This window comes from Streptomyces sp. NPDC008313, from assembly GCF_042956125.1.
Taxonomy (GTDB): domain Bacteria; phylum Actinomycetota; class Actinomycetes; order Streptomycetales; family Streptomycetaceae; genus Streptomyces.
Map to the genome: position 1 here is coordinate 1 of NZ_JBIBFR010000027.1, position 57,671 is coordinate 57,671.

A 57,671-nucleotide genomic window follows, 5' to 3' on the forward strand; every position below is an offset into this window, starting at 1 on the left:
TTCGGGTAGTCGTCGCGCACTTCGGCGACCATGCGCACCGCGCGACGGCGCAGCTCAAGCGGGTAACGGGACGGTCGTGCCATGACTCGATCCTTTCATGAAATCGAGTCTCCATTCGACACGGGGCGGTTCAGTCAGAGGCTCGGGTTCCTCCTGAGATGCCGCTCGTCCAGGGTCCCGAATCGCATGTCTTCGCGCGCAAGGTCTTCGCAACGAGGGTCAGTCCGAAGCGGCGTGTGAGCGCGGTGAACGCGAGGGATTGACTCGTCTCAGTGACGCAGCCGACGCCGGCACATCATCTCAAGCCGAAGCCCCGGGGCCCTATTCCCCGCCTGTGCCACCCTCGCCGCCGCTCTCACCTGCTGGGAGAAGCTCGCTCACATCGTCATTCGGGATACGGTCCTGTTGCCTCATCGTGGTGATGAGGGTCGAGGAGATGTGGCTCAGGGCAGGGTCTGCCGGCATGAAGAACGTTTCGACTCCTGCCAGTTCGTTGTTCATGCGGGCCATCGGCATCTCGTAGTCCACGTCGTGAACGTCCCGGACTCCGCGGATGACGACATCGATCCCGCCTCGACGGCAGTAGTCGACCAGCAGGCCGCCTGTGTGGGAGTCGACCGTGACGTTGCTCAGGCCGGTTGCTGCCGCGCGGAGCCGGTCCAGCCGTTCAGTGATGGGGAAGCGGCCCGTCTTGTTCGCGTTGAACATCACGCAGACAACGACCTCGTCGAACAGGAGGGCGGCGCGGCGGAGAATGTTCTGGTGCCCTTGAGTGACCGGGTCGAAGGATCCTGGGAAGAGGGCTCGCATGAGCGGAAAGAGTAACAAGCGGATGGCCCCGGTAGTGAAGTGCCAGGACAGCGAAACCATCAAGATCAAGCGTGACAGGGTGAACGTCTAGCGAGACGCGACACCCGCGACGTCACGCCTGGGACACGGCCACGTAGGCCACACGCACTCGGAGCGGTGGACGTATTGGTCGTCAACCGTACATGCTCCCACGGTCGCCGTCCGCCTGCGGTACGGCCTCCAGCGCCTCGAACTCTTCGCAGAGGCGCGCTGCGAGCTGCCAGGTACAGCCGCGGCCCGCCCCATCCCCACCCGGACGTCTGCCCTGTCTGGCCGCCAGGTCGGCACGCGGCAGGCGAGCGCCCCCGACGTTTGGTCAGACGGGGGCGAAAGCCTCTTGAGGGGCGTCGTCGAGGATGAATCCGTTGTCGAGCCGGACTCGGACCGTGACGCGGAGCATCCGCTGCTGATGGGCCACCCACTGCTCTTCCAAAGCCCCCACCTGCTCCTCCACTTGCTTTCTGCTCGCCGGAGGCATCTGGTGGCCGAAGTCGTCGAGGAGCGATTTGAGGCGCAGGTACTCACGGACCTCGTGGCTCTGCTGCCGATGGTGCTCGTCCACACACTCGACGGTGCCCTCGATGCCCGCTGCCAATACCAGAGAGGCGGCGAAGGCACCCGTCCCCTGTGAGGACTCGTCGGCTGGGACCACCGACCCGGCCAACCGCAGGTCCGCCGCCAGCCGCACCCGTTGGCCCACGCTCAGCGTCATCGATCAGTCGTCTTCCTCGTCGGTCACCAGCGAACCAGTACACGGGGCGTCGCCAGGCGTACCGGACAGGGCACGATCATCCCACCCTCACCTCTGCCCCAGCACCATCGAAGCCCACGACGACCCTTGCCCGCGTCACAGCCGCACAGGCGATGCGTAATACGCGTCGGGACACAGAGACGAGGCCTGTCTGGCGAGGGTGGCGGCAAGTCACTTCGGCCCCGCCTTATGCAAGATCGCTTTGTGCCAGAGGCCGCATACGCGTGAGTCAGGGCTTGTACCTGAAAGAGGCGCCCTTGATCGCCGTGTGCGCGTCCAGGGCGGGGAAGGCGGTACGCCCCCGGACGGGCCCGTCGGTGAAAGGGGATACTGAGCCCTGCAGACTCGGCTCGATGATGCAGACGCTGCAGAGCATGGCCAGCTTTGAGGATCCGCGTCTGGCCCGGCCCGACTCCGACCCGGCCACGACGCTGTCCGCGTTGCGCTCCGACGCCGCACTCAACGATCCATCGCTGTTGGGGGCCACCGAGTCCCTCGACCAATATCTCGTCCACGGGTATTTCCACGGCACGAACGCGATCGTGATCGGCGAGCCCGCCGAACCGCCGACGGGGACGCGCGCGCCCCACGTCGCAGTCATGCCTCAGCGCGACTTTCCAGACATCGTCACAGCCGCTGCCCACTTCTGGGAAAGGGTTCAGCGTGATGAACTGCTCAATGGATGGGACGCCACACCTTGAGTTCACACAGAACCCTCGGGTTCGGACCAGACCTTCCGCTTTCTCAACACCCGTCAGACCAGAGAGGGGAGCCCATGACCACCGAGAAGCCGACAGGCGTATGCCGCGGCTGCCACCAGGAACGCCTCCTGAGGGAAGACGGCAAGGTCTCACACCACGAGGTCGGCTCTCACGGAGGTTGTGACGGCTCCGGGCACCACCCCCTCGGCCCCGACCCCGTCGGCTGCACCTGGACCGCGACCTACCGCGTGGACGGACGCGACCACGCCCGCATCCCCTACTACAGGGACCAGGGCACCTACGCCTTGTACGGGACTCTTGCCGAGGCCTACACGGAGGCCCTGCCGCACATACGTTCCCGTCTCGCCGAGATGAACGGGACCGCGCCCCACAAGATCCACATCGACAGCTTCACCGTCCGCCCAGTCACCGGCCAGGACCAAGACGACCCGTACGGCGTGTACACCAAGCCGGTTCCCGAGTACACGATCCGCAAGGGTCCCCGCGGCGACAAGGGCACCGCGGCCCACTCGTTCTGACCCGCGCCGGCTCGAAGCAAGCACAAGGCAGGAGAACCTCGGCAAAATCGATCGGGGACGGCGCCCGACGTGTTGTGACGCTTTTCGCGGCAGGCGTCACGACACGTCGGGTGCGCTCTCACGGGCGGGATTCCTGGATGCCTGGTGATCCGGGCCGCCGGTCGGGGCGGCGGCTCGCAGTGCCGCTTCGACCCGGCGGTTGCCGGTCATGGATGCCGTGACGGCCGTCATCGCCAGGAGGAGAGCGGCAGCGGCGTAGAGCGGGGTGCGGATGTCGTAGGTGGTGGCCAGCCAGCCGCCGAGGAAGGCCCCGACGGGGGCCGCGCACATGGCGAGCATGCGGGAGGTGGAGGCGACCCGGCCCATGAGGTGGGCCGGCACGATCGCCTGCCGCAGGGAGGGCCCGAGCACCATCGTGGCACCCATGCCGGCCCCGCAGACGGAGAGCGCCAGCCCGGCCACGTACGGGTTCGGGGCAGCGGCAAGGCCCAGGATGGCAAGCCCTTCGACTGCGGCCGTGCAGGTCAGTGCGGTGCCGGTGCCGAGTCGGCGGCCGAGGGAGGAGGCGATGCCTGCGCCGACCAGGCCGCCGGTGGCCTCCGCCGTGAGGAGCAGACCGAAGCCGTAGGTGTCGATGCCGAGGCGGTCGTGTGCGAAGAGGGCGAGGACGGTCTCCACAGCGAGGAAGGCGATGTTCCCCACCGCCGGGCGGAGCGCGAGCCCGAGCAGCAACCGGTCCCGGAAGACGTACGAGGCTCCGGCCCGTGCCTGCCGCAGCAGCGACTCGCGGATCTCCGGCACGGGCCGGGGCATGGCGGGAAGCGACCGTACGAGTACCGCGGAGAGCATGAACGACACCGCGTCGGCGAGCAGTGGAACCGCCCGACCGAGCGCGAGCAGCGCACTGCCCGCGGGCGGCCCCGCGAAGCCGGACATGGCGGTCTGGGCTCCGCGCAAGCGGGAGTTGGCTCGCTCCAGGAGTGCGGGGTCGCGGCCGAGCAGGTCCGGCAGATAGGCCGTTGCGGCTGTGTCGAAGAAGAGTCCGCCGATGCCGAGCACGAAGGCGACGGCCGCGAGCAGCGGAATGCTCAGCGCGTCGAGCGCTGCCGCTGCCGCCGGTATCGCGAGCAGCACCGCCCGCGCCGCGTCCATGACCCACATCGTGCGCCGACGGTCCCAGCGGTCCACCAGCGCGCCCCCGAGCACCCCGAAGAGCAGCCACGGCAGGGTCCCGGCGGCCGTGACGACGGCGAGCGCCATCGGATCCCGGGTCAAGGTCAAGGCGATCAGCGGCAGCGCGGCGTGCGACACCCCGTCGCCGAGCGAGGACACCGTCTGCGCGGTCCACAGTCGTCCGAACCCGGTCGGCAACTCTGCGAGGGCCGCGGTCACTTGGCGCCTCCTTCGGACTGCTCGCCGCGTGCTGGGTGGAACAGTGCGAAGACGAGTGACGCGTCCGGCAGCGAGGGATCGGACAGTTCCCGGTACTCGTCCGCTAGCGCCTGCAGACGTGCCCCCAGCTGCGCGAACTGCTCGTCGGTGAGCCGCAGATGCGCCATCCGTACGTGCCGCTCGCCCTCCACCGGTGACGCCTCCAGGTCCGCCACCGCGTGCCGCATCAGCACGTCCGGCCCTCCCTCGCCCGGATCGGGCAGCGCGATCGTCCGCGCGGCCATCGCGTAGTACCGCTCGGTGACGCCCCGTACCTTCCGCGTCCGTACCACCTTCACCAAGCCGGCCCGCTCCAGCAGCCGTACGTGATAGCTGGAACTCCCCTTCGCGAGGCCCACCCGCTCCGCGATCTGCGTGATCGTCGCCGGCTCGAAGCGGAGCACGGCCATGATCCGGTGGCGCGTGAGGCTGGAGACGGCGCGCAACTGCTCGTCCGTGGTGACGTGGAACGTCTCGGGAAGATCATCGGCAGGCATGTGAGCAATGGTCAACGATTCTTGACCATTGGGCAAGGGCTTTTCGCGCGGTCCTCTGGAATCTGCTGTCCGGCGCGCGAGATCCCGGGCTCAAGGGCCCCGAAGTCGACCCCGGTGGTGGGGGGTTGATCTTCACCAGGCCGGTGTCAAGCCGGTCGGCGCACTGCAGGGCGGCGTCGAGGTCCGCGGTGTGCACGGATGCCACCAGCCCGTAGCGCACGGAGTTGGCCCGGGCGATCGCCGTGTCCACGTCGGGGGCGCTGAAGAGGGCCGCGACGGGGCCGAACACCTCCTCGGTCGCCAGGGTGTGCCCGTCGGGGACGCGGTCGACCGGCGTCGGCAGGACATAGAAGCCGCCGAGTCCCTCCGGAACGGCTTCGCCGCTCAGGACTCGGGCACCGCCGACGGCCTCGAGCGTGCGGTCGCGGGCTTCGGCGCTGATCAGCGGTCCGCACACCGTGGCCGGGTCCGTGGGGTCGCCCACGTTCAGCTGCGACAGCCGCACGGCCCTCTTCGGCGCCGCCCGGCACCACCGCGAACAGGCCGTCGGGGAGGGCGCCGCCGAGCAGTTCGGCCAGCCGCAGCGCCCAGACGGTCGCGGGGGGTGCCGGTTTGAGCACGACCCCGTTGCCGGTCGCGAGTGCCGGCGCCGCCTTCCAGACGGGCATGGGGAGGGGGAAGTTCCACGGGGTGATGAGACCGGCCGCTCCGTGCGGGCTGCGACGGGTGAACAGCAGTCCCCCGCCGGCGGCCGGTTCGTGGAAGGCGCCGACGCCGTCGTAGGGCTGCTGGGCGTAGTAGCGCAGGATGGCGACGGTCCGGGCGACCCTCGCCGCGGGCCTCGGTGAGCGGCTTGCCGACCTCGCGGCAGACCAGCGCCGCCAGTTCCGTGGCGGCGTCCGCCACGCGCTGCGCGGCGTGGTGCGGCGCTGCCGCCCGGGCGCCGGCGCCGCAGCGGGACCGGGCGCGAGCGGCCTCGCGGGCCCGGCCGACGACGGCCGGTACTCGACATTCCTACGGGCCGCCCCCGCGCAGGCCCATGTCGTACGGACCCCGAGTCCGCACTCACCACCTGCCGGTTCCGGTCGGCCGCGAGCAGGAGATGCCGCGGGGCCCGCCCGCCGTCCGGCTTGACGGTGAAGGACGACGCGGAGGATGGCGTCCATGATGCGACGCACGTCGCGATCGGGCGGGCGGGCGATGTTCAGGCCGTTCGAGCCGGGGCTAGTGCGGAAAGCGGCGGGGCGGGCGTGTCGCTATGGATTCGCGGAACTCGGCGATCCTTGAATGGACTTGGCGCATGAGGTGGGTGTCCTCGATCCGGTCCAGGTAGAGACAGCGGGCCGCCAGGCCCGGGAGGTCGAAGGCGAAGTACAGGGACATCAGCGGATTCACGAACAACTCGCTGCCCCGGGTCCGGTCGGTGAACCGGACATCACCGAACAAGCCGCGCACGGCCGCCGCGATCGACCCGTTCACGATGCTCGGGTGCTCCGGGGTGTGGCGCTGCGCGTGCGCCACCGCGTCGAGGTAGAGAGCGCCCTCACGGGTGGCGCGCGGTAGCGAGAACGCGCCTATGTAGGCGCCCTCGCGCTCCAGCGCGGCGATGTTCTCCAGTACCTGCGCGTGGTTGACGCCGTGGTAGGCGTCCACGCCGAAGCCGACCGACACGACGAGTCGGATCGGGATGCCGTCCAGCGCGGCCAGCGCCGCCACGCTGGCCAGGTCTTCCTCGGTGTGCCGAGCCCGGCTTCGTCACCGCGCATCAGGATGTCCGTGCCCCCGTCGACCAGCACCACGGCATCGATCCGGTGCGACTCGGTCATGCTCGGTAGGCGGCGCGCAGCGGGCGTACCCCGGTCTGGGGAAAGGCGTACACGGTGGACGGGTAGCCGTTCCGGCTCAGCCACTGAGCGAGAGTCCGCTCCGGGAAGTAACTCTGGTGCAACGCGGAGCCGGGAGTGACCGCGGCCAGGTCGGGGGCGATCCAGTCATCGATCGGGAGACCGTCGAGTGCGCTGAACGACAGGTTCGCGAGATACACCTGCTTGCCCTCATGCAGCAGGGAGAGAGCCAACGGCAGCCCGGACTAGATGTCGAAGCCGCCGCCCGCACCCGCGACAAGGATCCGTTCGGCGTCGGCGAGCCGGGTGAAGAGCGGGTTGGAGCAGAGGGAGGTCATGACCATCATTGTCCGGGGCCCGGCCCACAGGTGAGACGAGTTCTCCGGCTTGACGACCAGGCTGCGCCGCCCCGGGAGGGCAGCACAGCCCGTCAACTGCCCCACCGCAAGCGCCTGTGACCGGGCAACGCCCTGTCAAAACACCGCGCTCGGACGAGATGTCACTGTTCCCGCGGTGATGTCACTGTTGGGGCTCAGCTCCGCGGGAGGGTGTGTGCCGGGCTCGGTTGCTCATTGGACCAGGTCGGTGTGCGGATGCTCCGGAGAGGCCGGGCAGACGTAGAGCTGCAAGTTGTCAGCGCTGCCGACTTCCACCCCCGTCGGCTGCGCGGGGTTCTGTCCGGCGACATGACCGGCGGCGAACGCGGCGGCCTGATCTTCGTGTGGTGCCCAGCCGCGCGTGCCACCGTCCCACTCGAAGGAGGCGATGGTCAGCAGCGGGACCATCTGAGCGTCGCAGGCGGTGCAGTACCGGCGGTAAGGGTCGGTGCGGCCCCACGGGGGCCAGCCGCCGACCTTCCAGCCGGGAGCGTCAGCCAGCTCATTGTCATAGAACTCCTGTGGATAATCCGCGTAGGAGTTGTTCACGCCGGTGCCGGCGGCCTGCCATCTGCTCCAGTCCCCCAGCACCTGTCTCAACTCCCGGCTCAGGTCTAGGCTGTTGGGGTATTCGGTGATTGCCTCCGGTGCCAGCAGACACGGCTCCGGCACATAGCCCGGGTAGTCCGCCTCGTAGGGTTCGGGCGGTGCGGCGAGAATGTCGACGACCGCGGAGGCGGACCGCCAGAACAGCGCGGTCGACGGCTTGTAATCCGGATCGTGATCGTAGGGGCACCAGAGCACCTGGAGCAGATCGGCCTGGCCGGGCGGCCGCAACAGGGGTATGTCGCGCAGGTACAGCTGGGCCACGGGCATCATGGGGACCGGGCACTCCGCGGGCCACGGAGGGGCGGCGTCGAACCGCTCCGCGAGCGTCGCGGCGTTACGGTCCCTGATCGCCGCTTCTTCGGACGTGAACGCGGGGCCTTGGGGATTGCGGTGCAGCCGGGCCCTTACGCGCCTCTCGAGCCGCACTTCCGCCGGCGACTTGCGGAACCCACTGTCCAGGTGCACGCCTTCGCAGTGCGGCCACGGCTCCGTCGCCGGCCACAGCAACGGTCCCCCGACCGAGCTGTCCCTGACCGAAGGCGACCCGGGACGGGGGTGCAGCCGGATCGCGGGACGCGCCAGCGAAGCCAGTTCAGGAAAGACCGCGGTCACGTCCACAGGCCGCGGCGGAGTAGTACGTACGAAGACCATGCCGGTGATCCTGCCACCGGCCACTGACAAGTCCCGGCTCCCTCAACCGGCCTGGGGATCGATCCGTCAGCCGGCAGAGGCCGACGCCTGCGGCCCCGGCCTCTGGTGTGCCACCCCACCAGGCGGCTGTGGAGAATCGATGCCGCGCCCCGGTCATCACGTCTTGACGTCACACGTTCCCGCTCGAGCTCGTCCGTGTGCGGAATGCCGCGGACCAGTCCGGCAGGTCATGCGTGACGGCTCCAGGATGTTCCGGTGTCCGGACTCATGGATGCCCTCCCGTGGGCACGGCCCCGAGCGGCGGGCTGTCGAAGCCGGACTCCAGCATGCCGACCAGTTCTTGGGCCTGAGGCCACTCGCCGTATCCCGACGCCGGGTTGAGGTGGCCGACTGCTCCGAGTCGTACGAGCCGGCTGCCCCAGCTCCGGGCCAGTCCGGCGACGCGTTCGGGGGCGCCCAACGGGTCGTCGGAGCTGGCGGCGAGGACGCTGGGGAAGGGCAGCGGCACGCGGGGCACGGGGGTCCAGCCGTGCTCCGCCAGTTCGGCGGGGGTGGGATAGCCGTCGGGCAGCGGTGATTCGAGGTCCACCGGCGTGGCGAGCAGTGCGCCGTGTACATCGGCGCCGTGGCGGGCGGCCCAGTGCACCGTGGTGATGGCTCCGGCGCTGTGGGCGATCAGCAGGACCGGCCGGTCCAGGAGCGTCAAGGTCGCGTGCAGAGCGGCGACCCGGGCGTCCAGGCTGAGGCGGTTCCCGGCCGGCGGCGGGACGGTGCGGACGACTCGTCCGGCTCTGGCCAGACGTTCGGCCAGCATGGTCTGCCAGTGGTCCGCGACATGGTCACGCAGACCGGGGACGAAGACCACGGCCGGTTTCGCGGTGGCGCTCATGAGGGGACCTCCGAGGGTCGCTTGGGCTCCGCCTTGACGGTGAGGTCGGTCAGACGGAGGAGGTCGCGTTCGTACCAGTGCCTGCCGATCAGGAAGGCGGTCGTGGCCGCGACGGCGACGAGGGGCACGATGCGCAGGGCGCCCAGCAGGCCGAAGCGGTCCGCGAGCATGCCCGTGACGGCGGGGCCGGGGGCCAGCCCTAGCAGGCTGTTGGCCAGGGTAAGGGTGGCGAACGCCGTCGCCGCGATGGAGGCGGGGGTCAGGTTCGCCACCATGGCCGCCGCAGGTCCGGCGGAACCGGCGGAAAGCAGGCAACCGGCAGCCAGGGCCGTCAATTGGGCTGTGCCGGTGGGGAGTTGGAAGGTGAGGGTCAGCAGGAGGAGGGCGCCGAGGCTGCAACCGGCCGCGACGGCCCACTTGCGGATGGGGGCGCTGGAGCTGATGCGGTCGGAGGCCACGCCCCCGAAGATCATCCCCAGGCCGATGACCAGGGCGAAGGCGCCGGCGGCTCCGCCCGCCTCGGCCGGGGCCATGTGGTAGTAGCGGTTGAAGAAGCTGGGCAGCCAGGACAGCAGGGCGCCGGCGATGAACAGTTGCAGTCCGCTGCCGACATAGGCGCTGATGGCCGATACGGACGAGAACAGGCGGGGCAGGTGAGCACGCAGTCGGCCAGGCGTCGCACCGCCGTCCTCGCCGTCGGAGGGCCGGCCGCGGGGCGCCAGTCTGCTCTCCTTGACCACGACCGCGTACACGGCGGCGAGTACCAGGCCGAAGATCCCCATCGTCGCGAACGCCCAGCGCCAGCCGGCCGCCTGTGCAACGGCGCCGCCGACGGTCACGCCCAGCACCGAGCCGAAGGCGCCGCCGGCGATGAAGGCGCCGGAGAGGGTGGCCCGCAGGGTGACCGGGAAGATGCTGAGGACCACGGCGATGCCGACACTGCCGTATGCCGCCTCGCCGATGCCGACGAAGAGGCGGCCGACGAACATCTCGTGGTAACTCGCCGATACGGCGCACCCCAGGGTGGCCAGGCTCCACATCGTGGCGGCGAGGAGCAGACTCCGGACCCTCCCCCACCGGTCGGCCATGAGGGACATGGGGAACGTGAGCACGCCCACCGCCAGGGCGACGACGCCGCTGAGTGAGCCCAGGGCGCCGTCGGACAGCAGCCATTCGGTCTTCAGCAGCGGGAAGACGGCGTTGAGAACCTGCCGTGACATGTAGTCGGACAGCAGGAGGCCGAAGCCGAGTGCGAAGACCGTCCAGGCATAGCCTTTGGACACGGGCCATTCCGTCGCGGACGATGCCGGGGTCGTGGACTGCGCAGTGGTGTGAAACTTCATTGTCATCACCTCGACTGCTCGATGGGGAAGGTCAGAACGGTCTGTCGCCCACGATTCCGGCGCGCTCCATCTTGCGGACGGCGGGCCAGTAGTCCTGGACGGCGTAGTGCTGGGTGGAGCGGTTGTCCCAGATGGCCACGCTGCCGGGAGTCCAACGCCAGCGCACCTGGTACTCGGGGATCGCGGCCTGGCTGATCAGATAGGTCAGCAGGTGGCTCGCACCGGGGGCGTAGTCCTGGCCGAACCGCACGTTCTCGGGCGTGTGGTAGTTGACGAAGTGCGTCGCGAAGGCGTTGACGAAGAGGAGCTTCTCGCCCGTCTCGGGGTGGGTGCGCACGACGGGGTGTTCGGCGTCCGGGAACCGTTCCTTGAGCGCGTGACGCTGTTCTTCGGGCATGACGGCGCCGAAGGTGGCCTCGATGCTGTGCCGGGCGCGCAGCCCGTCGATCCTGGCCCTGATGTGGTCGGGGAGCCGACGGTAGGCCTCGGCCATGTTCACCCAGATCGTGTCGCCGCCGACCGGGGGTGATTCCACGCAACGCAGTACGGCGCCCATCGACGGGTTCGCCCGCCAGGTGCCGTCCGTGTGCAGTGCGTTCTCGTAGTGCTCCGGCGGGCTGTCCAGGTCCTTGTAGATCCGGACCAGCCCGGGGTGGTCCGGATCGCTGCCGGCTACGGGGTGGTCCTCCAGTGCGCCGAAGCGGGAGGCGAACGCGACGTGGTCGCCGCGCGTGATGTCCTGGTCCCGCAGGAAGAGGACCTTGTGCTTCAGCAGCAGGCTCTTGATCTCGGCGAAGAGGTCGTCGTCACGGGCCGCGTCGGCCAGGCTCACGCCGCTGAGTTCGGCGCCGATGGTACAGGTCAACGGCTCCGTCCTGACGGTGGTTCGGTGCACGAGTGCCGGCGTCTGCCGCGCGGACGAGGGGATGTCTGGCATGGGTGCCCACTCCTTGGGGTGGAACGAGGTGCGCCCTCTCACAGGACGAAGACGGAGGACCCGGTGGTCCGGCCGGCTTCCAGATCGCGGTGCGCCTGCTCCGCGTCCTGAAGGGCGTAGCGCTGGTTGATTTCGATCTTGATGCGCGCGGCGGCGACGTGCTCGAACAGCTCGCCGGCGAGCGCTGCGCGTTCGCCGGGGTCGGCGATGTAGTCGGCCAGGGCGGGCCGGGTGACGAACACGGATCCGTGCAGGGCGAGTTGCATCGCGTCGATCGGCGGCACGGGGCCGGAGGCCGTGCCGAAGCACACGAGGAGACCGCGGCGCCGCAGCGAGGACAGAGAGCCCGCGAAGGTGTCCTTGCCCACGCTGTCGAACACGACCGGGACGCCCGCGCCGCCGGTCAGTTCACGGACCCGGTCGGGCACGTCCTCGTGCCGGTAGCGGATGACGTGCTCGCATCCGTGTGCTCGGGCGATGTCGGCCTTCTCCTCGCTGGACGCCGTCCCGATCACACGGATGCCGAGCAGTGCGGCCCACTGGCTCACGATCAGGCCCACTCCGCCCGCCGCGGCGTGCAGCAGCACGGTGTCGCCGGGCTTGAGCGGATGGATCCTGCGCAGCAGGTAGGCCGCGGTCAGGCCGCGCATGGTCATCGCGGCCGCCGTCTCGCAGCTGATCTCGGGGGGCAGCTTGATCAGGTGCGAGGCGGGCATGACCCGTTCCGTGCTGTAGGCACCGAGCGGACTTCCGGTGTACGTCACCCGGTCGCCTTCGGTGACGTCGGTGACGTTCTCGCCCACCGCCTCCACGACGCCGGCGGCCTCGACTCCGATGCCGTCGGGCAGCCGGACCGGGTAGAGCCCGCTACGGAAGTAGGTGTCGGCGAAATTGAGTCCGACGGCCTCGTGCCGGATGCGCACCTCGCCCGGGCCGGGGTCGCCGACGACGGCCTCCTCCCACTTCAGGACGTCGGGACCACCGGTTTCGTGAAAGCGGACGGCGTGTGTCACAGAGGGCTCCGAAGGGCTGGCGCGGGTGGGTTTGCCTGCGTGCCGGGCTGCCCCGCACGCCGGGTGCGGGTCAGGCCGTGACGTCGCGCAGCATGAAGCCGCGCTGTCCGGGACGGCGGTTGGGCACCATGCCGAGCCGGGCGAGGGTCTCGTCGGTGTCCGCGTAGTACTCGCCGAGCTGGTAGATCCGCTTGGCGTCGGCGCCCGTGGCGATGTCCCGGCCGAGCGCCTCGGAGATCTTCACCATCTGCTCGACCTGGGCCACGGAGGACATCCGCTCCCCCTTGGCGCGCCAGAGGTTGTCCTCGTTGCCGACGCGCACGTGCTGACCGAGCGCGATGGCGACAGCGTTCATCGGAGCCACGGCGCGCATGGAGCTCTCGACGGTCAGGACGGCGCCGTCCGGTACGCGGCGGATGAACTCGATCAGGTCGGCGGGGTGCCGGCCGGCGAAACCGCCGCCGATGGCCACGTAGTTCAGGATCAGCGGCCCGGTGTGGATGCCCGCGCGGATCAGCCGCTCCACGGTCTCCAGCTGTGCCAGGTGGGCGAGCTGGAAGTGCGGCTGGATGCCGTTCGCGTGCAGGCGCTTGAGGTGCTCGAGGTAGAAGTCCGGCCCGGCCTCGACGACCATGTCGCGGTAGGCCCGGTAGTAGTCCGGCTTCGCGATCGAGGTGCCCTGGAGGTCGTCGTCGTTCATGATCTCGACGATGTTCATCTGGCTGGTGTTGATCGCGATCGTCACCTGGTCCGGCGCCGGGGTGAGCTCGGCGAGCAGGTGGCGGGTGTCGTAGGCGAGCCACTTGGCATCGCCGCCCTCGCCCTCGGGGGCGAAGGAGATCGACCCGCCGATCTGGAGCACCATGTCGGGAACGGCCTCGCGCAGCCGCCCGAACAGTTCGTTGAACATGGACATGCGCTTGGAGCCCTTGCCGTCGAGCTCACGCACGTGGATGTGGAGGACCGTCGCGCCGGCGTTGTGGCAGTCGACGGCGGCCTGTACGTGCTCGTCCATGGTCAGCGGCAGGTCGTCCGCGTCCCCGGGGAGCCACTCGGGGCCGTACGGCGCGGCCTGGATCACCAGCTTCTCCTGGTTCTCCGGAAAAAGTGAGTCGTCGTGGAAATGCACGGGGCTTCTCCTTGGCGTAGGGATGATCGCGTCGCGGAGCAGGCGGCGGACGCGACGACCGGCCTGCGACAGCTGTGGCCGGGGCCGATGACCGCGGTCGGCCCGGTCGCGGGCCGTGGTCCGGAGGGAGTGCCCTCAGGGGAGCTGCAGAGCGCTCCCTCCGGAGGCCGACCGCCTGTGCGGTGGTGCCAAGGTAGGCCGGGCGGCATGCGGCCGCTTTGCCTGTGGTGACAGGCGACTTGTCCATCCGGGACACACGGCCGGGCCCATCCGCGCCACGGCCGGCGCGCTTCCCGCGGGCTCGGCTTACCGCCGGGCGCTCCCGGCTTCACCCCGGTTCTTGCGCCACTCCCGCGGACCGGCGCCGAAGTGCTCGTGGAACCAGCGGGAGAACGCGCTCAGCGACGAGAACCCCAGCAGCGTGGACACCTCGGTCAGGGAACGGTTGGGGTTGGCGACGAACCGCTCCGCGAGCGCCGTACGGGTCGAATGGAGCACCGAGGAGAACGTCTCGCCGGAGCGGGCCAGATGGCGGTGAACGGTGCGCCGGTCGACGCCGAGGCTGCGGGCGATCTGCTCGATGGAGCAGCGGCCTGTCGGCAGCAGCGCCTCGATGAGGTCACGCACCCGGTCCACCTCGGACGCCTCCCTGGGCGCCGCGATGGGCTCGAAGTACTGCCGGGTGTAACTGCGCAACTGGGCGTCGGCCATGGCGTTGGCGGCGTCCAGGTCCTCGGCGTAGAAGACGATGCCGTTGAAGCCGCGGTCGAACTCCACCGGGGGCCCGAACAGACGGCGGTGGCCCGACGTGTCCCGCGGCGCCGGGTGGGCGAAGCAGACCGCCGAGGGGCGCCAGTGCGGGCCGAGGAAGCCGCTCAGGACGCGGTGGAACGCTCCGACGGCGAGTTCCGTGCCCTGGCGGGCCGGATGCGGTTCGCCGAGCCGGATGTCCACCTTGAGCGTCGCCACTCCGTTGGCTTCCGACAGCCGTGCGTGCAGGACCTCGTTGTAGGTGTGCTGGTGGCGGATCAGCAGGGCGAGAGCGCTGCGCACGTCTGGCTCTTCACGGACGAGCAGGCTGATGGGGCCGAGGTTGGAGAAGCGCCGCCGCTCGGTCAGCAGCAGACCGAAGTCCTCCCGCCCGGACGCGGCGGCCGACAGCTCCAGCAGTCTGACCACCGCCGTACCGGAGATCCACCGGTCCTGAACGGCCAGGTCCGCGGTGTCCAGGCCGACGCTCTTCATCAGGGCGCGGGGGTCGAGACCGAGGGATCGGCTCAGCTCGACGAAGCCGTTCAGCGCGGCGGTCCGGGCAAGGGGCTTCATGGGGACGCTCCAGGGGCGGGGGTCCCCAGAAGTTAAGTTTCGCGTCTCCGTACGTCAAGCATGCCGGGCGAGTACTTCGTAGCATCCCCGTTCAACACGGCCTGTGCGGTGGTGCGACGACGGCGCCGCCCGTCCGTCGCACCGCCGTAGGGAACTGCCCGGCTCACCCGATCTCGCGGAGGCGATCATGGCCGAAACCCCCCACCCGCCGACGGTGCCGGCCGAACCGTTCACGGGCACGGCCCTGTGGTACGGACCCGACCTGGCGGGCCGTGACGACTGGGTTCTGAGCCTGACCGCGGAGCATCGTGACGAACTGCGCAGCGCGCTGCGCACCGCTCGCGCTCGCGCCGCCACCCTGCTGCGGATGACCGTTGCCGACTTCCCGCTGCCCCTGCTCGCCGCCGAGCTGGATCGCGCCGCGCGGACACTGTCCGAGGGACGGGGCTTCCTTCTGATCAAGGGCGTCCCGCAGGATCTGCTCGGAGAGGCCGCGGCGAGCGCGGTGCTGCGCGGCATCGGCCAGTACCTCGGCAGACCTGTCCCGCAGTCCGCCGACGGCCGCACCCTCTGCCACATCCGGGACACCGACCCGGCGCGGGACGACCCGGCACCGCCCGCGTACCTGACCTCGGGCACGGTGCCGTTCCATACCACCGAGTCGGATCTGCTCGGTCTGCTGTGCCTGCGGCCGGCCCGCTCCGGCGGCCGTACGCTGCTCGCCGGCGCCTCTGCCGTACACAACGCCGTACTACAGGCGCGTCCGGACCTTGCCGCGCGCCTGTACCACGCCCACCGCTTCGGCCGCCCGGACGAGCAGGCGCCCGGGGACGGGTCCTGTCCTGTCTCCCCCCTCGTCACCCGGCACGGCGACCGACCCAGCATGCGGTACGACCGCGCTCGTCCGGACAGCGGTGCACGCGCTGCCCCCGGTGGTGGCCCGGACGGCGCCCGGGCCGCCGACAAGGAGCTGTACGACCTCATCGAGGCGACGGCCGCCTCGCCCGCCGTCCACCTCGAACTGGATCTCCAGCCCGGTGATCTGCTGCTGCTCGACAATCATGTGGTGCTGCACGCCCGCTCGGCGTACGAGGACTTCGACACCGCGGAGCGAAAACGCCATCTGCTGCGCCTGTGGCTGGCCCGCCACGGGGACACCGACCCGGCCGGCCAGGCAGCCGGACCACGCTTCCGCCCGACGACGCGTACCGGAGTCACCCCGCGCGACGTCATCAACCGCCGGAGCCCGCGCGCGGCACGCCGAGGCTGCGGCCGCCCGTCGCCGCGCACTCACTGAGACGAATCGAGGACACCACGGTCATGACCAATCTCGCCGCACTCCTGGTCGACTCCGCGGCCGCGCACGACGCGCGCATCGCGGTGCGGCACGACGACATCGCCCTGACGTACGAGCAGCTCGACGAGGCGAGCGCGCGGCTCGCCGGCCTTCTGCACGACCGGGGTGTCCGGCCGGGCGTCGTGGTCGCGATGACCATGCCCAATGTGCCCCTCTTCCCGATCGTGTACTACGGCATCCTGCGGGCCGGTGGCGTGGTCGTGCCGATGAATCCGCTGCTCAAGGCCCGTGAAGCGGCCTTCGTGCTGCGCGATTCGGGGGCCCTGCTGACACTGGCCCACCCGCTGTACGCGGAGGAGGCCGCGAAGGCGGCCGCCGAGACCGGAACGGCGTTCCTGGTCACGGACGCACACGCCTTCGACACGCTGCTGCTCGCCGCCCAGCCCCTGGCCGGCGTCGTCGAACGGGCCGACGACGACACCGCCCTGATCCTCTACACCTCGGGCACCACCGGCACACCCAAGGGAGCCGAACTGACCCACCGCAACCTGCTGACCAACACGGCCACCACCGCGGAGACCTTGCTGCGGCTCAGTCCGCGGGACGTCCTCTTCGGCGGTCTGCCGCTGTTCCACGCCTTCGGGCAGACCTGCGCCATGAACGCGTCCGTGGCGGCCGGTGCGACGCTGACGCTGCTGCCCCGGTTCGATGCGGGGCGAGCTCTGGAGGTCATGCGCCGGGACGGGGTGACCGTCTTCCTCGGTGTGCCCACGATGTACTCCGCGCTTCTGCAGGCCGGCCGGTCCGGCGGGCCTGCCGTGCCCCGGCTGCGACTCGCGGTCTCGGGCGGCGCCGCCCTGCCGGTCGAGGTGCTGCACGGCTTCGAGCGGGCCTTCGCGGCGACCGTGCTGGAAGGCTACGGCCTGTCGGAGACCTCACCGGTGACCGCCTTCAACCACCCGGACCGCCCGCGCAAGGCCGGGTCGATCGGCACACCCGTAAGGGGCGTCGAGATGAAACTCGTCGCGGACGACGGAAACGGAGCGGAGCCCGGTGCCGTCGGCGAGATCGCCGTCCGCGGTGAGAATGTGATGAAGGGCTACTTCGGCAACCCTGGGGCGAGCACCGACGCCCTCCGCGACGGCTGGTTCCACACGGGCGACCTGGCACGTGTCGACGAGGACGGCTTCTACTTCATCGTCGACCGGAAGAAGGATCTCATCATCCGGGGCGGCTACAACGTGTACCCACGGGAGATCGAGGAGGTTCTCTACAGCCACCCCTCGATCGCCGAGGCCGCTGTCGTCGGAGTCCCGGACGCACTGCACGGCGAGGAAGTCGCCGCGGTCGTCGTGCTGGGCGCCGGCGAGGAGGCGACACCGGAGGAGATCCGCGACTACGTCAAGGAACGCGTCGCCGCCTACAAGTATCCGCGCAGCGTCACTCTCGCCTCCGAGCTCCCCAAGGGACCCACCGGCAAGATCCTCAAGCGGGAGATCACCGTCCCGGCGTCGCCGGTCCGCCAGTGACCCTCCCTCACCGGCGACGGAGAAAACCCAGCGGTTCTGGGGCCCTTCTCGGTCGGCAGCGGAGGTGGCTTTCATGGCTCGGCGCCACGCCGCCGGGCACCGCGCGCCGGTCTCGACGCCGCACCGGTTCACGGCCCAGCGTGCCCAGGGGAACCGTGCGAGCGATACTGGGTGAGTGCCCGCATGGTGATGCTCCTGGATCGCCGGACCCGCCCCGGTACGGCGGGAGCCCGCGCACTGCCCCGACGGAGCCGTCGTCGCTTCGCGTCCGGGACCGGACTCCGTGTTCCCGCTGCCGCGCCGTCACCCCGGCCGGCCGGCAGTGCGGCGTTCGCTATCGCCGAAACAAAGGGACGGGGACGCAGGATGTGCCGCTGGATCGCCTACTCGGGTACACCCGTCCTTCTCAGCCAGGTCCTGTTCCAGCCGGAACACTCCTTGATCGACCAGAGTCTGCACGCGCGCATGGGAGTGGAGACGACGAACGGCGACGGCTTCGGTATCGGCTGGTACACGCCGGACGCGGACACTCCCGCGGTTCTGCGGGACGTCGGTCCGGCGTGGAGCAACCGGAATCTCCTGGAGGTCGCCGACCACGTCCGCTCGGGTCTGTTCTTCGCGCACATCAGGGCCTCCACCGGGACGGCCGTGCAGCAGACCAACTGCCACCCCTTCCGCAGAGGGCGCTGGATGTGGATGCACAACGGGGTCATCAGCGAATTCCACCGAATCCGGCGTGACCTCGCCCTGGCCGTCGATCCGGCCCTGTATCCCGAGATGGAAGGTTCCACCGATTCCGAGCTCATGTTCTTCCTGGCCCTCACATTCGGTCTGCCGGAGGATGTGCCCGGTGCCGTGGCCCGGATGGCGGGTCTGATCGAGGCGACGGGGCGCGCGCACGACGTCCCCTTGCCACTGCAGATGACTCTCGCGGTGGCCGACGGCGAACGTGCGTGGGTCTTCCGCTACTCCAGCGAGGGCCGCTCCCGGTCGTTGTACTTCAGCACGAGGGTGGACACCCTGCGCGCGCTCCACCCGGACGCCGCGTTTCTGCGGGACATCTCCGACGAGACCCGACTCGTCGTGTCCGAACCGCTGGGCGCCCTTCCCGGCGCCTGGAACGTGGTGCCGGAGAGCAGCTACGGCATCATCCAGCCCGGCGGCGAGGACGCGCTGCACGCTTTCCTGCCCTCTGAGCCGCATGCGTCGGCGTCGAGTTGATCGGCACCCGTACCGCTCCCGGCTGGGTGGGGGTTTTCTTGTGGGAACACGCAGTCTTCGGATTCCCCCGGGGGCGGAATGGACCGCATTCGGTACGAATTATCCTGATAAAGTTCGACAGTCGATTCTCTGCCTTTTCGTTCTCGTCTTCCTGTGACCACGATCCATGTGACCGGCCGGCCCGGAACGGCGCACGCGAGCGACGAACCGCACGGCGAACACCTCCTCGGGGCGGACTTGACCCGTTCCCTCCCCCGTGACGGGTGAGGCACGGGGCGTGGGTCTCGGATGCAATGGGGGATCGGCGACACGTGCGTCGGCCCACTGCCCCGTCGAGCCGAGTCCGGAGGGAGTCATCGGTGCCAAGAATCAGGACGGCAACGGGAACGGGAACCCCTGCCACGGACCGCGCGGAGCGGCGTGCCGAGCGCCGGGCCGGCGCGGACTACACGGGCGGTGTCTACGGTTCCATGCTGGCGGCCTCCGTGGTGATCGGCGCCGGGTCGCTGGGCTCGTTCCCGCGCACCGAGCTGGTGCTGCTGCTGTTGCTCACCGGCGTGGTGTTCTGGATCGCGCACGTGCACGCCCACCTCTTCGGGGCGCGCCTGGCGCAGAAGGCCCTGGACCGCCGGGTCGTGGTCCACGTGTGCCGTGACGAGTGGCCGATCGTCAAAGCCGCCGTCCCGCCGGCCGCCGCGGTGGCCGTCAGCCCCCTTTTGGGTCTGGACGTGCGCGGCGCGCTCTGGCTGGCTCTCTCCGTCGCCGTGGCCGGGCAGGTGGGCTGGTCCGTGGCCGCGGCCCGCCGTGCCGGTGCCACGCCGCGGCTCATGGCCACCACCGCAGCGGTCAATCTGCTGCTCGGTCTGCTGATCATCTCCTTCAAGATCTTCCTGACGCACTGAGACGCGTTGGCCGATGACCTCCGTCACCGGCCAACGCCCCTGTCGCGGGCTCACCCGCGCCGGGTGAGGCACCCGGCCCCGGCCGTGCCCCACGCTGAAGAGACGGCGCACACGGGGGCGGCCGATTGAGCGAGCCGCAGGCGGCATGGCGCGCCGATCCGCAGAGGAGCGTCCCCCGTACCGGTGCGGCCGGCGGGAGCACGAGAGGACCCGGAATGGTGAGCCCGACAGTACGTACGGGCAGTGCCGGACGAGCTCGCTTGGCCGTGCTCGCCCTGCTGGCAAGCATCGTGGTGGCGCTCGTGGCCGCCGGTCTGCGGAGCGTGCTGTGGGTGCCGGCCGGTGTCGCCGGGCTGGCGCTGGCGGCCGTCGGGGTGTGGTGGACCCTGGCGCACACCGGCCTCCTGCGCGTGCTCGGGGCGGTCCTGTCGGTGGCCGCGCCGGTCGCTGTCCTCGCCCTCTACGCCGCGTTCGGCATGCTGGGACCGGCCTTGCTGTCCCTGGGCCTGTGGCTGCTGGCCGTCGCCACGGCACGTACGGCCCTGAGTCCCCGGCACACCACCTCCGAGCAGTCCGAACCCGCTGTCACAGAACCACCCCGCGCCCCGTGGATCCTCATGAATCCACACTCCGGTGGCGGCAAGGTGGGCCGCTTCGACCTGGCAATGAAAGCCCGGACGGCGGGCTGCCGGGTGGCGCTGCTGGAGGGGGGCCAGGACATTGCCGAAATGGCCCGGCAGGCCGTCACCGAGGGAGCCGATCTTCTGGGGGTGGCAGGCGGCGACGGTACCCAGGCGTTGGTGGCCGAGGTCGCGGCGCGCCACGGTCTGCCCTTCATGGTGATCCCCGCCGGTACCCGCAACCACTTCGCCCTGGATCTCGGCCTGGACCGCGAGGATCCGGCTGCCGCCCTGGACGCCCTGACCCACGGCGTCGAACTCCGCATCGACCTCGGTTACGCCGCGGACCGGATCTTCGTCAACAACGCCTCGTTCGGCACGTACGCGTCCGTCGTCACCGACCCCGCGTACAGGGGAGCCAAGACCCGCACGACCCTGCGCACCCTCCCCGGCCTCCTCACCGGCGCGGACTCGCCCAGACTCCGGACGCGCGCCGACGGGACGCACATCGACGGGCTCCAGGCACTGCTCGTCAGCAACAATCCCTACGGGCGCGCCGTCGACGCGGCGCGTCCGGGGCGCAGAGAACGGCTGGACTCGGGCCTCCTCGGTGTGGTGTGCGTGCGGGTGGACAACACCGCTCAGGCGGCGCGCATCGTGCGCGGACCGCACTCCGGGCAGCTCATACGGCTGAACGCCGAGGAAGTCGTGGTCGAGAGCGCCACGGGCTCCGTCCCGGTCGGCATCGACGGAGAACACGTCGTTCTGCCATCACCCGTCGTATGCCGCAGCGCGCCCGGGGCACTCCGGGTCCGCGTGCCGCGCCATCGCCCCGGCACTCCGCGGGCGGGCGGGGCGGCGGCCGACTGGCCGCGCGTGCTACGGCTGGCGCTCTCTCGGCACTGACCATGCCGGCCGGCTGTGCGATGTGCGACGCGCCTTCCTCATCGCACGGGGGAGCCTTTCACGCCCCGCTCTGCGGCCGCTCCGCATCAGTGGTGGCGCGGCCGGTGGCGGCGAGGAGGGCAAGCAGCGCGAGTACGGCGAGCAGGATGACGACCAGCAGCAGGACGGTCAGGGCCGTCGGATGGTTCCAGAGCGCGAAGAGCACGGCCACGATCAGCAGGGCGGCCAAGGCGATCCACCGGCGGTGCGTCTGGGTCCAGGTTCCCACCCGGCCGGTGCGGACCTGGTGGGCGTAGGCCCACCGGGCAGCGGAGCCCGCGGCACGCTCGGACGTGCCTCGGATCGCGCGCGGCAGCCGTCCGGGGCCGATCAGGTAGGCGCCGAGCGCGATGACCACACCGAGCACGATCGCCGTGCGCAGGCTGAGCCTCAGGAAGGCCACAAGGATGTCGAAGACGGCTGCCGCGGCGGCCCGCGACTGAACCTGGGACGGGAGGTGATCCAGGTAGTAGCGGCGGGCGACGACCAGGACGACGGCCACGACCAGGCAGGCGAACGCCGCGCCGAGAGCCGTACGGATCAGGGCGCGGCGACGCCGGTGTGCCAGCAGCACGCCGGCCGCGCCGATCACCACGACGAGCACGGGGAGCCAGTTCCCGATCACGTCCAATGAGTGCACGCTCTTGCGGATCTTCTCCAACTGGTCCGACTGGAGGAGGACCATCTGCTTGTCGACTTCGGGGATGTTGCCGGCCGGGGAGAGCCCGGCGTCCACGAGTGCCTGTTTGACCTGTTCGACGGCTTGCCCGATGTCGAGGGTGACCGTCCCTCCGTCCACGCCGACGGCGCCACGTCCCTCACCGGTGAGCGCGTGCACGACGGTGTGGTGGGCGGTCCGGCTGGCGTTCGTCCAGAGCCGCTCGAAGCGGTCGCCCCGTACGAAGCGGGTGGCCACCTTCTCGACCGTGCCGTTGACCGCGGCATCGAGCTGTGGGCCCAGTCCCTTCACGGCCTGCGCGGCACGGGGCGGCAGTCCTTCCGCCTGGAGCCACGCGGCGATGTCCGAGGCGGCCCGGCTGCCGTCCACCCGCACGTCCGCGGCATGGGTGATGCGCTTGACCGCCGCGTTCTCGATCGCCGGTTCCGAGGCCAGGGGTGAGACCGTCTCCACGAAACGGTCGGTGTCCAGCACGATGTCGTGCACCCACACCGTGAGAAGCGCGACCGGCACGAGGACGCAGGTGAGCACGAGGAGCACCGCCGAGGCGGTCTTGCGCATGGTCCGGGTGGCCGCCGAACCGCGCCTCGGCCCGGCCTTCACCGTGCCACCCCCGCCGCCCTCGGGGACGTCAGCGGGCTCGGACGGCTCGTGCGAGCTGCTCATGGGTGCTCCAGAACTTCTGCGGGATCGGGCCTGCCTCCATTTCCGCCGCTCAACCGCGAGACGGCCTGCCAGGTGGGCTGTACGGGGCATAGGCGGTCACCCCGGAGCGGTGACTCCGCCTGCGCGGGCCCATGACGTCGGCGCACGCCGCATCGGAGGTCCTGCTGGTGCCCGCGCCGCCCGGGTTCAGGGGCGGGTCGTCGGAGGCGCGGCCCGAGAGGCTTCCGTGTTCCGGGGTCCCGCCTCTCGGGGCAGGAGTGCCGCCGCGACCAGGCCGCCGAGGCCGATGACCGCCAGGGTGATCATGGCGGCGGCGTAGGCACCCTTGGTGAGACCGGCGACGAGGATGGTGCCGGCGATGGCCGTGCCGAAGGACGAGCCGAGGTTGGACACGCTGCGGGAGAGACCCGATATCTCTCCCTGCCGGTCCTCGGGGAAGCTCGACTGGACGACGTTGACGGAGGGGGTCAGCATCACGCCCAGGCCGAGTCCGATGAGCAGGAGGCCGGGCACGAAGGCCCAGGCGGTGGAGAGGCTCCCGGCCAGGGTGATCAGGACGACGACTCCGGCGACGGAGACGGCGAAGCCGGTCATGACCAGCGTGCGCTGGGGATGTCGTCGGGCCAAGCGCTCGGCGGACAGGGACGAGGCCAGCAGGCCCAGGGTGGCCGCGGTGAAGACGACCCCGGTCTCGACGGCGTCGTAGCCGCGGACGACCTGCAGATAGGTGGCCACCGTGAACGACGTTCCCATGAGCAGCAGCCACTGGACGTTCTGCGTGACGAGCCCGAGATTGGATGTGCGGTTGCGGAAGAGGCGCAGGGACAGCAGTGGCTCCCGGCCGGATGCTTCCTTGGCGCGGGCGGAGCGGAGGAACCACCAGAGCACGAGTATGCCGAGGGCCAGCAGGGCGATCGTCAGCCAGACGTTGTCGTCCGCGGCGAGGATGCCCATGACGACGAGGACGAGGCCGACGGCGGACAGGACCGCTCCGGTGATGTCGAAGGAGCGGGTCGGATCGGGGGGAAGGGGGTCGTCGATGCGCCGGCTGAGCAGGACGATCACCGCGATCACCAGCGCTTGGAAGACGAAGGCCGCGCGCCAGCTGACGGCGGTGGTGATGAGTCCGCCGATCAAGGGCCCGGCGGCGGCTCCGACACCGCCCAGTGCCATCACGACTCCGAACGCGCGGGCGCGCGTGGTGACGTCCGGGTAGAAGAGGGTGGTGAGGATGTAGACGGGCGGGATGAGCAGCGCGGTGCCGATGCCTTCGAGGATCGAGTTGCCGAGGATCAGGACGCCGAGTCCCGGCGCGGCGGCGCTGAGCAGTGCGCCGGTCGCGTAGACGACGAGGCCGGTCAGGAAACAGCGTTTGCGGCCGTAGCGGTCGGTGAGTTTGCCGCCGGGGATCATCAGCGCCGCCATCACGAGCAGAAAGACGGTGATGGTCACCTGGACGCCTTGGACAGTGGTGTCCAGGTCCTGGCTGATGTCGTTGATCATCACACTCATGTTGGAGCCGGCGAAGCTGCAGACGAACTGCGCCAGGGCGAGGGCGGCGAGCACGCGGCCGTGCCCGGTCGGCGCCGGCCGGGCGGGCACGGCCGCCGCCGGGTCAGCCACGGGGGTCGCCCTCGTGTCCCGCCTTGTGGGGCACGGTGAGGCCATGGGTTGCCGGGTGCCCGCGGTGGTACCCGTATCGTCCGCGCCGCGGCCCCGTCCGTGCCTTGTCCAGCTCCTCGTCGAGCGCCATCGCCGCGGTGACCAGGGCGAGGTGCGTGAACGCCTGCGGGAAGTTGCCGAGTTGCTCCCCCGAGGGGCCGATCTCTTCGGCGAAGAGGCCGACGTGGTTGGCGTAGGTGAGCATCTTGTCGAAGGCGTGGCGGGCCTCGTTGAGCCTGCCGCTTCGGGCGAGTGCCTCGACGTAGAAGAAGCTGCACAGGTTGAAGGTGCCCTCGGAGCCGCGCAGGCCGTCGGGGGACGCCTTCGGGTCGTAGCGGTAGACGAGGCTGTCACTGACCAGTTCCTCGTCCATGGCGTCCAGGGTGGTCAGCCAGTCCGGATCGCGCGGCGACACGAAGCCGACCCTGGGCATGAGCAGCAGTGACGCGTCCAGGACGTCGGTGTCGTAGTGCTGAACGAACGCCCGCCGCCTGTCGTCCCAGCCACGCTCGACGATCTGGCGGAACACCGTGTCCCGCGCGGCGGTCCAGCGTGCGACGTCGGCCGGGCGGGAGAACTCGGTGGCCGCGCGGACACCGCGGTCGAACGCCACCCACGCCATCAGCCTGCTGTAGGTGAAGTCCTGCCGGCCGCCCCGGGTCTCCCAGATCCCCTCGTCGGGCTGATCCCAGTGGTCGACGAGCCAGTCGAGGACGTCACTCAGCGCCTTCCAGCCACGGATCGCGCCGAAGTCACCGCCCACGATGAGCGCGTCCGACGCCTCACCGTAGATGTCGAGCTGAAGCTGGTCGGCCGCCGCGTTGCCCGCGCGGACCGGGCGGGATCCCAGGTAGCCCTCCAGATGGTCCAGAACCTCTTCGGTCAGGTGCGGATCGCCGTCGACCCGGTACATGATCTGCAGAGGATCCGCCGAGGCCACGGGCTTGTCCTCGATGCGTCCACGCAGCCAGCGACGGAAGGCGTTGGCCTCGTCCTGGAAGCCCAGGTCGAGCAGCGCCCTGACGGACAACGACGCGTCGCGAACCCATGTGTAGCGGTAGTCCCAGTTGCGCTCACCACCGATCTGCTCCGGCAGTCCCATTGTGGCCGCGGCGATGGGAGCCCCCGAGGGCCGGTACGTGAGCAGCTTGAGCGTGATCGCCGAGCGGTTCACGATGTCCTGCCAACGGCCCTGGTAGCTGCACGACCGCAGCCACTCCAGCCAGAAGGCGCGGCATGTCTCGAGCGTGTCGGCGACTTCTTCGAAGGACGGACTGGGTGGGGCGGGGTCGCCGCCTGTCGTGCTGGTCAGTACCACTGCGGCCGCCTCGCCGGCGGACAGGGTGAAGCGGGCGTTGATGTCGTCGCCGTCCGCGAGCAGGGCGACACCGGCGGTGGACTGCAGATGCAGGTCCGTCCCCGGGCCGCGGAAGAGCGCGGAGTGGTCGTCAGCCTGCGAGAGCTGGTGCGGGGCGCGACCGTACTCGAAGCGTGGCCGGCAGGTGAAGGCGAAGGGCAGGCTGCCCCGGACGACCCGTGCGACCCTCACCAGGCGGTGCGTGCCCGTCGGGGCCGGGGAATCGACGGGCGCCATGAAGTCCGCCACCTCACCGACTCCGCCGGGCGCCATGAACCGGGTGACGAGGATGGCCGTGTCGGACAGATAGAGCTGCCGTACGGTCATGCCGTCACCGTCCGGGGACTCCGCGGCGAGTCCGCAGTGCCCCCCTCGTTCGCTGTCCAGCAGCGAGGCGAAGACACTGGGCGAGTCGAAGCGGGGCGTGCACCACCAGTCGATGGTTCCGCCGGACGACACCAGGGCGGCGGTCTGGAGATCGCCGACCATGCCGTGCTCCGCGATGGGCGGGTACCTGTCCACGAGGCCTCCCTGCTCGGTTCGACGCGTCCCCCACGGCTCGGGCGAGCATGCGTCGAAGGCCTGTCCAGTCAAGCGTTCACCGGCGCCGCCACCCGCGCCTCACCCGGCGCGGGTGAAGAACGGGAGCGGGGTCCGGTGCCGTACATCGCAAGGCGGAGGGGCACGCCGCAGGCGGAGGGGCGCGCCGCAAAGCGGAGGGGCGCGCCACGGCGGCGCCACGGGAGCACCTCCCTGTCCGAGCGAAGCCGGGGGCTCTGGGAGGGAGCTGTCGGCAACGCCGCGAGGTGCGGTGCCTGGTCCGGCGAGCCGGGCCGGATCCGAACGAGGGACGCTAGTAGTGGCGTACCGCCGAGATCAGCCCGCCCGGGCCCTCGTCCTGCTGCGGCGGGGTGGTGACCGGGCGGCCGTAGGCGGCGGCGCGGTCGCGCAGGGTGAAGGCCTCCGCGTCCCAGCCCAGGCCGGAGAGCCAGCCCACCGGGTCCTCGGGCATCTCCGAGACCCACATGGAGGCCGCCGAGCCCGGTGCGGCGTCGTCGGCGAAGCGTGCGATCACACCGCGCGGCCCCAGGGTCAGGCCCATCCTGCTGCCCTTCGCGGACAGCCCGCCGACCCGGTCGAGGAGCAGTTCCACCGCGTCCTCGGGCAGGTAGATCAGCAGTCCCTCGGCGATCCACACCGTCGGCAGTGCCGGGTCGTGTCCGGCGGCGGCCAGCGCGCCAGGCCAGTCCTCGCGGAGGTCCACCGCGACGGTGATCCGCTCACAACCGGGTTTGGCGCCCTCCTGGCGCAGCACCGATGCCTTGAAGCCCAGCGGCTCGGCCGTGTCGACCTCGAAGAGCCTGGTGCCCGCGGGCCAGACCATCCGGAAGGCCCTGCTGTCCATTCCGGCGCCGAGCAGAACCACCTGCCGGACACCGGCCTCGGTGGCCCGGTCCAGCACGTCGTCCAGGAACCTGGTCCTGATGACGATCGAGGTGGCCACCCCGAGCCGGCGCCGCCTCTGGGCTTCGTCACCGCGCCCGGGCAGCGGTGAACCCGGGCCGACTCCCCCGGCTGCGGCGAAGGCGAGCGCCAGCGGATCCCGGAACAGCGGGTCCTCCCGAGCTGTCTCCAGGGCCCTCACCCGGGCCACGCCCACAGCCGTCGCCCACACACCGGACGGCTCGGCCCGTCCCCGTGCCTCAGTCATGCGGGCAGCCTAACCCGCACGGCCCAGCCGTCTCGCCCGGTGGCAGCCGCGGTCGGTCGGCGGGCATGCGACGGCACCTGCGAGTCGGCCACCAGTGCCCCGCCGGCCGGCACACCGCGTCATTCCGGAGGGATGTGAAACTCGAATTCGGGACGGTCCCACGGCACGGCGGGCGGGTTCGCGAACGCGGTTCCGGTCCGCACCGCACCGACGCGGTGGTAGAAGTCCTCGGCGGTAACGTGCGACACGACCTTGAGACGACTGATCCCGGCCGCACGGGCCTGTGAGCACATGTGCGCGACGAGCAGCCGTCCGATACCCCGTCCCTGCACTTCGTCAGCGACGAACAGCAGGTCGAGTTCCGGTGGAGCGAGGACGAGCGAGTAGAACCCGAGGACCCGGTCACCGTGCTCGTCGGCGCAGACGGCCACGAAAACGCGATGAGCCTCGATGTAATCAGGACCGACCCGGTAGCCCGCGACCGCGGCCGCGTACTTGCCCCTGTAGGCGCCTGAGCCGCGCACCAGCCGCGTGAGACGCTTGGCGTCCCGCGCGACGGCCCTCCGAATCGTGATCGGCCGGCTGACCGGGGAAGTGCGTGAACCCATCGGATGAGTATCCCGCACCGAGGAGCCCCTCTCTGCGGCGGATCAGCGGCGGCCGGCACGAACGGGGAGCCGGAGGCGGGGCTACCGGCGTGTGCCTTCTACTGCAATCGCGCCCGCCCGCGCTGTCGCCACGCGTTGTCACAAGCACGCTGTCCGCTGCGCGGCGACCGTGCCGCCCCTGGCCATCGACGCACGGTCACGTCGCTGTCGCGCGCGTCATCCCGTAGGTGTTCACACCACCTCCGGCGCGGCACTCCGGTGCCCGAAGTCGACCGGTCGGCCCGGGGGTTCCGGTGCAACGGGCCTGCTCGCTCAGCCGTGCATCGCCACGCGGTACAGGGTCGCGAGCGCGTCGTCGATGGGGTGGGGCCGCGGCCTGCCGGAGGGGTCGAGGGTGTTCCACCTCTGCAGGTTCACCGCGACGGACATCTGCCGCTTGCCGTCGGCGCGGGTCATGGACAGCGCTCCACCTCCCCACACCGTGCCGCCGTGGCCCCAGAAGGTGCCCTGACCGGGAACCTCCATCGGGTGCAGACCGAGGCCGTAGTCGATCGTCTTCCCCTCCTGGGAGACGACCGGGACGGTGCGCTGCATCTGCGCCAGCGACGACGGACCGACGATCTTCCCGGTCAGCAGCATGCCGAAGAAGCGGTTGAGGTCCGTGACGGTCGATATCAGCGAGGCCGACGGCCCCACCCATGACATGTCGTAGACGCTGTAGTCGCGCGGCGGGTCGATCATGCCGAACCACGACTCGTAGAGCTGCGAGTGCGGCCCGCTGACATACGGCCCGGTGGGGAGCTCGGTGTCCGGGAGCCCGGCGCGCTCGATGACGTTCCGGGTGATGCAGTGCTCGGCCGTCTCTCCGGTGACCTCTTCCAGGAGTTGGACGAGGAGCAGGTAGTTGGTGTTGGAGTACACCCCCGGAGTACCGCCCGGGGTACCGACGGCAGGGGCGGTGACTCCCATCCCGATCAGTTCCACGGGGTCGAACCGGGTGAGCCGGTGGTCGTCCAGGCTCTGCGGTCCCGTCTCCGCGAGGGCAGGGAACGCCTTGAGGGAGGAATAGGCGTACGGGAGGTACTCGGCGAGGCCGCTGGTGTGGTTGATGAGCATCCGGACCGTGATCGCGTCGCCGCGTTCCGCGGGAACCAGCCGCGGAAGGTACCGGCCGATCGGTGTGTCGAGACCGATCCGACCGCTCTCGACCTGTTGCAGAACCGCGGCGGCGGTGAACGTCTTGGTGATGCTGCCGACGCGGTGCCGCATGTCGGCGGTGACGGGACGGCCGGTGTCGACATCGGCGACCCCGGCGGCGCCGCGCCAGACCTGGTCGCCGTCCCGCACCTCGGCGAACAGGCCCGGCATCCCGGCGCGGTGGACGTTCTCGATGGCTGCGTTCAGTGCCGCGTGATCCGGTGAGTGCTTCATGTCATGCGTCCTTCCGTGTTCGCCGGGCGAGCGCCGCAACGGTCGCCCACCCCGGGACAACAGGCACGAGGGGCGTGCCGGCCCGCCGGCATCCCCAGAACCCATTATGCACGCGGTGCGTGCAACAGTGAGTGCATGAGTTAGGCTGAGGTCCGGCGAGAGGGGCGGCATGGCAGGCCGAAGGCGTTGGTCGACCGAAGAGATCCTGGACGCGGCGGCGGAGCTGCTGCGCACGGGCGACGCCGACTCGTTCAGCGTGCGCAAGCTGGCCGCGGTCCTCGGGACCGATTCCTCCAGTCTCTACCGGCACTTCCGCAGCAAGACGGAACTGCTGCGCGCGGTCGCCGACCGGATTCTTCTGGCCGCGATGGACGCGTACCGCCCCGAAGGCGACTGGAAGCAGCGCATCACCTCCCTCGCCCTGCAGGTGAGAGAGGCGTTCGGGCAGCAGCCCCAGCTCGCGACGGTCTGGGGACGCTACGCGTCGAGCGGCACCGGATCCCGGATGATCATGGAAGAGGTGCTGCAGGCCCTGCGCGCCTCGGGCCTGCCCGACGACGAGATCCCGGCCCGCTACCACCGGATCGCGGTTCTCATCGCCGCACTGATCGCCTCCGAGGCCGGGGTCAGCACCGTCACCCCCGGTGAGCACGAACAAGGCATGGAGCTGTTCCGCGTGGCGGTTCTGGGCGCCGACCCCGAACGCTTCCCGGCCCTGGCCCACTTCGCCCGCGACGTCCGTCCCCTCGGGGCGGACCGCCGCGCCGCGTTCGAAGAGATCCTCACCGCCCAACTCACCCACATCGAGGCCACGACCCGTCCGAGCCGGCAGACCGGCCCGGGAGAGTCGGCAAGCGATGACGGGTCAGGTACTGCCGAAGCGGCCGGTTGACGTCCTCGTCGATGCCCGCTGCCACAGGTTGCGCGGCTCGCGGAGGCGGACCGGCCTCCCGGTCCCGACGGCGCCATACCGACGCTCGGCCGTCTCCCGGCCCCCGTCCTGGGCGAGCCCCCCGCGGTCAGGACCAGACAGCGGAGAGGCTTCGGTGCGGTGCGAAGTGACTGCCCGGTCCCGGCGCCGTCCGGTGGCGGTCACCGCTCACCCCCACCGGAGTTCAGCCGCCGGATGTACCCGGCCTGATCCGCGAGGAAGCCTCCGGTATACAGCCGGCGCGGCGCGAAGACCGCGGTCGCCGTCAGCCGCCAGTCCGAGTCCTCCACATCATGGTCGACCAGGGAATGGGTGGCGCCCGGATAGTGCGCGACGCTCAAGGCCGCCTCCGGCAGCACGTCCCGGTAGACGGCTTCGGTGTCGGCGACGTCCACATTGACGTCGCGGCCGGCCAGCACCAGCAGCAGCGGCGTGCCGCGCATGGCTCGCAGGTCGGCGGTCGCATCCGACCGGTAGTTCTTGGCGATGAACGCCCACCGTGCCGCCGTCATGCCCTCCGCGTCACCGACCGCGGCCCGGTATTCGGCAAAGGAAGCTCCCTTCCGCAACAGGCCCAGGGTAATGTCGCGCCGACGCAGCGCCGCCTCTCTCCGCGCCGCGCTCACGCCGTCCCGGTCCAGCTCGGCGAGAAGGTTGTAGCGGCCCTGCCGCAGCCAGTTGACGGCCGGGGAGACGGCGATGACGAATTGCAGCCGCCGGTCTCGCGCCGCGGCTTTGGGCAGCACCCAGCCCGCCTGGCTCGCTCCCCACAGGCCGATACGGCGGCCGTCGACGTCAGGCCGGCCGCGGGCCCACCTCACGGCGGCCAGCGTCTCCTCGGCCCGGTCGTCCATGCTCTGCTCCAGCCAGTCCCCCTCCGAGCCGCCGACGCCGGGCTTGCTGAACGAAAGCGACGCGTACCCGGCGCGGGCGAAGGACTCCCACAGCGGCCGGTAGAACGTCTCGTGCGTCGCATCGACCGGCCCGTCGCCGTGGACGAACACCACCAGGCCGAACGGTCCGGTACCCCGGGTGGGCAGGGCCAGGACTCCCCTGAGCACCTTCCCGTCGTGCCGCATCGAGACCTTCTCCTCGCGCAGCCGGTAGGTGTTCTGCCACACCGCCACCCCGGCGAGTCCCGCGGTCATCACCAGGGCCCCTGTCAGCGTCCACACCGTCCAGCGCCATCCGCGCCGCTTCGGCATCCGCCATCTCGCGAGCACCGCTCACCCCCGAATCGATCGCATCACAAACGTTCGTTGCTATGATGAACGTATCGGATGCGACAACTCAAGGGACAACACAGGGTGACCCCCAACGACGAAGGAGGCGGCGTGGAGGCGGCAGCGGGCAGGGACCTGACGGCGAGAGGCAGCGGGCCGGTGGTGCGCCGGGGCATCCCCCACGGCGGTGAGGACCAGGTGGCGGCCCTCTACTGGGAGGCGTTCGGCCGCAAGCTCGCCCCGGCACTCGGTCCGCCCGAGAAGGGGCGCGCGTTCATCGCCGCCCACCTCCACCATGACCGGGGTGTCGTCGCGCTCGCCGGCGACCGTGTGACGGGCGTAGCCGGCTACCGGCTCGGCGGCCGGGCCCTGACCGGCGGCGGCGTGAGAGATGTCCTGTCCGCCTACGGCCTGTTCCGTGGCCTGCCCCGGCTGGCGGCCCTCGCCCTGTTCGAACGCGCCCCCGCCCCGGACGAACTCGTCATGGACGGGATCGCCGTCGACGCGACCCACCGCGGCCAGGGCGTCGGCAGCCTCCTCCTCGCCGAGATCGTCGCCGTCGCCGTCCACCACGGCTGCCGCCGCGTCCGCCTGGACGTCATCGACACCAACCCCCGCGCCCGGGCACTGTACGAGCGGCACGGCTTCACCGCCCACCGCACCGAGCGGACCCCCTACCTGCGAGGCCTGATGGGTTTCGGTGCGGTCACCACGATGCGCCGCCCGGTCACCACGGCGGACGCGACCGATGAACGGAAGGCGCGATGACCGACAGCACGCATGCCGGTGGCCGGGCCGGGCGGCCGGAGATCCCCACCCGGCTCGTCGTCCACGCCCTCGTCCGAACGGACGGCACCGTGGACGCCGACCAGCTGTACACCGTCGCCGGCCTGCTCGGCATGAGCGACCAGCAGATCAGGCTCTGCGTGAAACGACTCGTGGCCGAGGGCCGCTTCACCCAGGAAGGGCGCGGCCGCAAGGCCACACTCCGCGCCCTGGCCGAAGTCACCGGATCGCTCGCACCCGACGCGGCCTACGTCCGCCACGCCTACCGGCAGGACGCCGGACTCGCCCCCTGGGACGGCACCTGGCACCTGTTCGCCTTCGCCGTCCCCGAAGCGCGCCGCACCGCCCGCGACGCACTGCGCGAGCGCCTGCTCCACCTCGGCGCCGCACCGGTCCAGAACGGCCTGTACGTCACCGCCAACTCCGTCACCGAGGTCGTCGAGGCGCACGCCCGCCATCTCGGCGTCATCGACACCCTCACTCGCCTCACCACGACAGACCTGCGGATCGGCGACATCGCCGAACCCCGCGCGCTGGCCGCCGCCCTGTGGCCGCTCGCCGACATCGCGCAGCGGCACGACCGCCTCGCGGCCTTCGCCGAGACCTGTCTGGCCGAGCTCGCCGAGGGAGGACTCTCCGGCGCCGGGCGACTCACCATGGCCGTCGAACTCGCCGCACAGTTCACCACGGCCATGGAGCCCGATCCCCTCCTGCCGCCGGAACTCCTGCCCCGGCCCTGGCCCGGAACGCGCGCCCGCAGGCTGGCAGCCGCCTGCTGGAACCACCTGCGCGAGAACCACCCGCCAGGCGACACCCACACCCCTGCCGTGTTCGCCCTCTACTCCGACACCATGGCCCCAGCACAGGACCAGGCTCCCCTGTAGGGGGCGGACGGTGTCCGGCTCGGTCGAGAGCGCGCGGCGGCGTGTCCGTCCGCTCCCTGAGTGGTTCACCGGCGCGTCACCGGTGCGACGGGCGCGCGTGGGCCCGCGTCTGCAACCCTGGTCGTGAGGAGTGGTACCCCATGACCGGTACGAGCGCCGAGCGGAGCCCCGGCTTCACCTATGCCGTCCTGCGCGATCTGGGCGCCGGGGTCTTCACCATGGACTCAGCCGGTCTGATCACGTACGTCAATCCGTGGGCGGAGGGTCTGCTGGGCCGGCCGGCAGCGCGGATGCTGGGGCACAACGCGCATGATCTGCTCCACCGCAGCCCTGACGGCAGCCTGGTTCCCCGTGAGCAGTGCCTGATGCGGACTCCGCTGACCGGCAGCCGCGACGCCTCGACGGGAAGCGAGGAGTACTTCCTGCGCGGTGACGGCACCCTCCTGCCGATCATCTGGTCGGCGACGGCGCTCGTGCTGCCCGGGAGGCCGGACGGCTTGGTGATCGTCTTCAGCGATTTCAGCCCGCACCGCGACGCCGAGGAGCGGACGATCGCCTACACGGCAGCTCTGGAGGCACTCACCGGCCGGCTGAATCTCCTTGCCGACGTCTCCTCGGTGCTCATGTCCCACAACATGGACGCGACTGCCGCAGCGCGGAGACTGCTTTCGCTCCTGGTACCGGAACTCGGTGACTGGGCCGCCGTCGACCTCTTCGACGCCGGGGCCGGCATCCTGCAGCGTGTCGCCGTGCGCAGCCACACCCGTCCCGGTGCCTCCAGACGGCTGACGGGACCACTGCCGCAGTCCGCGGCCCAGTTTCCGCCAGAGTTCATCCGCGGCGACGATCCCGTCCTGCTCCGTGCCCCCGCCACAGGGGAAGCGGGAACGCCGCCTGCGGCCGATCACCGGATCCTGTTCGAGCGGCTCGGCGGCCGCTGGGCCACCGCGGTGCCGATCCGGTCCCGTCGGCAGTACTACGGCATCCTGACCGTGGCACCGTCCGAGGATTCACATCCGCCCGCCGAGGCCGAAAGGCGGCTGCTCGCCGACATCGGGCGCCGGCTGGCGCTGGTGCTGGACAACAGCCGGCTCTATCACGAGCAGCGCAACGTCGCGGAGACCATGCAACGCCAGCTCCTGGCACCACTGCCACAGGTCGACCACCTGCGGATGGCCGCCCGCTATCTGCCGGCGCAGCGCACCATGGAGGTCGGCGGCGACTGGTACGACGCCTTCCTGCTCGCCGACGGCGTGATGGCCCTGGTGATCGGAGACGTCGTGGGCCACGATCTGCAGGCCGCGGCCCACATGGCCGAGGTACGCAACATGCTGCGCGCTCTCGCCTGGACCCACGTGGAGCCACCCAGCATGATCATGCGCCGGCTGGACGAGGCGGTGACCAACACCAGCGACGCGCCGATGGCCACGCTGATCTTCGCCCGCATCGAAGGCGAGGAAGGAGGACCCTGGCGGCTGCACTGGGTCAACGCCGGCCACCCCCCGCCGCTGCTGATCACACCTGACGGGGCGACACGCTTCCTCACCCGTGGGCACGGACCGCTCATCGGCATGAGCGCCACCATGCACCTGGGTCTGACCTGGCCGGACGCGTACGAGAATCTTCCCGCGGAGAGCACTCTGCTCTTCTACACCGACGGCCTCGTCGAGAGCCGGGACCGCCCCATCGACGCTGGTATGGCCAAACTCCGCCACCACGCCTCCGTCCTGGCCCAGCGACTGCGCGCCCGAACCGTCGACGACTTTTGCGACCAGATCCTGCAACGCCTTGATCCCCGCGGCGACGACACCGCCCTGCTCGCCCTGCGCCTGCCTCCCGCCGGGGCCGGGACCCCCGACGACCACAGCCCGCCACCACCGGACCAGAACGCCCACAGCCCCGCCGCCCCGGAGAGAGCCGCCCCCGGCTCACTGCAGGAACAGGCGCCCGTGCAGGACCCCACACATGACGCGCGCGAAGCACTGCACCCCCCGGACGGACCCGACGCATAGGACGTGCGCGACGGTCGATCGCCGGCCGGCGGATGTCCCGCGTGCATGCACGGTCAGGCTCGGCGCCACCCCGGCTCACGGACGCACCCCGCCCACCCCTGCGCAGAGGGCGGCCGCAGAAACGTGCCTCCCGTGTCCACCGGCCTCCCCCGGGCCTCCCTCCTCCGAACCCCTCCTCCCCCGTGCGGGAACCCCCTCCCGTGCGGGGGCGTTGACACGGGTTGCGGGGAGGGGTGAGGAAGGTACGACTGTGACGCAGAGACACTCGCGGGATCCCTGGCGGCTCCTGCTGGTCGAGGACGACCGGGAACTGGTCGACATGCTCTCCGGCATACTGCGGGACGAGGGGTACGCGGTCGACGTCGCGACCGACGGCCAGAGAGGCCTGCATCTCGGACTCTCCCGGCAGTACGACGTGCTCGTCGTCGACCGGCGCCTGCCGGTACTCGACGGCCTCGACCTTTTGAGCAGGTTACGATCCCGCGCCGTCCGGACGCCCGTACTGCTGCTGACCGCGATGGGGACGGTGCACGACCGGGTCGACGGACTGGACGCCGGCGCCGACGACTACCTCGTCAAGCCGTTCGAGCTGGACGAACTGAGCGCCCGATTAAGGGCGTTGTGCCGACGGGCGCTCGACGCCACCGACGTCCTCAGGATCGGGTCGGGACACCTGCACGTCGGCCGCCGGGAGGTCGAGCTGGCCAGTGGCGAGCAGGTCGCCCTCGCCGCCCGGGAGTTCGCGTTGCTGTGGGCGCTCGCCTCACGTCCCGCGGCCGTGCACTCGCGGGCGGAGCTGCGCCGGCTGGTGTTCCAGGAGGCGCCCGCGTCGTCCATCGTCGACACCTACGTCTACTACCTGCGCCGCAAGCTGGGCCGGCAGGTCGTGCGCACGGTCCGGGGTCTCGGATACCGCCTGGGGGCGCTGTGAGTCCGCCGGCGTCCACCGAGTGGGCGGCGGTGCGCCGGGCGCGTCTGCGGATCACCGTGATCACCGGGGCGATCATCACGCTGCTGATCACGGCCGTGGGGGGCGTCGCGCACACGGTGATGGTGCACGCCCAGAACGACCAGGTGTGGCGTGAGCTGCGCTACGGCGCGGGGTACGGCGATCTGACCAGCCCTCCGGTGTGCACCTGGCTCTACGCGCCCGGCGTGGCCCCCCTGCCCAACGCCCCGGACGGATTCCCGTTGCGCGTCGACGTGGACCGGGTGCGCGAGACCCGGGAAGCCGTGGAGCGCACCCTGCGGCGCGACGGCACGGTCTATCTGGTGCGCACCCAGCTCCGGGCGGACGGGGACGTGGTGCAGGCGGTGTTCGACATGCGCTTCCAGCTGGCCGACCGCGACCATCTGTGGTTCGCGCTGGCCGTCGGCGAAGTGGTGGGGCTGCTGGCCGCGGCCGTCACCGGGGCGGTCCTCGGACGGCGGGCCGTGGCCCCGCTGGCGGAAGCCCTCACCCGGCAGGAGCGGTTCGTCACGGACGCCAGTCACGAACTGCGCACACCGATCACCCAGGTGTACACGCGCGCGCAGGTGCTGGCCCGGCAGGCGGCCGCCCAGGAGATGCCGGACCCGCATCGCGACGGGCTGGCCCGGCTGGCCGATTCGGCCGGCCGGCTCGGCGAGGTACTCGACGACCTGCTGCTGTCGGCGAGCCTCGCGGCGGATCCGGAGCGGCCGTCGGAGCGCCGACCGGTCGATCTGGTCGCGCTGGCCCGGTCGGTGGTGGCCGAGGAGTCGGAGCGGGCGCGGGCCCGCCGCCTCACCGTCGTCGTGGACGGCCCACCGCATCCCCTCGTCGTCGACGGCATAGAGTCCGCGCTGCGCCGTGCCGTCGGTGAGCTGCTGTCCAACGCGATCAGCCACACCCCGGACGGGGGGCGGGTCGAGGTGACCCTGTCGCGCTCCGCCGGTCTGGTCGGGCTGACCGTCACGGACACCGGGCCCGGTTTCGACCCCGCCACGGTCGACCAGCTGTTCCAGAGGTTCCACCGCGGCAGCGGCGACAGCGACCGCGGACGCTACGGGCTGGGGCTCGCGCTGCTGCGCGAGGTCGTCACGCGCCACCGGGGCACGGTCGCCGCCACCGGACGTCCGGGCCACGGCGCCCGGTTCACCATCCGGCTGCCGGAGTACGCGCCCACCGCACCGGACCGGGCGCGTCCGCTCACCGCGGCTCATGCGTGGCGAGCAGTCGGGCCGCGGCGCGGACGTCCGCGTCCAGCGGACGGTCCGGCTCGACCGGAGGAATGATCTCGACGAGGGCGTCGAGGAGTTCCGCGCACCGGGGCGCGGTGGGGCGGCGGGCGCCGACGTGGACGGCCTGGCGCAGACCGAGCGCGAGCGATCCGCACAGCAGGCCGAGCAGCTCCGCCATGTCGTAGGAGCGCAGGGCGGCCTGCGTGCCGAACGGTACGACGTCCTGGTTGTGCAGGTTCGTCGGCAGGCTCTGCATGCTCGCCGGGGTCGCGTTCCGGCGGATCTCCGCCACGAACGCGGTGCCGGCCAGCTGCACGCCCTGGAGTCCGTGCTGCTGCCCCGGCTCGGTGGCGAGCATCGGCGGCAGCCCACCGTTGCGTGCCGGGTCCGTCAGCAGGTCGAGCTGGCGCTCGGCGAGATTGCCGAGCTGGGCGGTGACGGAGGCGAGCAGGTCGGCGGCGAACGCGGCGGGCTGCCCGAAGAAGTTCCCGCCGTGCACCACCTTTCCCTTCCCCGTCTCGTCGTCGGGGAAGAACAGCGGGTTGTCGCTGATGCCGCCGAGATCAGCGGCGACCACGCCGTCGACGTAGCGCAACGCGTCCTCGGCGGCGCCGAGCAGCTGCGGGGCGCACCGGATGCTGTACGGCTCCTGGAGCGGCCGCGTTCCGGAGGGGGTGAGGCCGGTGAGCGTCCCCCGCATGCGCGCGCCGACGGCGACCGCGCCGGGGTGGCCGTACACGCGCAGCAGGTCCGCGTCGAGGAAGCCGGGGTCGCAGCCGAGGAGGTCGGCCAGAAGGCAGGTGAGCGCGGCCAGCGAGCGGTGCGCCGCGCGGACGGTGTCGTGGGCCAGGGCCGTGGCCGCGGTGGTGACGGAGGTGCCGTTGACGAGGGCGAGCGCGTCGCGGCCGTTCAGGGCGAGTGGGCGCAGCCCGGCGGCGGTCAGCGCCTCGTCGGCCGGCATGCGGCGGCCGTCCAGGTAGGCGTGCCCCCGGCCGCGCAGCGCCTGGGTGGCGTAGGCGAGCGGGATGAGGTCGCCGCTCGCCCCGACGGAGCCGTAGCGGGGGACGGCGGGCGAGAAGGTCGTGGCCAACATCGCGGCGAGCCGGTCGACGACCTCGGCGGACACACCGGACGCGCCCTGGGCGAGGGACCACGTGCGCAGCAGGAGGGCGGCGCGGCAGACGTCGTGCGGCAGGTCGGGGCCCTGGCCGGCTCCGAGGTGGGCCAGGGTGTTGTCGCACTGGTCCGCCTCGTCGGGTCGGCCGGCGTAGCCCACGAGTGCGCCGAATCCGGTGGTGGCGCCGTAGATCCGAGGGGTTTGGCCGTCGCCGTCGCCGTGCCGCAGGCCGTGGAAGAAGCGGCGGCCGCGCTCCAGTCGCGCCCGGGCCTCGTCGTCCACGGTGACGGTGAGCGGGGCCGCCGCGCGGCGCAGGGCGGCGGAGTCCGGGGGGCCGGTGAGGGAGACGGCGTTCGTGGTGGTGGGCACGTGGCGAAACGTAGGCGGTGAATCTCAGAGCGCTCTGAAATCCACTGGCTAGCTTCCGGACCATGACCCATGACTATCTGATCATCGGCGCGGGACCTGCCGGGCTGCAGCTCGCCGCCCTTCTGGAGCGGGACGGCGCGGACTATGTCGTTCTGGAGCGTGGCAGTGGTCCGGGTACGTTCTTCACGCGGTTCCCCCGGCACCGCTACCTGATCTCGAACAACAAGGTGCACACGGGGTACGACGATCCGGAGCTGCGGCTGCGGATGGACTGGAACTCCCTGCTCAGCGACGACCCGGAGCTGCTGTTCACCCGTTACAGCCCCCGCTACTTCCCGCCGGCCGACGACCTGGTGCGCTATCTGACGGACTTCGCCTCCCGGACCGGCGTGCGTGTGCGGTACGACACCGCCGTCGAGAAGGTCTCCCGTGACGCCGGGGGCTTCGCCGTCACCGACCACACGGGAACGGCATGGCGGGCACGGCATCTGGTGGTCGCCACCGGGATGCCCGTGCCGAACCTGCCATCGGTCCCGGGCGTCGAACTGGCCGAACGCTACGACACGATCGACACCGATCCGCGGTCCTTCACCGATCAGCGCGTGCTCATCATCGGCCGGGGCAACTCCGCCTTCGAGACCGCCGAGAACCTGATGGAGACGGCCGCCGTCATCCACGTCGTCGGCTCCGGCTCGCTGCAGATGGCCTGGCGGACGCACTACGTGGGCCATCTGCGCGCGGTCTACAACAACTTCCTGGACAGCTACCAGCTGAAGTCGCAGAACGCCCTCCTCGACGGCCGGGTCCTCGCCATCGAACGGGGGCCGGACGGCTACCGCGTGCGGGTCTCCTTCGAGCGGGTCGACGAGGTGGTCAAGGAGATCCGCTACGACCGGGTGATCGTCGCGACCGGCTTCCGGTTCGACGGCTCGATCTTCGACGAGACCTGCGCGCCGGACCTGATGATCAACGACCGTTTCCCGGCGCTGACGCCGCTCGGCGAGTCGGTCAACGTGCCCGGCCTGTACTTCGCGGGGACGCTGATGCAGGGCCGTGACTTCCGGAAGGCCACGACCGGCTTCATCCACGGCTTCCGTTACGCGGTGCGGGCGCTGCACCGCGGGCTGCGGCAGCGCCACGCCCAGGTGCCCTGGCCGACGTCGGAGCTCGGGGCGGCGACGGAGCGGGCCGTCGACGCGGTGATCACCCGCGTCAACCGGTCCTCCGCGCTGTGGCAGCAGTTCGCCGTCCTCGGCGACCTGCTGCTGCTCGCCCCGGACGGCACACTGCGCTACGCGGAGGAGGTGCCCGTGGCCCACGTGCCGGGCGCCGTGCGCGCCGGGGACTTCGGCGAGGTGGCGGCCCACGCGGTGATCACGCTGGAGTACGGGGAGGACCACGACCGGGTGGACCCCTTCGACGTCTCCGCGGGCCGCAAGTCCCAGCAGGACGTGTCGGGTCTGGACGGCCGCTATCTGCATCCGGTCGTGCGCTGGTACCGCGACGGCGAGTTCGTCGCCGAGCACCACCTCACCGAGAACCTGGAGAACGAGTGGGACAGCGAGGAGGTCCACCGCGCCCCGCTGGAGGCCTTCCTCACCGCGCACCGCGGCCCGGCCGCCACGGTGGCGCCGTGACGCTCCGCGAACTGCACGACAGCGCACGCGAGACGCTGGATCCGGTCGTCCACGACTACGTGGCGGGCGGCGCGGGCGAGGAACGCGTCCTCGCCGACAACGAGCGGGCGTTCGACCGGTACGCGCTGCTGCCCAGGGTGCTGCGCGGCAGCGGGACGCGGGACACCGCCGTCGATCTGCCGGGCGCCCGGCGGACGGCGCCGGTGTTCGTCGCACCCACCGCCTTCCACCGGCTGGTGCACCCGGACGGCGAGCGGGCCACGGCCCGTGCCGCCGCGGCCGAGGGCGCCGTCCTGGTGACGGGGACGGCCGCGACCACCGCGGTGTCCGACGTCGTCGGCGCGGCGCGCGAGGCGGCCCCGGACCCGGCCGTGTGGTTCCAGCTGTATCTGCACCCCCGCGAGGAGGTGACCGCGGCCCTCGTCCGGCGTGCCGAGGACGCGGGCTGCACGGCACTGGTCGTCACCGTCGACTCGCCGGTGTTCGGCCGGCACGCCAGGGACCTGCGCAACGGGTTCACCGACCTGCCGCCCGGATACGCCGCGGAGAACATGCGCGACCTGCCCGGCGCCCCGCCGGGCGGCCTCACCGACATCCCCATGTCCCCGGAGGTCCGCTGGCAGGACCTCGCGCAGGCCGTGCGCGGTACCGCGCTTCCCGTGCTGGTCAAAGGGGTGCTGCACCCGGACGACGCGCGGCTGGCCGTCGAGCACGGCGCGGCCGGGGTGATCGTCTCCAACCACGGGGGCCGCCAGTGCGACGCGGTCCCGGCGGCCGTGGACTGCCTGCCGGCGATCGCCGGCGTGGTCGCGGGCCGGGTGCCGGTCCTGCTCGACGGAGGGGTGCGCCGGGGCAGCGATGCCGCGGTGGCGCTCGCGCTGGGCGCGAGCGCCGTCGGCGTCGGACGCCCCGTGGTGTGGGGTCTGGCCGCCGGGGGCGAGGCGGGGGTGCGGCGGGTCCTGGCGACACTGCGCGAAGAGTACGACCACACGCTCGCCCTGTGCGGCGGGCGCCGGAACGCCGATCTGACGGCAGACATGGTCGTGCGGAAGGGCGGGACGTGGTGAGGGGCCGGACGGAGACGTGGTGGCTGCCGCGCTCCGTGGTGGCGCTGCGCGTACGCATCTTCGAGAAGGTCAACGGCGACCGGGTGGTGACCCTGCCCAACGCCACCCACGGACCAAACGTGTTCGAGCGGGTCTACGCCCACCCGGCCGCGAACGGGCGGAGCGAGGGGGCGGGACTGTCCGACCTGTTCTGGTACTGGCTGGCGCCGGGACCGGAGGTGCACCAGGAACACCTCGAGCCGGGCGAGCGCTACGAGGACGTGGCCGCGGCCACGCGGCGCATCGTCGCCGGAAGCTCGGACGAGCTCACGGCGGCGGCCGCCCGCGCCGTCGCCGGTGTCCTGGACACACTGCCGGACACGCGCGTCAGTCTGGTACGGCTGCGGGACCTGGTGATGCCCGCCTGGGCCGCGTTCGCCTACGAGCTGGTCTTCAAGGAGCCGTGCCCGCCGCGGGCCCGGGACCTGATCACCGCTCACGCCGATGACGTGATCACCGCCCTGAAGTGCACCGGTCTGCGCCACCCGCGGCGCCGGGCCCGGCTGACGGCCTATCTGCGGGACCGGGTCGCGGCCGGCGACGTACCGCACCGCCTGCCGGCCTCCCTGTCGCTGCCGGAGCAGGTCCACTACCTTCAGGGAACCTTCTTCAACACGGCGGTCGTGCAGCTGTCCGAGGCGACCGCGCACGTCCTGCTCGCCCTCGCCCGCCACCCACGGGTGCAGCACCGCCTGGCGGCGGACCCCCAGGACGACCGGTACATGACGCAGGTACTCGACGAGACGATGCGGAGGTACCCGCTGTTCGGCATCGCCCACCGCATCACCACGGGTGAGATCGTCCTCGACGAGGAGACTGCGCTGCCGGCCGGTTCCGTGGTCTGCTTCAGCTACCCCGACTACCACGCCACCGGATACGAACGGCCCGACGTGTTCGACCCGGACCGCTGGACGCGCCTGGCCGCCAAGGACGCGCATCACATCCCGTACGGCGTGGCGAAGAACCGTCCCTGTCCGGCCTGGCGGCTCTCTCCGCTCGTGCTGCGCGCCGCGGTCCGCGAGGTCCTCGGCAGATTCCAGCTGGACTCGACGGCCTCGCACACCCGCTCCATCCCGCACCGGGCGCCCTGTCTGCTGATTCCGCGCGGGGTGCCCCCGAACCCCCGGCGCCTGAACGCGTTGCGGAGCTTCGTCCGGCTGCGGGACGGGGTGGAGGACGTCACCCGGGGCGTACGCCAGCTGGTGCTCGGCACGGTCATGGTGCTCCACGCCCGCCGACTGCGCCTGGCGGCCCGGTACTTCGACGAGCGGCGGACCGGCGGCTGTCCGGTCCCCCCTACGGAAAGAGGGAGCGGATGACGCCCGCCGGGCCCGGCCCCACGTTCGTTCCGGCGGCCCGCGAGGCGGGGAGGTGACCGTGCCCGCGCAGCCGGTGTCGCTCATCCCCCGGCCCCTGATGTTCTGGGCAGGCGTCGCCCTCACGTGCGCCGGTGTCGCCCAGCACGTATGGATGTTCGTCGACTCCGCGTCGATGGACTTCCACATGGCGATGATGGGGATGTCGTGGGTGATGTGGGCCGCCATGGCCGCCATCGTCGTGGGCGTGGCGCTCTCCGGGTTCTCGGTCGTGCAGCCTCCCGGGACGGGCCCCGCGGCCGCGCCCGCCCCGGCCCGCACGACCCGGGCGAGCCGGCGCCGTCTCATCGGCGTGCTGAGCTTCGCGCTGATGGTGGACCAGATGAAACCCGCCACCCTGGCGTTCATCCAGCCCGGCATGCGCGCCGAATTCGGCCTCGGTGCCGCCGAGATCGCCTGGCTGCCCACGGTGGCACTCAGCGGCACGGTACTGGGATCGCTCGTGGGAGGCCGCGCCGCGGACCGGATCGGGCGCAGGGCCACGATCCTCATCGCGTCCCTGCTGTTCCTCGGTACGACGGTGTGCGGCGCCATGCCGACCTTCGGCGGCGTCCTCGTCATGTGCGCGCTGATGGGGATGGCGGCCGGCGGCATGCTGCCCGTCGTCTACGCCCTGATGACCGAGAGCCTGCCGCCCGGCCGGCGCGCCGCCATCATGGTGCTCCAGGCCGGACTCACCACCACCGGCGGCTACATGGCTGCCGCCGGGCTGGCCGCGGTGCTCATCCCGCTGACCGGGTGGCGCGTGGCGTGGTTCGCCCAGCTTCCGCTGGTCCTGATCCTCATCGGACTGAACCGGTGGATCCCGGAGTCGGCCGCCTTCACCGCCCAGCGGTCACGGTCCGGGCGCGTCCCCGCCTCCACCCTGTTCAAGCACCCGCAGACGGCCAGGACACTGGTCGTCAGCGGCTACGCGCTCGCGTGGGGCGTCGTCTACTGGGGCTTCATCACCTTCCTGCCCAGCCAGTTGGAGGACTCGCACGAGCACGGCATGTCCGCCGCGACGCTGCTGTTCGTCTCGTCGCTGCTGTCCATCCCCACCTGCGTGGTGGCCGCGTGGCTCTACATGCGCTGGTCGGCGAGGGGCACCATGGTCGTCTACGCGGCTCTCACCGTCGTGGCCCTGCTCGCGCTGGCCGTCGTCGGCATGGACGGCGGACGGCCCGTTCTGCTGACCGCCGTGATGCTGCTGTTCGCCGGAACCGCCGGTGTCATCGCTCTCATCGGCCCCTACACGGCCGAGATCTATCCCTTGGCCATCCGGGGGACCGCCGGTGGCTGGGCCGCCGCGGTCGGCAAATCCGGCGGAGCCTTCGGCCCCCCTCTCGTCGCACTGATCCTCTCCGCGCCGGGTGGCATGCGCACCGCCGCGGTGCTCGTCGCGCTCCCGATGGCCCTGGCCGGGACCGCCGTCGCGCTTCGCGGGAGCAATCCGCGGGCCATGATCCCGCATCCCGAGGACGCCGCCCGGCTGGACGCCGAACTCGACGATCTCGTGCGCGGCGAGGCCGTTCCCGCGGCCGAGGGGACCACGACGGCGTCGCGGGCACCGGGCGAGGAGGGCGGCGAGACCCCATGAGCGGGTGCGACGTCGCGTTCCCGGCGTCGCACCCGCACCCACGGTCTGTGCCCCGCCCTCGCGAACGGCGAGAGCGGGGCACGGTGCGCGACGAGCAAGGCCGGGGCGGGGAGGGGCCCCGGCCCGCTAACCCGGCCGGCCCCCGGCCGCGAGGCGCCGCTTGTCGGGCTTCCCGGCGGCCGTGAGGGGCACCTCGTCGATGAGGGTGAGCCGGGTCGGCGCGCAGGCCTCACCCAGGTCCGCCGTCACCAGCGCGCGCAGGTCGCCGAGGTCCGGGACGTGCCCTGCGGCGGGTACGACGAAGGCGTGGACGGCCTCGCCCGTACTGTCGTCGGGCACCGCGACGACGTAGGCCTCGGCCACCGAGGGATGGCGGGCGAGCAGCCTCTCGACGGGTCCGGCGTAGTGCACGTTGGCGTTGACGATGATCACGTCACGGATCCGGCCTGTGAGCCACAGCCGGCCCGACGCGTCGAGACGGCCGAGGTCGCGGGTGCGCACCCACCCGTCGGTGAACACCTCCGCCGTGCGGGTGGGTTCCCGCCAGTAGCCGGAGCCCTGGGACGGGGTGCGGACGAAGATCTCGCCGTCGGTGCCGGACGGGACCGGGCGGCCGGAGGGGTCGCGGATCTCCAGGTCGACGGGCGGTACTCCGAGGGAGCCCGCGGGCTCCTCCGGGGTGGCCATGGAGATCATGCCGGTCTCGGTCTGGCCGTAGCCGTGGAAGACGACCGGGCCGAGCACCTCGGCGGCCTCCCGCAGCCGTCCCGGCTCCAGCGGCGATCCCGACACCATCAGCGCCCGCAGACCGCCGAGGTCCACCGGCGACTCGCGCTGATCCGCCACGAGCCTGGTCAGCCGGGCCACCGTGATGACGCTCGCGGTCGCCCGGTGCCGCACCAGGGCGTCGGGGAAGACCGGCGGGCCGGCGGTGACGAGGGTGCCGCCCGCGGCGAGTGCGAGCAGCCCGTACTCCATCATCACCTGGCTGGCCAGGGTGCCGAACACCAGGAACCGCTGCAGGCGTCCGGCGAGTTCCCGGACGGCGGGCGGCCAGGCGTCCGGCCGGTGCGCCCAGCCCGCGGTCATCGCCGCGTAGGTCTGGGCGCACGCCTTGGGCACGCCGGTGCTGCCGCTGGTGTGCAGGAGCCGGGCGATGTCCTCGGGCCGCGCCAGAACCCGCGGCCGGACGCCGTCGTCCGCAGCCGACAGCAGCTCGTCGAGCGCGAGGACGGGCCCGGCTCCCCGGGCGCCGGGGCCGTCGGGCCGGTCGGTGACCCTTGTCCCGACGTCCCGCAGCAGATGCTCCCGCTGAGCGTCCGTCAGGCCGGGCCGTACGCCGACGACGCGGGCCCCGACGACGTGCGCGGCGATGATCGCGGCGAACGCCCCGGGGCCGACCTCCAGCAGCATGGCGACGCCGTCACCGGGCCCGACCCCGTGCTTGCGCAGGCCGCGCACCGCACGTCGCACCATGCCGAGGAGCCCGGCTCCCGTGACCTCCTGACCGGCGTGCTCGAACACGGTGCGCTCGCCCGCCGCGTCGAGGAGGTCGAGCACGGGGCCGGGGAACTGCTCAGCCAAGGCTTGCCCGCACAAAGGCGATGAGCGGCTGCCGGTGGACCGCCGGCAGGTTCCACTCGTTCTCGAGGTTCTCCGCCAGGTGGTGGGTCCCGGCGAGCACGCCGTCCCGGTAGTGGCGGACGACGGGATGGAGGTAGGTGGACTCCTCGGCGTGCTCGACGTCGTTCTCGAGGACGCGCGGGACATTCACGTCGAACGGGTCGGCGTGGTCGTGGTCGATTCCGTACTCCAGGTCGACGACGAACCGGTGCGGGGCGGGCCCGAGACCGCCGTCGGCGACGTAGTCGAGCGGCACCTCCTCCTGGTACACGGCCCGGTCGCCGTCCACCCCGACCACGTCGCCGAGGAAGGCGAACTGCTGCCACAGGCCCGACGAGCGGTTGACCCGGCCGATGACGGCGTCGGCGATCGCCTCCGGCGTCGGGGCGAGCGTCCGGGCCGGCCAGGGTGTGTCGAGGTGACGGGCGCTCAGCATGCGGTGCAGAGCACGCACCGCGTAGCGGAAACCGTGGATGAAGCCGTTGGTGGACTTCTTGAAGTCCCGTTGCTGCGTCAGGGTTCCGGCGAAGTAGAGGTCCGGCACGTTGACCGACTCGAAGGACGAGGTCTGCTCCGGGAACCGGTCCTTGATGACGAGCGCCGGGCGGCAGGTCTCGTCGAAGACGGACGCGTCGAAGCGGAAGCCGGTGCACGCGATGATCCGGTCGTAGTGCAGTTCGCGCAGCGGTTCCTCGGTCCGGGCGTAGCGGAGCATCACCCGGAAGCCGCCGCCGTCGGCCTTCTCGATGCTTTCCACGGTGCCGTCGAGGACCGCGTTCTGCGACTTGAGCTGGTAGGTGTCCAGGAAGTTGTTGTTCACCGCGCGCAGATGCCCGAGGTAGTGGGTCTTCCAGGCGAGTTTGACCGAGTGCGGTCCTGCGAGGTGGATGACCGCGGCCTTCTCGATGAGGCCGTCGGCGGTCTCGAACGCGGAGTTCCCCTTGCCGATGATCAGTACGCGCTGGTTGGTGAAGGACGCCGGGTCGATGTCGAAGGTGTCGTAGCGTTCGGCGAGTTCGAAGCCCGGGACGGGCGGCTCGTAGAGCCGGGAGATGCCGGTCGCCATGACGAGCCGCCGGGCCTGCCAGGTGCGCCCGTCGCCGTCGAGCACGGTGAAGACGCCGTCCGCGCGGGAGACCTGGACGACCTCGGTCCCGTACTCGACGCGTACGCCGGTGCGGGCCGCGAAGTCGGCCAGGTAGCGCACGAAGTCGTCCGCCGGTGGGAAGTAGCGTTCGCTGTACCGGGTGAAGAGCAGTTCCGGGTCGTCGCCGAGCAGCGAGTTCCAGTCCATGCGCAGGTTGAGTTCCGGGTCCGTGAAACCCGTGTTCACCTTGTTGGTCGATATCAGCTGCCGATGGCGGGGATACCGGGTGAAGAACGTCCCCGGTCCGCTCCCCCGCTCCAGGACGACGTAGTCGCGCCCGTCGCGTTCCAGCAGAGCGGCGAGTTGAAGTCCGGCCGGTCCGGCCCCGACGATGAGATAGTCGCGCACCATGCGCCGGACGCTAGCGACGCGAAATCAGAGAGCTCTGAGACTCGGCGGCCGCCACCGCGCTGCCGGACCCGGACCGGTGAGCGGCCGGGAGGCCGCCGAGCCGGCCGTCATGAGCCCGCCGCACCCTCGCTCCTGCGCCGCCGGGCCGCCCAGACGGCGGCCGCCGCACCGGTCGCGGCGATTCCCGCCCCGATCGCGAGCGGCAGAGCGGTGGACGACTTCTCGTCCTCGCCGGCGGCCGTGCCGGCGGGTTTTGCCGCGACGGACGGCGTGGTGGTGCCTTCCCCGGCGGCCGGCTTCGGGGTGCCGCTGGACTCGTCGGCTGCCGGCCCCGCCTCGGGGTCGATGACGAGCACGGGTGCGGGGGACTCCGGTTCCTCGTCGCCCTTCTGCTCCTGGTTCCACGTGGCGATCGTGCCGTTGGAGTAGGTCTGCTCCGTGTCGAAGGTGAGGGAGCGCTGGTCCGGAACGGGTCCGACCCTCACCTTGAAGGTCCGGCTGGCGGCCGGTTTGATCTCGTGCCCCGCCTCCGCGGTCCAGGACACCTGCGCGTTCTTCCCGGCGGCCCCGGGGACGGTCTTCTCGGTCCATCCGTCGATCTCGGGCACCGAGGTGACCGAGATCTCCGAGGGGACCTCGACCACGACGCGTACCGTGCCGGCGTCGGCCAGTTCACTGGGGACGCGGAACCCGAGCGTGGCGGGCTCGCCGGGGATGACGTCGCCGATGATCCGGACATGCGCAGCGGCGGGTGATGCCAGGAGCAGGAGGGCTCCCGCCGCTCGGTACCGGGTCGGTTCGGGTCAGTACCGGATCGGTTCGGGTCGGTACCGGGTCGGATCGGGTCCGTCTGGTCCGGTACCGGGTCGGGTCGGTGCCGGGATCAGCAGCAGTCGCAGTACAGGAGGTCGGCGGTCTTCGCCGCGTGGCCGTGCATGCTGCCCTGGGTGTTGAAGGCCGCCTTCTGGACCGGGGTCGCCTCGCCCTTGACCTCGATGGAGACGCTCTCGCCGTCGAAGGCGCTGAAGGAGAGCGCCATGGGGGTCTTGCCGTTCTTGTCCGTGGGGAAGGAGCGCAGGGGTGTCTTCCTGCCGTCGCCGTCCACGGCGTACGCCTGGTAGACGGTGTCCGGCTTGAGTCCGCGTGCCTGCAGCTGGATCATGTCCAGGCCGCTGACCGGGCGGACGGTGGCCTCCAGGACGCGGCCCTTCACCGGGTCGAGGGTGTCTCCGGCGGAGCCGTCCGGCAGGGTGGTGGGAACGTTGTGGGCCTGCTGGCCGAGTCCCTGGCGGCCGAGGTTGGCGGCGCTGCCGGGCGAGGCGACCCGGGCGGCGTAGACGATGGCCTGCGGCTCCTGGCCGATCGCGATGGTGTCGATCACCTTGTGGGTGGCCGTGTCGATGACGTCCACCCCGTCGGACTTCTCCAGTCCGACGTACATGCGCGAGCCGTCCGCGCTGGCCCAGGCGCCGTGCGGTGCGTGACCGTGGTTCTTGATCTTGGTGATGAGCTCGGGAGCACCGTTCGTGCGGCGGTAGACCCAGGTCTCGTCCAGCCCGCCCATCGTCAGGTAGACGAACTTCCCCTCGCGGGTGTCGGCGAACTGCGGGTGGTTGGTGTCGGGCCCGGTGGTGAGCACCGTGACGACCTTGTGGTGGACGAGGTCCACGACGGAGATCATGCCGTCGCGCTTGTGGGAGACCCACAGCCGCTTGCCGTCGGGGGAGATCGCCTGGTCGGAGGAGAACGAGGCACCGAGGCCGGTGATGGGGCTCGCGGCCTTGCGGGAGCGCACGTCGATGACGGCGACCTCGGACTTGCTGGTGAAGTTGACGTACGCGTGCTTGCCGTCCGGGCTCATGAGGACCTTCGACGGTCCCTCGCCGACCCGCACCGTGGCGATGACGCCGCCGTGCACGGCGTCGACGACGGAGACGGTGTCACGGCCCCGGTTGGCGACCCAGAACTGTTTGCCGTCGGCGGTGAAGCTGCCCTCGTGGGCGGCCCGGCCGACGTCGGTGGTGCTGAGGACCTCGTTGGTCCTCGTGTCGATCATGTGGACGGTGTTGCTCGTCACGCTCACCACGGCGAGGCGCCGCTGGTCCGGCGAGACCGCCAGACCGTGCACCCCGGCGTCGCCGCTGTACTGCGGGCTGAAGACGCTGCCCACCCGCTGGTCCCCCAGCGCGATCGTCCCCAGCGTCCTGTTCGTGGACGGGTCGATCACCGAGACCGTGTTGGACGACTGGTCGGCGGTGTAGAGACGGTCCCGGCCCGAGACCGGGACCGGACGCTGACGGGAGGCGGCGTCGGCCCGGGTGGCGGCCGTGGGGCCGGCCTGCGCCATGGACGTGGCGGCCACCCCTCCGCCCACCACTCCCAAAGTGGCGACCAGCATCCAGGTGGCACGGCGCGCAGAAAGCATTCTTGTCTCCCATGAGGGTGTTTCGGGGTGTGCGGAATCCACCCGACCGCCCCTGTGGGCCGGGCGTCGGGAAGTCGGTGCGGCGGCTGTCAGCCGGTGGTGGACGGCGCCACGGGAACCCGGGTCACGACTCGTCCGTCCTCGTCCTCGACGATGAGGGCGGTGATGGTGTCCTTGCGCATGGCGGTGACCATGCGGGTGTCGACCGGTCCGTCGTTCGCGGCCCGTACGGTGCCGCCGGCGAGGCGTGTGCCCTCGGCGTTGACGGTCATCATGCGGTAGGTCTTCCCCGCCTCCAGCCCCGACAGGGCGACAGGGACCTCGGTGCCCCCGGGCCGTTCCACCATCCCGCCGTCGCGGACGAGCACGACGGCCGTAGCAGGAGGTGCCTGGTCCTCGTCCAGCGTGAGCGGGACGACGACCGCGGCCGCCGTGACAAAACCCGCCGCCACGCCCAGGGCGATCCGCCGGCCGTACCGGGGCCGCGGCCGGGGCCGGTCGTCGGCCCGCGCTCCGGCCACCTCACGGCGGATGCGATCGCCCAGGTCCTCCGAGGGACTCTCGGGCGTGCCGAGGAGGCGCGTGTCGATCCAGCCGGCGAGCGGGTCCGCCCGCCGCAGTGTCCGCACCACGTCGTCGGTCTCGACCGCCTCGCGGGCACAGTCCGGGCACTCTTCGAGATGCCGGGACAGTTCCTCCGGCAGCGGTGCTCCGCGCATCCGGAGCTCGGTCAGCAGCGGGCGCGAGCGGAAGCATTCCTCGTTCATGACGCGAGCCACCCGTTCTCTTCGAGGATGAGCCGCAGGGAACGCACGCCGTAGTACAGGCGGCTGCGCATGGTGGACGCCGGAACACCCAGTTCCTCGCCCAGTTCGGCGCAGGTACGACCGCCGAAGTACACCTCCACCACCGCCTCCCTGTGCTGCGGGCTCAGACGTTCCAGTGCCTCCCCGAGCTGGATCCGCTCGAGAAGCTGATCAACGGAGTCGAACGCCGAGGACGTCTCGGTCACGGCGTCCCACGACGAGCACCCCGGTCCCTCGCGGACCCTGCGCCGCCGCATGGCGTCCACCACCGCGTTCCGGGCGATGGCGAACAGCCAGGTCCGCAGGCTGCCCTGCTGGGGATCGAAGCCGCGGGGAGAGCGCCAGGCGCGGACGAACGTCTCCTGCACCACGTCCTCGGCGAGCTGCCGGTCGTCCAGTGCCTTGACGGCGAACCCGAGGAGTTCGCCGCCGTAGAGCTCGTAGGCCGCCCGCACCTCGCGCTCGGTCCGCAGTCCGGCGGGCTCCGGGGCGTTCGCCTCGGGCCGTCCGCGCAACCACCGCAGAGGACCGCCGCTCACCGCCACGGCTGTCCGTGTCCCATTCCGCGCCTCACTGCCATGGTGCTTTCCATTCCCGGAGACGACGTGTTCATCAGGGGATACGCAACCCCCTCCGCGTGTGTTGAACGACCGGAGAAGAATCGTCGCCGGCGCGCCGGCCCGTCTCCTTCCACGGCGAACCGGCCGGTCGGAGACGCCCTGAGCTTTGCGTGCGCCGGGGACCGGCCGGACGGTGTGCTGCGTGGGCGGCGTCCTCGTCCCGGTCCCTCAGCGGACGGCCCGCGGCCGGCCCGGCTCGTGCGCGGGCTGTCGCCGCGGACGGGCGGCGACCGGCCCGAGTACCTACGCCGTTTGAGTACCGGCACTCAGGCGGCCGTCCTGACCGGCTCGTAGCGTCCAGGCCATGCACACAGACCACTCTGCTCACGGGCCGGCGCGCCGGGCGGGCATCACCGCCGTCGCCTCCTTCCTGCCGGAGCGCGCGGTGACGTCCCGGCAGGTGGAGGAGCGGATAGCCGCGGCCTCCGGGCTGTCCCTGCCCGCTCGCATGCTCGAACGGGCCACCGGCATCGTCTCGCGCCGGGCGGCCGCACCGGACGAGTACGCCTCGACGCTCGCCGTACGGGCGGCCCGCACCGCGCTCGACCGGGCCGGACTCACCCCGTACGACGTGGATCTGCTGATCTTCGCCTCCGCCACACGGGACGTGGCCGAACCGGCGACCGCGCACATCGTCCAGGCCGGGCTCGGCTCCCGGGCGCACGCGCTGGATGTGACCAACGCCTGCAACAGCTTCGTCAACGGCATCGACACGGCACGCGCGATGATCCTCGCCGGCCGTGCCCGCCGGGCCCTGGTCGTCACCGGGGAGACCCCGAGCCGCGCGGTGCGGCACGAGCCGTCCGGGCCCGACCAGCTCCGGGAGGGGTTCGCCGGCTACACCTTCGGCGACGCGGGGGCCGCGGTCGTGCTGGAGGCGGTCGGACGGGGCGGCATCCTCGACGTCGACACCGAGACCCACTCCGAGCACTGGCCGGTCGGCGGCATCCTCGGCGGCGGTTCGCGCCACCCCCGAGGGGACGAGCACACGTACTTCCACGGGGACGGCGGCCGGCTGCGCGAGGTGTTCGAGAAGGTCGGCACGTCGGTGCTCGACCGGATGCGGCAGCGCACCGGACTGGCGTGGGACGACTTCCGGCACATCCTGGTGCACCAGGTCACCGTGCCGTACCTGGAGCGGTTCGTGGAGCTCACCGGCGTACCCCGGGACCGGCTCGTCGTCACGGTCCCCGAGCTCGGGAACATGGCCAGCGCCACGCTCGGCGTGCAGCTCGACCGCGTCCACGAGGGGCTGCGCGCCGGCGACCGGGTCCTGTTCGTGGGCCTGGGCGGCGGCGTCAGCATCATGACGATGGTCTGGGAGAAGGCGTGACCTCCCTGTGGGTGGTGGTGCCCGCGCACCAGGAGGCGAAGCGGATCGGCGCCACACTGGACGCGCTCGCGGCCCAGCGCGACCGCGACTTCACCCTCGTCGTCGTGGACAACGCCTCCAGCGACGGCACCGCGGCGGTCGCCCACGACTTCGCCCGCTGGGCGCCCTTCCCCGTCCACGTGCTCAGCGAGCCGGAGAAGGGCGTGGGCTGCGCGGTGGACACCGGCTTCCGGTACGCGATCGGGCACGGCGCCACGCTGCTGGCCCGCACCGACGCGGACAGCCTGCCGCACCCCGGCTGGATCGCCGGCGCCCGCGGCGCCCTGCGGCACGGCGCGGGCCTGGTGTGCGGGCGCATCGACGCGCGCCGCGACGAGCACGGACCGCTCGGGCGGGCCGCCTTCCGCGCGCTGGTCCGCGTCGCCGCCCTCTTCGGCCGGATACGCCCGGCCCACCACCGCCGCCACGGCTACCTCGCCCCCTACCGGATGCACGCCGGCAACAACATGGCCATCACCGCGTCGCTCTACGAGGCCGCCGGCGGGATGCCGCGCCGCCCCTCCCCCACCGACCGGCTCTTCCTCAACCGGGTGCGCCGCCGCACCACCGCCATCGTCCACGCCCGCGACATGGTCGTGGAGAACTCCACCCGCCGGATCGGCGCCTACGGCCTCGTCGGCACCGCCCGCTGGTACCTCGACAAGGGGCCCGGCCGTCACGGGGAGGACCCGCGCTGATGCTCGACACCCTCGCCCACACCCTGCGACGCCACCCCGGCCGGCCCGCTCTCCTCGGCACCACCCGGACCGGGGCCGTACGCACCAGAACCACCTGCGGAGAACTGGCCGACCTCGCCGACGACTACGCCACGGCCCTCCACGCACGCGGCGTCGCGCACGGCGCCACCGTCGGCGTCGCCGTACGGCCCGGTCCACGCGCTCTCGCGCTGATGCTGGCCCTGCACCGGCTCGGGGCGTGCGCCGCCGTGCTCGACCCGGGTGCCGGACCGGACGTGCTGCGCGCCCGGCTCGCCCTGGCCCGCCCCGACCTGGTCCTGGCCGACGCCGCCGCCCAGGCGGTCGCCGGCTGGGCCCGGCCGCTCGCCCGCCGGGCCCGTCTCGCCCTGCCGGACCTCGCCGAGCTGGGGCCGGTGGCCACGGTCGGGCCCCGGCTGCCCGGCTGCGCCCCGGCTCTCGGCTCCGGTGTCCGGGGCGTGCCGCTGCCGCCTCCGGTGGACGGGGACGGCGACGCGGTCATCGTGTTCACCTCGGGCACCACCGCGCGGCCCCGTGCGGTGGTGCACACCCGTTCCTCGCTCGCCGCCGGCATGGCGACGGTGGCCGGACTGGTGCGCCCCGAGGCCGGGCTGCCCGTCCTCGGCGGCACCTTCTTCGTCCTCGTACCGTCCCTGGCGAGCGGGGCGCCGGTCGCGCTGCCCGCCCGTTCCGCGCGCGTGCTGTCCCGGCAACTGCGTCGCCTCGCCCCGCAGGCCACTTATCTGACTCCGCCGCAGATCAGGCGGCTGCTCGCGGAGGGCGGCCGCTTCCGGGGGCGCGTGTGGACAGGATCGGCTCCCGCGAGCGCCGGGCTGCTCACCCGCGTCAAGCGCGCGGGCGCCGACGAGGCGTGGGGCGTCTACGCGTTGACCGAGCTGTTCCCGGCGGCGGCGGTCGAGCAGGCCGACAAGGCCGCCTTCACCGGGGAGGGAGACCTGGCCGGCGTCCCCCTTCCCGGGGTGGCGGCCAAGACCGACGCGTCCGGTGAGCTGCTGCTGTCGGGCCCCGCCGCCCGGGACCGCTACCTGGGCGAGGACCCCGACCCGTGGGTCGCCACCGGGGACCGGGCACGCCTCGACGGCGGCCGGATCGTGCTGGAGGGCCGCCGCAAGGACATGATCCTGCGGCATGCGGAGAACATCTACCCGGGGCTGTACGAACCCGCGCTGCACGTACCGGGCGTCGAACTGGCCCTGCTCGTGGGCGTACCGGCCGGTGACGGCGACGAGCGCCTGGTCGCCGTCGTCCAGCCGAGCCCCGGGGCGGACCGTGACGTACTGCGGGCCGTACTGGAGGGGCCGCTGGAGCGCATGGGTGCCGCCCGGCCGGACGGGGTGCTGCTCGCCGGCATCCCCCTGTCCGGCCGCTCCCTGAAGCCCGACCGCGCCGCCACCGCACGCCTCGCCGCCCGGCACCTGGCCGCCGGGAACCTGGCCGACGGGAACCGCGGATGACCGCGTCCGGCGGCGTGCCGTCGCTGTGGGCCGTGGTGCCCGCCTACAACGAGGAGGCGGGGATAGGGGCGACGCTCACCGCGCTCGGCTCCCAGACCGACACCGGCTTCGTCCTCGTCGTCGTCGATAACGCCTCCACCGACGCGACCGCCGCCGTCGTACGCCGCTTCGCCTCCACCGCGCCGTTCCCGGTGCACCTCGTCCGCGAGGAGGAACGGGGCACCGGTGCCGCCGCCGACACCGGTTTCCGGTACGCGGTCGCGCACGGCGCCGCACTGCTCGTGCGCACGGACGCCGACTGCCTGCCCGCCGCCGACTGGATCGCCGCGGCGCGCGCGGAGTTCGCGCGCGGGACGCAGCTGGCCTGCGGCCGCAGCCTCCCGCGGCGGGACGAGCGCCCCTCACCCGCCGAGCGGTACCTGTTCCCGGCCGCCGTCAGGGCGGCCGCGGTGTACGGGCGCTGGCGCAGGGAGCACCGGCACCCGCGCTTCCGCGCGCCCTACGTGCTCTGCCACGGCCACAACCTCGCCATCACGGCCGCGCTCTACCTGCGCTGCGGTGGTACGCCCCGCACCCCGTTGGAGGGGCCTCCCGAGGACGTCGCCCTCCTCAACCGGGCGCGCGAGCACAGCGACCGGATCGCCCGGGCCGAGCGGATGGTGGTGCACACCAGTCTGCGCCGGCTGCGAGCCTGGGGCGCCCGCCGCACCCTGCTGTGGTGCTGGGACCGCCGCTACCGGCCCGCCGACCCGAAGCAGGTGCACGTCAGATGACCACGGTTCCCGCCACCTCCGCCGCCCCGGCCGCGTCCGCGCTCCGCGCCGCCCGGCGCCGCGACCGGCGTGTGTACACCCGTTCCCACCCCGTGCTGTTCGCCCTCCTCGCCGCCACCCGCCGCCGCGCGGTCACCCGCTTCGGCTCAGCGGTGCTGGTGCACGGCACCGAGCCCTACCGGCGGGCCCTCACCCGTGTCCCGCTGGACCGCGCCGCAGCGGGCACCACCGGCGGGGCCGCCCGGGAACTGTCCACGGGCGACACCCTTTTCGACCAGGAGGGCACCGGACACCGCGCCACCCGGCGTGCCGTCGCGGGCGATCTCGGCGCGGCCGGAGTGGAGCGGCTTCGCCCGGTGTGGCAGGACGTCCTGGCCCGCGGCCTCGCCCCGCTCGGCGCGGGCCGCGACGTCGACCTCGTCCCCCTGGCCCGCGAACTGGCCGGCGCCACCGTCCGCGCCCTGCTGGGCGCCACCGGCGACCCCGGCAGCATCGCCTCGGCTGCCGCCGAGGCGGCGGCCGCCGCCGTACGCGACCACCTGCCCGGACCCCGGCCGCCGGGCAGCACACGCGCGGCCGCCGCGGCGACGGCACGGCTGGAGACGCTGCTCGCCCCGGCCTCCGGCGAGGCGAGGGAGGCCGGGGGGACTGACGCCGGGGCGACGGGGGCTGGGGCGACGGAGGCCGGGGCGACGGAGGCCGGGGCGACGGAGGCCGGGGCGACGGAGGCCGGGGCGACGGATCCGGCCCTGCGGGCCGTGCTCGCGGTCGCCGCCGTCAACACCACCGTCTCGGCCCTCCCCCGCGCCGCCGCCTGGTGCGCCGACGCCGGACTCTGGGAACAGGCGGCCGACGACCGGCTGCGCCCGGCACTGGTGGACGAACTGCTGCGGGTGATCGCCCCCTCTCCGCTCCTGCCGCGTGTGGCGGCGGCCGACGCCGACCTGGACGGCTGCCCGGTACGAGCCGGGGACCGCCTGGTCCTGGTGGCACGCCACGCCGCGCGGGCCCACGACCAGCCACCGGACGCCCGTCACCCGGCCACCGCCGCCGTCGCCCAGCTCGTCTTCGGCGCGGGCGCCCACGCCTGCCCCGGTGCCCGGCTGGCCCGCGCCCAGCTCGACGACGCGCTCGCCGCGCTCGCCGCCCACCGCCCCGCCGTGCTGCGCGCCCGCGTGGACCGGGGCGCCGCCCTGCCGGGCTGGCGCTGCCTCACCGTCCGGGCGGCCGACGCCCGTCGATCCCCGGAGGACCGATGACCACGATCGCCGTCACAGGGGCGAGCGGCTTCTGCGGCTCGCACGTCGCCACCACGGCCGTCGCCCGCGGCGCCGACGTCCTGTGCGTCGGACGGCGCCCCGGGCCGGTCGGCCGGCACATCCCCTGGGACGCCGCGCGTGACGTGCCGGACCTGTCCGGCGCCGACCTCGTGGTGCACTGCGCGGCGGCCGTCGGTGATCCGGTGCCCGGCTCCCCGGCCGAGGCAGACCTGCACGCCGTCAACGTCGACGGCACGGCCCGGCTGCTGGAGGCGGCCGCCGGACGGCCTGTGGTGTGGGTGAGCAGCGCCAGCGTCTACGCACCCGGCCCAGGGCGCTCCCGCGTCACCGAGGACCACCCGGTGCAC

Annotated in this window: 49 protein-coding genes and 2 pseudogenes (1 of these 51 running past the window's edge); 23 read left to right on the forward strand and 28 right to left on the reverse strand. The window is 71.8% G+C overall.

Going from position 1 to position 57,671, the window contains the following annotated elements:
* Positions 1–321: 321 nt before the first annotated feature.
* Positions 322–810, reverse strand: a complete 489-nt coding sequence (gene coaD / locus ACFY93_RS28975) for a pantetheine-phosphate adenylyltransferase (RefSeq protein WP_391364419.1) — start codon at positions 808–810, stop codon at positions 322–324.
* A gap of 355 nt (positions 811–1,165) precedes the next feature.
* Positions 1,166–1,561, reverse strand: coding sequence for a hypothetical protein (locus ACFY93_RS28980; protein ID WP_391364421.1), 396 nt, complete (start codon positions 1,559–1,561; stop codon positions 1,166–1,168).
* Positions 1,562–1,953: 392 nt separating this feature from the next.
* On the opposite strand from ACFY93_RS28980, the gene ACFY93_RS28985 reads away from it, so the two are divergent.
* Positions 1,954–2,301 (forward strand): hypothetical protein, encoded by a 348-nt coding sequence (locus ACFY93_RS28985; protein WP_391364423.1) that lies wholly within the window; start codon positions 1,954–1,956, stop codon positions 2,299–2,301.
* 74 nt (positions 2,302–2,375) lie between these two features.
* The gene (locus ACFY93_RS28990) at positions 2,376–2,840 is read left to right on the forward strand and encodes a hypothetical protein (RefSeq protein ID WP_391364425.1); all 465 of its coding nucleotides are present in this window, start codon (positions 2,376–2,378) and stop codon (positions 2,838–2,840) included.
* A gap of 96 nt (positions 2,841–2,936) precedes the next feature.
* On the opposite strand, the gene ACFY93_RS28995 is transcribed toward ACFY93_RS28990, so the two are convergent.
* From ACFY93_RS28995 to ACFY93_RS29050, 12 genes and pseudogenes are all read right to left on the reverse strand, one after another.
* On the reverse strand, positions 2,937–4,211 hold the full coding sequence (locus ACFY93_RS28995) for an MFS transporter (protein ID WP_391364590.1): 1,275 nt from the start codon (positions 4,209–4,211) through the stop codon (positions 2,937–2,939).
* 17 nt (positions 4,212–4,228) lie between these two features.
* Positions 4,229–4,768, reverse strand: coding sequence for a helix-turn-helix domain-containing protein (locus ACFY93_RS29000; RefSeq protein ID WP_391364427.1), 540 nt, complete (start codon positions 4,766–4,768; stop codon positions 4,229–4,231).
* A complete protein-coding gene (locus ACFY93_RS29005; RefSeq protein ID WP_391364428.1) occupies positions 4,755–5,273 on the reverse strand; it encodes an aldehyde dehydrogenase family protein in 519 nt (172 codons plus the stop codon). The genes ACFY93_RS29000 and ACFY93_RS29005 overlap by 14 nt, the downstream gene beginning before the upstream one ends.
* 43 nt (positions 5,274–5,316) lie before the next feature.
* Positions 5,317–5,934, reverse strand: a pseudogene (locus ACFY93_RS29010) (aldehyde dehydrogenase family protein); the annotation flags it as partial.
* Positions 5,935–5,992: 58 nt separating this feature from the next.
* A pseudogene (locus tag ACFY93_RS29015) lies at positions 5,993–6,851 on the reverse strand (DUF1152 domain-containing protein).
* Positions 6,852–7,181: 330 nt separating this feature from the next.
* A complete protein-coding gene (locus ACFY93_RS29020) occupies positions 7,182–8,249 on the reverse strand; it encodes a hypothetical protein (RefSeq protein ID WP_391364430.1) in 1,068 nt (355 codons plus the stop codon).
* A 265-nt stretch (positions 8,250–8,514) separates the two neighbouring features.
* Entirely contained in the window at positions 8,515–9,138 is a 624-nt protein-coding gene (locus ACFY93_RS29025) for an alpha/beta fold hydrolase (protein WP_391364432.1), read from the reverse strand.
* Complete coding sequence (locus ACFY93_RS29030; RefSeq protein ID WP_391364434.1) at positions 9,135–10,421, reverse strand: MFS transporter; 1,287 nt, start codon at positions 10,419–10,421, stop codon at positions 9,135–9,137. Before ACFY93_RS29030 ends, ACFY93_RS29025 begins: the two co-directional genes overlap by 4 nt.
* A 91-nt stretch (positions 10,422–10,512) precedes the next feature.
* Complete coding sequence (locus tag ACFY93_RS29035; RefSeq protein ID WP_391364438.1) at positions 10,513–11,418, reverse strand: TauD/TfdA family dioxygenase; 906 nt, start codon at positions 11,416–11,418, stop codon at positions 10,513–10,515.
* Between the two features lie 38 nt (positions 11,419–11,456).
* The gene (locus ACFY93_RS29040) at positions 11,457–12,431 is read right to left on the reverse strand and encodes an NADPH:quinone reductase (protein WP_391364440.1); all 975 of its coding nucleotides are present in this window, start codon (positions 12,429–12,431) and stop codon (positions 11,457–11,459) included.
* A 70-nt stretch (positions 12,432–12,501) separates the two neighbouring features.
* Complete coding sequence (locus ACFY93_RS29045) at positions 12,502–13,560, reverse strand: 3-keto-5-aminohexanoate cleavage protein (RefSeq protein ID WP_391364442.1); 1,059 nt, start codon at positions 13,558–13,560, stop codon at positions 12,502–12,504.
* A gap of 306 nt (positions 13,561–13,866) precedes the next feature.
* Positions 13,867–14,886, reverse strand: coding sequence for an AraC family transcriptional regulator ligand-binding domain-containing protein (locus ACFY93_RS29050; protein ID WP_391364444.1), 1,020 nt, complete (start codon positions 14,884–14,886; stop codon positions 13,867–13,869).
* A gap of 187 nt (positions 14,887–15,073) precedes the next feature.
* On the opposite strand from ACFY93_RS29050, the gene ACFY93_RS29055 reads away from it, so the two are divergent.
* From ACFY93_RS29055 to ACFY93_RS29075, 5 genes are all read left to right on the forward strand, one after another.
* Entirely contained in the window at positions 15,074–16,183 is a 1,110-nt protein-coding gene (locus ACFY93_RS29055) for a TauD/TfdA family dioxygenase (protein ID WP_391364446.1), read from the forward strand.
* Between the two features lie 23 nt (positions 16,184–16,206).
* Complete coding sequence (locus ACFY93_RS29060; RefSeq protein WP_391364448.1) at positions 16,207–17,712, forward strand: AMP-binding protein; 1,506 nt, start codon at positions 16,207–16,209, stop codon at positions 17,710–17,712.
* 366 nt (positions 17,713–18,078) lie between these two features.
* Positions 18,079–18,933 (forward strand): class II glutamine amidotransferase, encoded by an 855-nt coding sequence (locus ACFY93_RS29065; RefSeq protein WP_391364450.1) that lies wholly within the window; start codon positions 18,079–18,081, stop codon positions 18,931–18,933.
* A gap of 368 nt (positions 18,934–19,301) precedes the next feature.
* A complete protein-coding gene (locus ACFY93_RS29070; RefSeq protein WP_391364592.1) occupies positions 19,302–19,835 on the forward strand; it encodes a hypothetical protein in 534 nt (177 codons plus the stop codon).
* Between the two features lie 215 nt (positions 19,836–20,050).
* Positions 20,051–21,361 (forward strand): diacylglycerol kinase family protein, encoded by a 1,311-nt coding sequence (locus ACFY93_RS29075; RefSeq protein ID WP_391364452.1) that lies wholly within the window; start codon positions 20,051–20,053, stop codon positions 21,359–21,361.
* 58 nt (positions 21,362–21,419) lie between these two features.
* Here ACFY93_RS29075 and ACFY93_RS29080 read toward each other — a convergent pair whose 3' ends face one another.
* The 6 genes from ACFY93_RS29080 to ACFY93_RS29105 all read right to left on the reverse strand — a co-directional run bounded on the left by ACFY93_RS29080 (position 21,420) and on the right by ACFY93_RS29105 (position 29,514).
* The gene (locus tag ACFY93_RS29080) at positions 21,420–22,745 is read right to left on the reverse strand and encodes a hypothetical protein (protein WP_391364454.1); all 1,326 of its coding nucleotides are present in this window, start codon (positions 22,743–22,745) and stop codon (positions 21,420–21,422) included.
* A 186-nt stretch (positions 22,746–22,931) separates the two neighbouring features.
* Positions 22,932–24,368, reverse strand: a complete 1,437-nt coding sequence (locus ACFY93_RS29085; RefSeq protein WP_391364455.1) for an MFS transporter — start codon at positions 24,366–24,368, stop codon at positions 22,932–22,934.
* The gene (locus ACFY93_RS29090) at positions 24,361–26,286 is read right to left on the reverse strand and encodes a glycoside hydrolase family 15 protein (RefSeq protein WP_391364457.1); all 1,926 of its coding nucleotides are present in this window, start codon (positions 26,284–26,286) and stop codon (positions 24,361–24,363) included. Before ACFY93_RS29090 ends, ACFY93_RS29085 begins: the two co-directional genes overlap by 8 nt.
* Positions 26,287–26,617: 331 nt before the next feature.
* On the reverse strand, positions 26,618–27,475 hold the full coding sequence (locus ACFY93_RS29095; RefSeq protein ID WP_391364459.1) for an SAM-dependent methyltransferase: 858 nt from the start codon (positions 27,473–27,475) through the stop codon (positions 26,618–26,620).
* 119 nt (positions 27,476–27,594) lie between these two features.
* The gene (locus ACFY93_RS29100) at positions 27,595–28,083 is read right to left on the reverse strand and encodes a GNAT family N-acetyltransferase (protein ID WP_391364460.1); all 489 of its coding nucleotides are present in this window, start codon (positions 28,081–28,083) and stop codon (positions 27,595–27,597) included.
* Positions 28,084–28,395: 312 nt separating this feature from the next.
* Positions 28,396–29,514: a serine hydrolase gene (locus ACFY93_RS29105; RefSeq protein WP_391364462.1), complete on the reverse strand. Its 1,119-nt coding sequence runs from the start codon at positions 29,512–29,514 to the stop codon at positions 28,396–28,398.
* Positions 29,515–29,683: 169 nt separating this feature from the next.
* On the opposite strand from ACFY93_RS29105, the gene ACFY93_RS29110 reads away from it, so the two are divergent.
* Positions 29,684–30,406 carry a TetR family transcriptional regulator gene (locus ACFY93_RS29110; protein WP_391364464.1) on the forward strand — a complete coding sequence of 241 codons (723 nt, stop codon included), beginning with the start codon at positions 29,684–29,686 and terminating at the stop codon, positions 30,404–30,406.
* 200 nt (positions 30,407–30,606) lie between these two features.
* Here the strand turns inward: ACFY93_RS29110 and ACFY93_RS29115 are convergent, their stop codons facing one another.
* Entirely contained in the window at positions 30,607–31,650 is a 1,044-nt protein-coding gene (locus tag ACFY93_RS29115) for a CocE/NonD family hydrolase (protein WP_391364466.1), read from the reverse strand.
* A 192-nt stretch (positions 31,651–31,842) separates the two neighbouring features.
* Between ACFY93_RS29115 and ACFY93_RS29120 the strand changes: the two genes are divergently transcribed.
* The 5 genes from ACFY93_RS29120 to ACFY93_RS29140 all read left to right on the forward strand — a co-directional run bounded on the left by ACFY93_RS29120 (position 31,843) and on the right by ACFY93_RS29140 (position 37,606).
* Positions 31,843–32,436: a GNAT family N-acetyltransferase gene (locus ACFY93_RS29120; protein WP_391364594.1), complete on the forward strand. Its 594-nt coding sequence runs from the start codon at positions 31,843–31,845 to the stop codon at positions 32,434–32,436.
* Positions 32,433–33,338 (forward strand): PaaX family transcriptional regulator C-terminal domain-containing protein, encoded by a 906-nt coding sequence (locus tag ACFY93_RS29125; protein WP_391364468.1) that lies wholly within the window; start codon positions 32,433–32,435, stop codon positions 33,336–33,338. Before ACFY93_RS29120 ends, ACFY93_RS29125 begins: the two co-directional genes overlap by 4 nt.
* A gap of 140 nt (positions 33,339–33,478) precedes the next feature.
* On the forward strand, positions 33,479–35,350 hold the full coding sequence (locus ACFY93_RS29130; protein ID WP_391364470.1) for a SpoIIE family protein phosphatase: 1,872 nt from the start codon (positions 33,479–33,481) through the stop codon (positions 35,348–35,350).
* A 250-nt stretch (positions 35,351–35,600) separates the two neighbouring features.
* Positions 35,601–36,281, forward strand: coding sequence for a response regulator (locus ACFY93_RS29135; RefSeq protein WP_391364471.1), 681 nt, complete (start codon positions 35,601–35,603; stop codon positions 36,279–36,281).
* A complete protein-coding gene (locus tag ACFY93_RS29140) occupies positions 36,278–37,606 on the forward strand; it encodes an ATP-binding protein (RefSeq protein WP_391364472.1) in 1,329 nt (442 codons plus the stop codon). Before ACFY93_RS29135 ends, ACFY93_RS29140 begins: the two co-directional genes overlap by 4 nt.
* Here the strand turns inward: ACFY93_RS29140 and ACFY93_RS29145 are convergent.
* The gene (locus ACFY93_RS29145; RefSeq protein ID WP_391364474.1) at positions 37,521–39,038 is read right to left on the reverse strand and encodes an aromatic amino acid lyase; all 1,518 of its coding nucleotides are present in this window, start codon (positions 39,036–39,038) and stop codon (positions 37,521–37,523) included. The two genes, ACFY93_RS29140 and ACFY93_RS29145, sit on opposite strands and share 86 nt — an antisense overlap.
* A gap of 62 nt (positions 39,039–39,100) precedes the next feature.
* Here ACFY93_RS29145 and ACFY93_RS29150 point away from each other — a divergent pair, with 62 nt between their 5' ends.
* From ACFY93_RS29150 to ACFY93_RS29165, 4 genes are read left to right on the forward strand one after another with little or no spacing between them, the layout of a single operon-like run.
* Positions 39,101–40,675, forward strand: coding sequence for an NAD(P)-binding domain-containing protein (locus ACFY93_RS29150; RefSeq protein WP_391364476.1), 1,575 nt, complete (start codon positions 39,101–39,103; stop codon positions 40,673–40,675).
* Positions 40,672–41,742, forward strand: a complete 1,071-nt coding sequence (locus ACFY93_RS29155; protein ID WP_391364478.1) for an alpha-hydroxy-acid oxidizing protein — start codon at positions 40,672–40,674, stop codon at positions 41,740–41,742. The genes ACFY93_RS29150 and ACFY93_RS29155 overlap by 4 nt, the downstream gene beginning before the upstream one ends.
* Positions 41,736–43,100, forward strand: a complete 1,365-nt coding sequence (locus ACFY93_RS29160; protein WP_391364480.1) for a cytochrome P450 — start codon at positions 41,736–41,738, stop codon at positions 43,098–43,100. The genes ACFY93_RS29155 and ACFY93_RS29160 overlap by 7 nt, the downstream gene beginning before the upstream one ends.
* 58 nt (positions 43,101–43,158) lie before the next feature.
* On the forward strand, positions 43,159–44,736 hold the full coding sequence (locus tag ACFY93_RS29165; protein WP_391364482.1) for an MFS transporter: 1,578 nt from the start codon (positions 43,159–43,161) through the stop codon (positions 44,734–44,736).
* A 126-nt stretch (positions 44,737–44,862) separates the two neighbouring features.
* Here the strand turns inward: ACFY93_RS29165 and ACFY93_RS29170 are convergent, their stop codons facing one another.
* The 6 genes from ACFY93_RS29170 to ACFY93_RS29195 all read right to left on the reverse strand — a co-directional run bounded on the left by ACFY93_RS29170 (position 44,863) and on the right by ACFY93_RS29195 (position 51,627).
* Positions 44,863–46,320, reverse strand: coding sequence for an AMP-binding protein (locus ACFY93_RS29170; protein ID WP_391364484.1), 1,458 nt, complete (start codon positions 46,318–46,320; stop codon positions 44,863–44,865).
* Positions 46,313–47,857 (reverse strand): NAD(P)-binding domain-containing protein, encoded by a 1,545-nt coding sequence (locus tag ACFY93_RS29175; RefSeq protein WP_391364486.1) that lies wholly within the window; start codon positions 47,855–47,857, stop codon positions 46,313–46,315. The genes ACFY93_RS29170 and ACFY93_RS29175 overlap by 8 nt, the downstream gene beginning before the upstream one ends.
* A 107-nt stretch (positions 47,858–47,964) precedes the next feature.
* Complete coding sequence (locus ACFY93_RS29180; protein WP_391364595.1) at positions 47,965–48,624, reverse strand: DUF1775 domain-containing protein; 660 nt, start codon at positions 48,622–48,624, stop codon at positions 47,965–47,967.
* 116 nt (positions 48,625–48,740) lie between these two features.
* Positions 48,741–50,282, reverse strand: a complete 1,542-nt coding sequence (locus ACFY93_RS29185; protein WP_391364488.1) for a beta-propeller fold lactonase family protein — start codon at positions 50,280–50,282, stop codon at positions 48,741–48,743.
* A gap of 89 nt (positions 50,283–50,371) precedes the next feature.
* Positions 50,372–51,049: a hypothetical protein gene (locus tag ACFY93_RS29190; protein ID WP_391364490.1), complete on the reverse strand. Its 678-nt coding sequence runs from the start codon at positions 51,047–51,049 to the stop codon at positions 50,372–50,374.
* Entirely contained in the window at positions 51,046–51,627 is a 582-nt protein-coding gene (locus ACFY93_RS29195) for a sigma-70 family RNA polymerase sigma factor (protein WP_391364492.1), read from the reverse strand. The genes ACFY93_RS29190 and ACFY93_RS29195 overlap by 4 nt, the downstream gene beginning before the upstream one ends.
* 385 nt (positions 51,628–52,012) lie before the next feature.
* On the opposite strand from ACFY93_RS29195, the gene ACFY93_RS29200 reads away from it, so the two are divergent.
* The 6 genes in view from ACFY93_RS29200 to ACFY93_RS29225 are tightly spaced (each overlapping or abutting the next) and all read left to right on the forward strand, a layout consistent with a single transcriptional unit that may run on beyond the window.
* The gene (locus ACFY93_RS29200; protein WP_391364494.1) at positions 52,013–53,041 is read left to right on the forward strand and encodes a 3-oxoacyl-[acyl-carrier-protein] synthase III C-terminal domain-containing protein; all 1,029 of its coding nucleotides are present in this window, start codon (positions 52,013–52,015) and stop codon (positions 53,039–53,041) included.
* Positions 53,038–53,778 (forward strand): glycosyltransferase, encoded by a 741-nt coding sequence (locus tag ACFY93_RS29205; protein ID WP_391364496.1) that lies wholly within the window; start codon positions 53,038–53,040, stop codon positions 53,776–53,778. The genes ACFY93_RS29200 and ACFY93_RS29205 overlap by 4 nt, the downstream gene beginning before the upstream one ends.
* Positions 53,778–55,271: an AMP-binding protein gene (locus tag ACFY93_RS29210; RefSeq protein ID WP_391364498.1), complete on the forward strand. Its 1,494-nt coding sequence runs from the start codon at positions 53,778–53,780 to the stop codon at positions 55,269–55,271. The genes ACFY93_RS29205 and ACFY93_RS29210 overlap by 1 nt, the downstream gene beginning before the upstream one ends.
* Positions 55,268–56,044 carry a glycosyltransferase gene (locus tag ACFY93_RS29215; protein ID WP_391364499.1) on the forward strand — a complete coding sequence of 259 codons (777 nt, stop codon included), beginning with the start codon at positions 55,268–55,270 and terminating at the stop codon, positions 56,042–56,044. Before ACFY93_RS29210 ends, ACFY93_RS29215 begins: the two co-directional genes overlap by 4 nt.
* Complete coding sequence (locus tag ACFY93_RS29220) at positions 56,041–57,303, forward strand: cytochrome P450 (protein ID WP_391364501.1); 1,263 nt, start codon at positions 56,041–56,043, stop codon at positions 57,301–57,303. Before ACFY93_RS29215 ends, ACFY93_RS29220 begins: the two co-directional genes overlap by 4 nt.
* On the forward strand, positions 57,300–57,671 hold the 5' end (the start) of the coding sequence (locus tag ACFY93_RS29225) for an NAD-dependent epimerase/dehydratase family protein (RefSeq protein ID WP_391364503.1). 540 nt of this gene lie beyond the right edge of the window; only the first 372 of its 912 coding nucleotides appear in the window; it begins with the start codon at positions 57,300–57,302; the stop codon falls past the right edge of the window. Before ACFY93_RS29220 ends, ACFY93_RS29225 begins: the two co-directional genes overlap by 4 nt.

What these genes read in the sequence shown, in the direction of transcription:
- ACFY93_RS29100 (WP_391364460.1), bottom strand. Translation starts at nt 28,083, where the DNA reads ATGGGTTCACGCACTTCCCCGGTCAGCCGGCCGATCACGATTCGGAGG.
- ACFY93_RS29130 (WP_391364470.1), top strand. Translation starts at nt 33,479, where the DNA reads ATGACCGGTACGAGCGCCGAGCGGAGCCCCGGCTTCACCTATGCCGTC.
- ACFY93_RS29215 (WP_391364499.1), top strand. Translation starts at nt 55,268, where the DNA reads ATGACCGCGTCCGGCGGCGTGCCGTCGCTGTGGGCCGTGGTGCCCGCC.
- ACFY93_RS29080 (WP_391364454.1), bottom strand. Translation starts at nt 22,745, where the DNA reads ATGAGCAGCTCGCACGAGCCGTCCGAGCCCGCTGACGTCCCCGAGGGC.
- ACFY93_RS29000 (WP_391364427.1), bottom strand. Translation starts at nt 4,768, where the DNA reads ATGCCTGCCGATGATCTTCCCGAGACGTTCCACGTCACCACGGACGAG.
- ACFY93_RS29110 (WP_391364464.1), top strand. Translation starts at nt 29,684, where the DNA reads ATGGCAGGCCGAAGGCGTTGGTCGACCGAAGAGATCCTGGACGCGGCG.
- ACFY93_RS29190 (WP_391364490.1), bottom strand. Translation starts at nt 51,049, where the DNA reads ATGAACGAGGAATGCTTCCGCTCGCGCCCGCTGCTGACCGAGCTCCGG.
- ACFY93_RS29025 (WP_391364432.1), bottom strand. Translation starts at nt 9,138, where the DNA reads ATGAGCGCCACCGCGAAACCGGCCGTGGTCTTCGTCCCCGGTCTGCGT.
- ACFY93_RS29060 (WP_391364448.1), top strand. Translation starts at nt 16,207, where the DNA reads ATGACCAATCTCGCCGCACTCCTGGTCGACTCCGCGGCCGCGCACGAC.
- ACFY93_RS28990 (WP_391364425.1), top strand. Translation starts at nt 2,376, where the DNA reads ATGACCACCGAGAAGCCGACAGGCGTATGCCGCGGCTGCCACCAGGAA.
- ACFY93_RS29075 (WP_391364452.1), top strand. Translation starts at nt 20,051, where the DNA reads ATGGTGAGCCCGACAGTACGTACGGGCAGTGCCGGACGAGCTCGCTTG.
- ACFY93_RS29175 (WP_391364486.1), bottom strand. Translation starts at nt 47,857, where the DNA reads ATGGTGCGCGACTATCTCATCGTCGGGGCCGGACCGGCCGGACTTCAA.
- ACFY93_RS29065 (WP_391364450.1), top strand. Translation starts at nt 18,079, where the DNA reads ATGTGCCGCTGGATCGCCTACTCGGGTACACCCGTCCTTCTCAGCCAG.
- ACFY93_RS29210 (WP_391364498.1), top strand. Translation starts at nt 53,778, where the DNA reads ATGCTCGACACCCTCGCCCACACCCTGCGACGCCACCCCGGCCGGCCC.
- ACFY93_RS29125 (WP_391364468.1), top strand. Translation starts at nt 32,433, where the DNA reads ATGACCGACAGCACGCATGCCGGTGGCCGGGCCGGGCGGCCGGAGATC.
- ACFY93_RS29150 (WP_391364476.1), top strand. Translation starts at nt 39,101, where the DNA reads ATGACCCATGACTATCTGATCATCGGCGCGGGACCTGCCGGGCTGCAG.
- ACFY93_RS28985 (WP_391364423.1), top strand. Translation starts at nt 1,954, where the DNA reads ATGATGCAGACGCTGCAGAGCATGGCCAGCTTTGAGGATCCGCGTCTG.
- ACFY93_RS28980 (WP_391364421.1), bottom strand. Translation starts at nt 1,561, where the DNA reads ATGACGCTGAGCGTGGGCCAACGGGTGCGGCTGGCGGCGGACCTGCGG.
- ACFY93_RS29020 (WP_391364430.1), bottom strand. Translation starts at nt 8,249, where the DNA reads ATGGTCTTCGTACGTACTACTCCGCCGCGGCCTGTGGACGTGACCGCG.
- ACFY93_RS29050 (WP_391364444.1), bottom strand. Translation starts at nt 14,886, where the DNA reads ATGAAGCCCCTTGCCCGGACCGCCGCGCTGAACGGCTTCGTCGAGCTG.
- ACFY93_RS29055 (WP_391364446.1), top strand. Translation starts at nt 15,074, where the DNA reads ATGGCCGAAACCCCCCACCCGCCGACGGTGCCGGCCGAACCGTTCACG.
- ACFY93_RS29105 (WP_391364462.1), bottom strand. Translation starts at nt 29,514, where the DNA reads ATGAAGCACTCACCGGATCACGCGGCACTGAACGCAGCCATCGAGAAC.
- ACFY93_RS29185 (WP_391364488.1), bottom strand. Translation starts at nt 50,282, where the DNA reads ATGCTTTCTGCGCGCCGTGCCACCTGGATGCTGGTCGCCACTTTGGGA.
- ACFY93_RS29115 (WP_391364466.1), bottom strand. Translation starts at nt 31,650, where the DNA reads ATGCCGAAGCGGCGCGGATGGCGCTGGACGGTGTGGACGCTGACAGGG.
- ACFY93_RS29200 (WP_391364494.1), top strand. Translation starts at nt 52,013, where the DNA reads ATGCACACAGACCACTCTGCTCACGGGCCGGCGCGCCGGGCGGGCATC.
- ACFY93_RS29035 (WP_391364438.1), bottom strand. Translation starts at nt 11,418, where the DNA reads ATGCCAGACATCCCCTCGTCCGCGCGGCAGACGCCGGCACTCGTGCAC.
- ACFY93_RS29095 (WP_391364459.1), bottom strand. Translation starts at nt 27,475, where the DNA reads ATGACTGAGGCACGGGGACGGGCCGAGCCGTCCGGTGTGTGGGCGACG.
- ACFY93_RS29220 (WP_391364501.1), top strand. Translation starts at nt 56,041, where the DNA reads ATGACCACGGTTCCCGCCACCTCCGCCGCCCCGGCCGCGTCCGCGCTC.
- coaD (WP_391364419.1), bottom strand. Translation starts at nt 810, where the DNA reads ATGCGAGCCCTCTTCCCAGGATCCTTCGACCCGGTCACTCAAGGGCAC.